Below are 56857 nucleotides of genomic sequence, written 5' to 3'. Positions count from 1 at the left end.
CGCTCAGATCGGTGTACGCCGTCGAGAAGTTGCCCAGGGCCGGCCGGTCCGGCCAGAGGGCCAGGGGCTGGGTGGTGAGCTCGGTGGGCGGTGAGACCGCGCCCTTGACCATCCAGTACAGCGGTCCGATGCCGATGAGCAGCAGCAGGATCAGGGTGAGCACCTGGATGGAGCGCACTGCGGCGCGCACGCCGGGGCGCTGGCGGTCGCTGGTGGAGACGAAGGTGGTGAGCGTGGTCATGACGTGCTCCAGCTGCGGGTTGCCCGCAGGTAGACCCCGGAGAGCAGGGCGAGGGCGAGCACCATCAGGAAGGAGAGCGCGGCGGCCTGGCCGTACTCGCCGTCCTGGAAGGCGTAGCGGAAGATCAGCAGCAGGACCGTGAGGGTGGAGTTGTCGGGTCCGCCGCCGGTGAAGACGTACGGCTCGGTGAAGACCTGCACCGTGTTGATCAGCTGGACGAGCAGCAACAGGCCGATGACCGACCTCAGCTGGGGCAGCATCACATGCCAGATCCGCCGCCAGATCCCGGCGCCGTCCACCTCGGCGGCCTCGTAGAGTTCGCCGGGGATGCCGACCATCGCCGCGAGGTAGATCAGGACGGCGCCGCCCATGCCGGCCCAGGTGGACTCCAGGACCAGCGAGAGCATGGCGCTGTCGGAGGACTCCAGCCATGAGTACGGGCCGAGCCCGACCTTGCCGAGGACGTTGTTGAAGAGCCCGCTCCCGGGATCGTAGAACCACTTCCAGAGCAGGATCGCCACCACGGGCGGGATGACCACCGGCAGATACACCAGGAAGCGGTAGACGCCGGCGCCGCGCCGCACCGTCGACATGATCGCGGCCAGGACCAGCGGCGCCGGGAAGCCGATCAGCAGGCCGAGGCCCACGAAGAACAGGGTGTTCCCGACAGCGGTGGCGAGCAGCGGATCGTCGAACAGGGCACGGAAATTGTCCAGACCGACCCAGACCGCGGGATCGACCAGGTTGGTCTTCTGGAAGCTGATCAGCAGGCTGCGCACGATCGGCCACCAGGCGAAGAGCCCGAAGACCAGCAGTGCGGGAACGAGGAACAGCCAGGCCGTGAGCTGCTTGCGGGCGCCGGTGCCGCGCCGCCGCTGCGGCAGGGTCCGCGGTGCGGGTTCCTTGGACGCGGCGGCCGGGCGCCGGGACGGAGTGAGCAGGGCCATGGGCCGGCTACTTCTGGTCCGCGGCGAGCTTGGCATTGACGTCCTTCTCGGCCGAGGCGAGCAGGGCGTCGATGTCGGCATCGCGCTTGGTGAGTACTGCCTGGACCACCGGGTCGAGCGCGGTGTACAGCGTCTGCGCCTGGAACGGCGGCTCCGGCTTCAGCTTCAGCGTGGAGAGACCGTCGGTGTACGGCTTGAAGTTCTGGAGCTTCACATTGACGTACGGCTTGATCGCGGCATCGATCTCGGCCTGCCGCGCCTTGTCGAAGACCGGCAGCGTCGGCACGCCCACGGCGGACTTCGGGTCGGCGGAGAGCGCCTTGGCCTGCTCGGCGGCCATGTCGGTGCTGTACTGCGGCTTGGCGTAGGCGAAGGTCAGCCAGTCCACCGCGGCTGCCGCGTGCTTCTTGTCGGCGGACTTGGGGACCATGTAGATGTCGCCGCCGGTGAGTGTCGAGTCGCCGCCGGACTGCGGCATCGGGGCCACTCCGAAGGCGTCGGTGTTCTCCATGCCGAACTGCATCTTCGCCAGTCGGTACGTCCCCGGGCTGCCCATGAACATGCCGACCTGCCCGGCCGCGAACTGCTTGATCACGTCGTTCTGGTTGTTGAGGAGGGTCTTGCCGAGCGAATCGTCCTTCCAGCGCATGTCCTTGAGCAGTCCCAGCGCCTTCTTCGTCGGCTCCCCGGTGAGCGTGGCGGTGTACTTGCCACCCTCCTCCTTCTGCAGCTCGCCGCCGAAGGCGTACGACAGCATCGTCAGCTGCCAGCCGCCCTGGTTGTCCTTCGACTCGTGGACGAAGCCCGCCCTGCCGGTACTGTCGCTGATCTTCTTGGCGGCGGTACGGACCTCCGCCCAGGTGGCCGGCGGCCGGTCGGGGTCGAGGCCGGCCTTCTCGAAGAGCTCGCGGTTGTAGACCAGGCCCTGGGCGTAAGGATTCTGCGGGACGCCGTACACATCGCCGGCACTGTCGGTGAGCGGCTGGAGGACCTGGGGGTTGAACTCCTTGAAGTGCTCCCACTCCTTGAGCTGCCCGGTGATCGGCTGTACCTGCTTCTGCTGGATGAGCCGCTGCGGCTCGGTCAGCGGCACCCTGATGACGTCCTCGACATTGCCGCCGGACAGCTTGGCGGAGAACGTCAGCGGGTCGAAGACCGTGGTCGAACCCTTGACCTTGATGCCCGGGTTGGCCTTCTCGAAGTCGGCCACCTGCTTCTTGAACAGGGCGACCCCCGGCTTGTCGGTGGCCGGCGGCATGCCCTGCACCCGCAGCACGAGATCGCCGTCCCCTCCGGCGCTGCTCGGGGTGAGGGAGGAACAGCCCGCGAGGGTCGCGGTCAGCGCCATGCAGCCAAGGATGGCTGCAGAGCGGGAGTTTCTGGGCATAACGGCTCCAAGAAGGGCAGGAGTGGGCTCGGTGCGGTGTAGGGGGTGCTCGGCGCGCCGCGGTGGCGCGCGTCGTGGATCAGTGGGCGGGTGCGGGGCCCGTCGAGGCGCGGGGGATCAGGCGGGAGCCGATCTCGACGACGGGGGACGTGATGTCAGGACCTGTGCCGGTACGGCCCGTCGCGCTCGCGATCGTCTCGATCAGGAGGTCCCCGGCACGCGTGGCGATCTCCTCGGGGTCGATCCTGATCGTGGTCAGGCTCGGGGTGGAGACGGAGGCGAGCAGCGTGTCGTCGATGCCGATGACGCTGACGTCGCGCGGCACGTTCATGCCCAGATTGGCCATCTGGTGCAGCACGCCGAGGGCGACCAGGTCGTTGTGGGCGATCACGGCCGTCGCCTCATGGGCGGCGACGAGGGTGGCGGCGTGCACGCCCGTCTCGAACCGCGGCTCGTACGGTCCCAGCTCGGACAGGGAGAGGTCGAGGGCTTCGAAGGACTCCTGGATGGACTTGCCGCGGCTCAGCTCGGCGCGGGACGCGTTGATGAATACGCAGCGCCGATGGCCGTACGCCTTCAGCAGCTCGGCGGCCTGCGCGATGCCGGCGGACAGTGAGATCCGGACCTCGGGGATGCCCGGCACATGCCGGTTCACCACCACCAGCGGCATCCGGCCCGCGAGTTCGTGGAGCCGGTCCTCGGTGAGGGTGGAGGCCCACAGGATCAGGCCGTCGACCCGCTTCGACACGGCCGCGATGGCGGCCAGCTCGTCCGCCTCGCGCTCGTCGCTGTCGGCCACCAGAACCGTATAGCCCAGATGCCGGGCGCGGGCCTGCATCGCCTTGATGATCGGCGGGAAGAACGGGTTGGCGATGTCCGGGACGATCAGGCCGAGCGTTCCGGTGCCGCCGCCGCGCAGTGAACGGGCCGCCGGGTTGGGGGAGTAGCCGAGCTTGGCCGCGGCGTCGAGGATGCGCTGCCGTGTCGTCGGCTGCACCTGGTCGGGTGCGGTGAACGCACGGGACACCGTCGACACCGAGACACCCGCGGCGCTCGCCACCTCCCGGATCGTTACTGCCACGGACGGCCTCCTCGTCGTCTTGAGCCGGTGACCCGGCCGCCTCACATCTGGATCCTGCGATTGCGGTTGATGTTTGCGAACGTTCCCACAGCATGTCAAGAGATGTGTCAGGACTATTTCATCCAGGAAAACCTTCTGTATGCATGGGTCTTGCGCTCCGGTTCGACTGCCGTCGATGATGTGCTCTCAAGAACGGCACTGAAATCGCGGGAACGTTTTCATAGAGGAGTGGAATGAAGATCACCGGCCTGGAAGTGCTGACTCTTCCCGACCACGGCGACAGCATGATGCTGGTCGTGGTCGACACCGACGAGGGCATCCACGGCCTGGGCGAGGTCGGCATCAGGTCGCGCCAACGGGCGGTCGCGGGCGGTCTGGAGCACCTCGCGGAGCTGATCGTCGGCGAGGACCCGAGGCGTATCGAGCACCTCTGGCAGGTGATGTTCCGGCGCGGGTTCTTCCCCGCCGACCGCATACTCGGCGCCGCCATCGCCGCGGTGGACGTGGCCCTCTGGGACATCCGCGGCAAGGCGCTCGGCGTACCCGTGCACGAACTGCTCGGCGGCCGGGTACGTGATCACGTACCCGCCTATGTGCATGTCGGCGACGGCTACGACGACCGCGAGTGGTTCCTGGACCGCTGCCGCGACCTGGTCGCGCAGGGCTGGCGTCATCTGCGGTTCGCCTCGCCGCACGACGCCGACGGCACGCTCGACGCCCGCCGCTGCCTGCGCGACTCGGTCGGCCTCTTCCACCAGGTGCGCGACGCGGTCGGCGACGAGGTGGAGCTGATCCTCGACGTCCATACGCGCCTGGATCCGCCGGAGGCGCTGACCCTGTGCAGGGAGATCGAGGCGGCCCGTCCGTTCTTCGTCGAGGACCCGCTGCGCTGTGAGAACCCGGACAGCTACCGCATGCTGCGGGCACGCACCGGGGTGCCGCTGGCCGCGGGCGAACAGTACGGCTCCAAATGGGAGTTCAGGACGCTCATCGAGGACGACCTCATCGACTACGCGCGCGTGGACGTGGGGGTGGCCGCCGGCCTGACCGAGGCGAAGAAGATCGCGGCGATGGCGGAGACCCACCACATCAAGCTCGCCACCCACAACCCGCTCGGCCCGGTCACCGCGGCCTCCTCGCTCCAGCTCAACCTGGCCTGCCCCAACGCGGCGATCCAGGAGCACCAGACCGACCCCGAGCCCGCCATCGCCGCCCTCTTCACCGCGCGGCCGACGATCCTGCCGGGGCGGGTGGAGCTGAGCGAACTGCCCGGCATCGGCGTCGACATCGACCGGGAGGCGGCGCGCCGGTACCAGGCACACGCGGCCGAGCGCCCGCACCTGCGTACGTCGGACGGGGCGTTCACCAACTGGTAGCCCCGGGCCGGGCCGGGCAGGGCCGGCCGCAGCCCGCGTATGCACAGCACACACGATTTCCCACCCCAGGAAGTGAGGCGAGTTCCGTCATGTCGTTCACAGGAGCCGCGAGACCGGTCCGGATGGGCCTGGCCGGCGTGGCGTTCATGGGCGTGCTGGTCGGCGCGTCCGCGACGCCGGCCGGCAGCCAGGAACGCGAGAGCGAGAAGCTACAGGTGACGGCCGTGTCGTCGCGGCCCGGAGTGGTGTCGGGGGACGACGCCCTGATACGTGTCGTGGCGCCCGCGTCCATAGCGGCCGACAGCATCCGGATCGCGGTGGACGGCCGGGACGTGACATCGAGCTTCCGGCCGTCCGGCGAGAACGCGCTGATGGGCGTGGTGAAGGAGCTGTCCAAGGGCGAGAACAGGCTCACGGCCACGGCTCAGGGCGCGGACAGCGGAGAGGTGACCCTGAAGAACCACCCCATCACGGGGCCGGTGTTCTCCGGGCCGCACGAGAAGCCGTTCATCTGTGACACGGCCGAGTTCAAGACGGTCACCGGCGGCACCCTCGGGCAGCCCACCGACGAGAACTGCTCGGCCGAGACCCGCGTCGACTACATGTACCGCACCACGGCCGGCACGTTCGTCGCCCTGCCCGACGTGAACGACCGTCCCGCCGACCTGGCGACCGCCACGACGAGCGCGGGCAAGAAGGTGCCGTACATCGTCCGCGTCGAGACCGGCACCATCAACCGCGGCATCTACGAGACGGCCGTACTGCACGACCCGCTGTCCCCCGCCCCCGACCCGCTGGAGCGCGGGCCGGGCTGGAACGGGCGCCTCGTGTACGGATTCGGCGGGGGCTGCAACGGCGGCTGGTACGTCCAGGGCCGCAAGACCGTCGGCATCATGAACGACACGTATCTGAGCAAGGGCTACGGCGTCGCCTCGTCCTCGCTGAACGTCTTCGGCAACAACTGCAACGACCTGCTGGCCGCCGAGACCATGAGCATGGTCAAGGAACGCTTCGTGGAGACGTACGGCGAACCGGCCTTCACCATGGGGAACGGCTGCTCCGGCGGCTCGTACCAGACCCACCAGATCGCCGACAACTACCCGGGCCTGCTGGACGGCATCCTCTCCGGCTGCAGCTTCCCCGACGTCGGCTTCGGGACGATCCAGACGCTCAGCGACGCCCAGCTCCTGAACCACTACTTCACCAATGTCGCGCCCGACGCGTTCACCAAGGAGCAGCAGAAGGCGGTCTCCGGGTTCGGCACGTGGGAGAGCATCGGCAGCCTGGCACGGGCCGCCGGCCGTATCGACCCCACGGTGTACTGCCCTGCCCAGCTGCCCAAGGAGCAGCGCTACAACCCCGCCACCAACCCGGACGGTGCCCGCTGCGACGTGTACAGCCACGCCGTGAACGTCTACGGCGAGGTACCGGAGACCGGGAAGGCGCGCAGGCCGCTCGACAACACCGGTATCCAGTACGGACTTCAGGCCCTGAACAACGGGACCATCGACATGGACCGGTTCATCGACCTGAACCGGCGCATCGGCGGCCTCGACGACGACGCCAAGCCCGCCGCGGAGCGCACCGTCGCCGATCTCAAGGCGGTTCGGCTCGCCTACCGCACCGGTCGCATGCTGAACGGCGGTGCCGGTCTCGCCGACATCCCGATCATCGACTACCGCGACTACACGGACGACGCCGCGACCGGCGACATGCACATGCGCTTCCATTCCTTCTCCACCCGGGCGCGCCTGGACAAGGCCAACGGCACCCACGCCAACCAGGTCATGCTCACCCGCTCCAGCGGGCACGGGTTCACCCTCGCCGGGATGGTGGCCGACATGGACCAGTGGCTCACCGCCATCAAGGGGGACCCCGGCAACGACGCCCCCATCGAGAAGATCGTCCGCAATCGGCCGCAGGGACTCACCGACGCCTGCTGGACCCGTGGCATCGGGGCGAAGAAGATCTCGGAACCCCAGGTGGAGGGCATCGGCAACACCGAGTGCAACACCCTCTACCCGGTGTGGACCTCGCCGCGGATGGTCGCCGGAGCCGATGTGGCCAATGACATCGTCAAGTGCCGCAAGCGTCCCGTGGTCAGCACCGACTACCAGGTGCCGGTGACCGAAGCCCAGCTCAAGGAGCTGACGGGGATCTTCCCGTACGGTGTCTGCGACTGGTCCGTTCCCGGGGCGGGTCAGCAGGCCCCCATGGGTACCTGGCTCTCCTTCGACGCGGTGACCGGATAGCGACAGGCGAGCCCCGAAGGCTGTTCCGACAGGCCCCGGTGTCCGTTCGCTCCACCGCGCCCGTCATTTCGCCCGCACACCCCCGCCCGTGACGCGTCCCGGTATCCGGGCGGGGGTGTGCGGGCGCCGCCCGTCGCTTAGGGTGGCGGACGCAGCTGGTTCGCCCCCGTCCGCCAGGCGGGACGCGTCGTAAGAGGGAACCCGGTGGGAATCCGGGACTGCCCCGCAGCGGTGAGTGGGAACGAACGCCGTCATACGCACTGGATCCGGCCGGATCCGGGAAGCGACGGCCAGTAGGAATCTGCCCCGGCGGATGTGCCCGCGAGTCCGAAGACCTGCCCGTTGCCCGTACGCGACCGATCGCGTGCGGAGATCCCGGTGACCTCGTGGGCGGGTCGGCGTACATATCGGGCGGCACGTGCGGGAGAACTCCGCGACGTGGTCCGCCCGGTCGGTCGTCCCTTCGCGTCCGCGTCCCGTCCCCGGGATCCAGGACACATCTCGCGAAGGAGAGTTCTGTGACAGCGAAGCCCGCAGCCGCGGCAGCACGGGCCACCGTGTACGGCTACCCCCGCCAGGGACAGAACCGTGAACTGAAGAAGGCCGTCGAGGGCTACTGGAAGGGCCGCGTGAGCGCGGACGCCCTCCGGGAGACCGCGGTGGATCTCCGCCGGTCGAACTGGCAGCAGCTGGCCGACGCAGGCATCCATGAAGTGCCGTCCGGCGATTTCTCGTACTACGACCATGTGCTGGACACCAGCGTCATGGTCGGAGCGGTCCCCGAACGGCACCGCGCGGTCGCCGAGGAAGACGCGCTGGACGGCTATTTCGCGATGGCCCGCGGCACCCAGGACATCGCACCGCTGGAAATGACCAAGTGGTTCGACACCAACTACCACTACCTGGTCCCCGAGCTGGGCCCGGACACGGTGTTCACGGCGCACTCCGCCAAGCAGGTCGCCGAGCTGAAGGAAGCCCTCGCGCTCGGCCACACCGCCCGCCCGGTCCTTGTCGGCCCCGTCACCTACCTGCTGCTCGCCAAACCCGCGCCGGGCGTGTCCGGGGACTTCGAGCCCCTGACCCTGCTGGACCGGCTGCTGCCGGTGTACGCCGAGGTGCTCGCGGATCTGCGGGCGGCCGGCGCCGAGTGGGTCCAGGTCGACGAACCCGCTCTCGTCCAGGACCGCACCCCTGCCGAACTGAACGCCGCCACCCGCGCCTACCGCGAACTCGGTGCCGCCACCGACCGGCCGAAGCTGCTGGTCGCCTCGTACTTCGGGCGGCTCGGTGAGGCCCTGGGCGTGCTGGCCAAGGCGCCGGTGGAAGGGCTGGCCCTCGACTTCACCGAATCGGGCGGCGCCAACCTCGAAGACCTCGCGGCGGCCGGCGGACTGCCCGGCAAGCGCCTGGTCGCGGGCGTCGTCGACGGACGCAACATCTGGATCAACGACTACGAGAAGTCCCTCGCGACCCTCGGCACCCTCCTCGGCCTCGCCGGCCGGGTGGACGTCTCCGCCTCCTGCTCACTCCTGCACGTACCGCTGGACGCCACCGCCGAGCGCGACATCGACCCGCAGATCGCCCGCTGGCTCGCCTTCGCCCGGCAGAAGACGCGGGAGGTCGCCGTCCTGACGCGTGGGCTCGCCCAGGGCACCGACACCATCGCCACCGCACTCGCGGCGAACCGCGCCGACCTCGCCTCCCGCGCCGGATCGGCACTGACCAGCGACCCCGCGGTGCGGGCCCGCACCGCCGCCGTCACCGCCGCGGACGGACGGCGCTCGCAGCCCTACGCGGAACGGACAGCCGCCCAGCGCGCGCACCTCGGGCTCCCGCCGCTGCCGACGACGACCATCGGTTCGTTCCCCCAGACCGATGAGCTGCGCACCGCTCGCGCCGACCTGCGGGCCGGACGGATCGACACCGCCGGGTACGAGGAACGGATCAGGGACGAGATCCGGGAAGTCCTCTCCTTCCAGGAGAAGGCGGGGCTCGACGTCCTGGTGCACGGCGAGCCCGAACGCAACGACATGGTGCAGTACTTCGCCGAGCGGCTCACCGGCTACCTCGCCACCCAGCACGGCTGGGTCCAGTCGTACGGCACCCGCTACGTCCGGCCGCCGGTGCTCGCGGGCGACATCTCCAGGCCGGAGCCGATGACGGTCCGCTGGACGGCGTACGCCCAGTCGCTGACCGCCCGTCCCGTCAAGGGCATGCTCACCGGCCCGGTCACCATGCTCGCCTGGTCCTTCGTCCGCGACGACCAGCCGCTCGGCGAGACCGCCCGGCAGGTCGCCCTCGCCCTGCGCGACGAGGTCGGCGACCTGGAAGCCGCGGGCACCTCGGTGATCCAGGTCGACGAGCCCGCCCTGCGCGAGACACTGCCGCTGCGCGCCGCCGACCGCGGCGCCTATCTGGCCTGGGCCACCGAGGCGTTCCGCCTCACCACGAGCGGCGTACGTCCGGACACCCAGATCCACACCCACATGTGCTACGCCGAGTTCGGAGACATCGTCGAGGCCATCGACGACCTCGACGCCGATGTCATCAGCCTGGAAGCGGCCCGCTCCCACATGCAGGTCGCCCGCGAACTGGCCGCGCACGGCTACCCCCGTGAAGCCGGACCAGGCGTCTACGACATCCACTCCCCGCGCGTCCCGAGCAGGGAGGAGGCCGCGGCCCTCCTCCGTACAGGACTTGAGGCCATCCCGGCCGGCCGGCTGTGGGTCAACCCCGACTGCGGCCTGAAGACCCGCGGCTGGCCCGAGACCCGCGCCTCCCTGGAGAACCTCGTCGCCGCCGCCCGCGTGGTCCGCGCGGAGCTGGCCACCGGGAACGGCTGATCCCGCGGGGCCGGGGCGGACACCCCTCGTGTCCGCCCCGGCCCTGCCGCGCTCGCGCTCATCAACTCCCACCCGTGCGGCGCCCGAACGGCGGTACGCTGCCGGGGTGCGGCGGCGTGTCCGGACAACTCCCCGCCTCCGCATGATCACTGAACCGATGGATATGGCCGCGGTCGGCATCAGCACACCTTCACCTCACGATGGAGCGACCATGCTGCGGGTGTACTTCACGTCCGAGGATCTGGCGCGGGTCCGCGTGGCCCCGGGCCCGGACTTCCTCTGGGAGATCAGCAACAGCGTGCAGACCCTGCAACGACGCGACGGGGAAAGGGTGTTCGGCGCCTGGCGCCGCTGGGCCCGGCCGCGCCTCTCGGGCAGTCGCCGGCTGCTGTCCAGTCTGCTGCCGCCGCGCGGCTACTCACCGGACTTCCTCACCCCCACCTCCGGCGACCGCACCACCATGCAGGCAGCGGTCGACACCCTGATGAGCACGCCGCGCACGCGCCTGCGCACCGAGCTGACACAGCTGTCCTCGCCCACCCGGTTCCCGGGCTGGACGAGCTCCTTGGCCAGGGGGGACCGGGAAGCCCTCCGCCGGCTCGGTGACGCTCTGCACGCCTACCGGCTGGAGGCACTCGAACCGCACTGGCAACGCGTGCGCGCCCATGTCGACGCCGACCGTGCCCTCCGCCTGCACAGCCTGCTGGACGGCGGCACCGAGGGGCTGCTCACCGGCCTCGGCCCGCACTTCCGCTGGCGCCCGCCCGTACTGGAGGTCACCTACCCCGTCGACCAGCAACTGCGCCTGGAAGGCAGGGGACTTGTACTCCAGCCGTCGTTCTTCTGCTGGCCCACACCGATCACGCTCGCGGACGGAGACCTGCCGCCCGTGCTCGTCCATCCCATCCACCACACCGCCGACTGGGCCGGGAGCGCCTTCGACGGCCGCACCACGACGGGCGCCGGTCCGCTGGGGCCGCTGCTCGGCCACACCCGGGCGGGGGTTCTGCGCGCGGCCCGCACCGGCTGCTCCACGGTCGAGGCCGCCCGGCTGCTCGATGTGACCCACCCGGCCGTCAGCCAGCACCTCAATGTGCTGCGCGCGGCGGGTCTGATCACCACCGTCCGCAGAGGCGGACGGGCCTTCCACGTCGCGACGGCGGAGGGGCGGGCCCTGCTGGCCACGGAGGAGCGTGCGGTCCGTCCGTAACCCGCCGGGCCCGGCCGTGCCGGGGCGGGCCGTAAGCCTGGGCTTACGGCGCTTGTGCCCGTGGAGGGTGAGGAACCACGCTGGTTCCGCAGCCGCACACGGCCGGGTGATCCCCGAAGCCGTTTCCCGCAAGGGCCTGTCCCCCTCCAGGAGCCTTCATGCGTAAGAGACTTGTGTCCCTCACGGCCGCCGCGGCCGTCGTCGGAGCCCTCCTTCTTCCCGGTACGGCGGCCCACGCCTCGTCCGCGCCGGGCATCCCGGCCGTGTCCGTGCTCGCCCATGGCACGAAGGCCGGCACGGCCGTCGTCAGCGGGTACGACCGGCCGGGCAGCCGGCTGAGCGTCGACTCCGGACGCACCCGGAGCGCGCACTGGCTGCAGATCGACTACCAGGTCCAGGAGACCGGTTACTGGTGCGGTCCGGCAGCCACCCGCATCGCCCTCTCCGCCCGCACCGCCCCGCCGGCCCAGGGCGAGCTCGCCCGGCAGCTCGGCACCACCGAGGCGGGCACCGACCATATCGGCCAGGTGACCGGCGTACTCAACGCGAACCTCGGCGGCGGCTGGTACGAGACCAAGGAAATGCCGAACGACCCGCCCACCCAGGCGCAGCGGGACCTGCTCTGGTCCGACATCGTGTTCGACATCGACCGCAACTACCCGTTGGTGGCCAACATCGTCGCGCCGCCGGGCAATCAGCCGCCCGGGTACCCCTCGGACCAGACGATCTACCACTACTTCACCGTCTTCGGCTACGACGAGGTGGACCGCACCGTCCTCATAGCCGACCCCGCTTCCTTCGGCGGCAACCAGATCTACTGGATCTCCTTCGACCAGCTCGCCACGCTGATCCCTCCGAAGGGGTACTCCGCCTGACTCCCGGCCGAGGACTCTCCCGCCCCGGTGCCCCGGCGTCCGGTGCCCCGGCGTCCGTTGAACGTGATTCCCCCCATAACCTCCAGACCAGGAGATCAAGTTGAGTCATCACAGTTCCCACAGTCCCAGCCGTCGAAGTGTCATCAGGGCCATCGGCGGAATCACCGCGGCGACGGCTCTGGGCGCAGGCGGGGTCCTGGCCTCGGCCTCCGCGGCCAGTGCGGCGGGCGACGGCTTCGGGCTGCGGATCGTGGACCACAACGAGAGCGATCCCCGCATGTGGTACTACCGCTTCGCTACCGACGCGATCGGCTGGGATCCTGGAGTCAACGTCCTGCTCCCCGACGGATACCACACCGGCGGGCGCCGCTACCCGGTCCTGTACCTCTTCCACGGCGGCGGTACGGACCAGGACTTCATCACCTTCGACCGTATGGGCATCCGTGCCTGGACAGCCGGAAAGCCGGTCATCGTCGTGATGCCCGACGGCGGCCACGCGGGCTGGTACTCCAACCCGGTGAGCTCCAACGTCGGCCCCCGGAACTGGGAGACGTTCCATATCGCGCAGTTGCTCCCGTGGATCGACGCCAACTTCCGCACGTATGCCGAGTACGACGGCCGCGCGGTCTCCGGATTCTCGATGGGCGGCTTCGGCGCGCTGAAGTACGCGGCCAAGTACTACGGTCACTTCGCCTCGGTGAGCGCCCACTCCGGGCCTGCCAGCCTGCGCCGCGACGCGGGTCTCGTCACGCACTGGGCCAATGTCTCCTCCGCGGCCGTGGAACTGGGCGGCGGCACGGTCTACGGAGCGCCGCTGTGGGACGAGGCCAGGGTCAGCGCCGACAACCCCGTGCAGCGCATCGAGAGCTACCGGAACAAGCGGGTCTTCCTGGTCGCGGGCACCAGCCCCGATCCGGTCAACTGGTTCGACCGGGTCAACGAGACACAGGTGCTCGCCGGGCAGCGGGAGTTCCGGGGCGGACTCGGCGCCGCCGGTATCCCGCACGAGTGGCACGAGGTCCCCGGTGGGCACTTCGTCCGCCCCGATCTGTTCCAGCGGGACCTGGACGGCATCGTCGCCCGGCTCCGCAAGGCGTAGGGAAGCCGCTCGCGCTCGTCGGTGGCGAGCGCGAGCGGCCTGGCCTCAGCCCGCGTCCGGCAGGTTGAAGAGACGCTGCGCCCGGCGCACGTTCTCCTGCCGCAGCGCGGTCGCCCATGGCCAGAGATCATCGGCTTCGAGCCACGGACAGACCATGTGGTGGGCGATCCGGCACCGCGCGCCCGGGACCGGCTCCGCGTCCCAGGTGTTCCAGGCGACGCCGTCCGTGGTGATGAGCCACCGCCGCCGGGGCGGCACGGTGTGGGAGGGGACGGTGATGCCGGGTTCCAGCAGCACCCATGCCTGCGGATGGAGGGTGGGGTAGCGGTCCTGCGGGAGTTCGCACAGCGGGCAGTCGGGCGGTGCCGGCGGAGGGGGAGCGGTGGCTCCCTCGCGTACGGACTGCGGAGCGTCGTCGGGGTGGTACGGGGCGGGCGCGGCGTTCTCGGTGTACCCCATGGTTTTCAGGGTCCGGACCGCGTGGGGGTTTTGGTAGGACGCGATCCGGCCGTGACGCAGGGGGCAGGTGTTGACCAGAGTGATGTCACACGCCACATGAGGCGTGTTCCGGCGCGGCGGTAGCCAACTCCTTGGCCGGTCCCGTACTGGTACTCGCCGGACCGGCCGGTGAAGAGACGGAATTCCGTCCGCCGGACAGCCGGACAGCCGGACAGCCGGACAGCCGGACAGCCGGACAGCCGGACACCACCGGGCCGGATGTGGCCGGTGCTTGCCCTTGACGTACGGGTGAGGGGTTACCGTCCAGGTGCCTCCGGGCCGGACGGCCGGAGGAAAGACGGCAGACGAGGAGACCGCCATGCCCGCCGACCAGCCGATCCTGCCCGGACCGCCCTCCGCCACCGACACCCCTCACGACTCCGGCTCCCCGCAGGACCGCCGCACGCCCCACGCCTCCGCCGCCTCACCGGTCGCCCGGACGTCGAGGGAAGTGCGGCTCGTCTCCGTTCCCGAGGGGCTGCCTCGCCCCGAGCACTTCCGGGTCGCGGAGACGGTGATCCCGCGGCTGGGCGCGGGTGAAGTGCTGGTGCGGAACCGGTACTTCCAGGTCTTCCCGGCACTTCGCACGGTCATCGCCGGCGGTGTGGAGGGCGCCCCCTTCCCCGGTATCCGGCCCGGTGAACCGCTGTTCGGGGCGGCGGTCGGCGAGGTGGTGGCCAGGGGCGGGGAAGAGGGGAACGGGCCGGAGGAACCCGACGGCGACGGTGCGCGGACGGGGTCCCCTCGGATCGGCGCATGAGTGTCGCACTGGCTGGGCTGGCGGGAGTACGCCGTGGTTCCGGCCGGCGGATACACCCTGCTCGGTGACGAACTGCCCGACCCGGCGGCTCATCTCTCCGAAGGACCCCTCGCGTACGCGGCACTCACGCGGGGCGCCGGACTCCGCTCCGGCGAAACGGTGTTCGTGTCCGGTGGGGCCGGTGCGGTCGGCTCGATGGCGGGACAGCTCGCGGGGCTCCTGGGCGCGGGCCGGGTCATCGGAAGCACCGGTTCGGCGGAGAAGGCGCACCGGATGACGGAGAGTCTCGGCTACGATGCGGCCGTCCTGCGGGAACCCGGCGCCCCGTTCGCCGCCCGGCTGGCCGAGGCGGCGCCCGACGGCATCGACGTGTTCATCGACATGGTCGGAGGCGAACAGCTCCGGGCCGCCGTCGCGGTGGCCCGCCCGGGTGCGCGGTTCGTGCTGGTCGGCGCGCTGTCCGGGCAGTTGGCCGAAGGGAGCAGGGGTGACTCGGCCCCGGTCGAGATCGACTTGTTCGAGGTCATCGTCAAGCGGATCACGATGCGGGGCTTCGGCGGCCTCGACCTCCAGGGAGTCCGCTCGGAGTGGGACCGCGAATTCGGCCGGTGGCTGCGCTCGGGGAAGATCACCTTTCCCCATGTACGGATTCAGGGCATGGACAACGCCGCACGGGCGTTGCACGAGGTGATCGGTGGCCGCCACTTCGGAATGGTGGTCGTCGAGGTGTAGGTGTGTGTCTTCACGTACACGTACACGTACGCCGGGCGCGCGTGGACGGCCGGTGCCGGTGAGCCAGTCGGGGGTGGCGGATGCGGATCGGTGACGCGGCGGCAGCGGCGGGGACCACGCCGAGGGCCCTCCGGTTCTACGAGGAACGGGGTCTGCTCCCTCCTCCTCCGCGCACCGCCACGGGCCAGCGCGAGTACGGTGCGCGCGACATCGCCAGGATCGGAGTCGTCCGGGAACTGCTGGCCCTCGGGCTGACGGTCGAGGACGTACGCGGCTGTGCCGGCCATCTCGAAACGCTGCTGGACGCCCCCTTGCCACAGCGGTGCGGCGTTCCCGCGGACGTGGGGGAAGGCGGCGGAAGCGCGGGAGTCGCGGCGCGACGGCTCGCCGCCATCGACGCGGAGATCGCCCGGCTGACGCTGCTGCGTGAGCGGCTGGCGGCCCGGGTCGCCGTACCTTCCGCGGACGCCCCGGACCGGGAGAATCCCGTTGGTGGAGCCGTGACCGCCCCGCCTAGTATCCGGTCGTGACGACACCTCCGGACGAACAGATCCTGGACGCCCTGCGCCGGGCCGACGCCGCCCGGCTGGCCCGTCTCCTCGAAGCGGGAGGCCGCGGGCCCGACGTCCTCGGACGCCTCGTCCGGCACGACAACGCCCGGGTGCGGTATCTGGGGCTCACGCTGCTCGCGGAGCGGGTGGCGGCATCCCCGCCCGGTGCGGGGGATCCCGGAGCGGTCGAACGGGACGGCCTGGTGGCGCTGTTGCCCCGGGTCCTGTCCGGTTCCCCGGAGGAGGCGCTCGTCCTGGCCGGACTGTGCGCGCACCTCGGGCCGCGGTTGCCCCGGGATCGCCGGCCGGACTGGCGGAGCGCGGGTCTGCCGGTGCGGGCGCGGGTCGCCTGGCTCCGGGCCGAGCTTCTCACCGACCCCGCCGTCATCCGCGACGGCACTCCCGGAGAGCTGCTGTACCAGGCCGTGCGCGCCGGCGACCTCATGGCCGCCCACAGGCCCGCGCACCTCGTGGCCGAGCTGGTCAGCAGCCGGAACCCGGTGCTCCAGGCGGAGGCCCTGCGGCTGGCCCGGCAGGGGCTGCACACCGGGCTGCTCGCTCCCGCGACCGTACGCGCCCGGCTGGTCCCGCTGCTCGACGCGGCCGACGCCGGGGTAGCGGTGGGCGCACTGAACGAACTCGCCGAGCCCTGGGCGGCGATGCTGCCGCTGGAGCGCTCGCTCCTGGCTCCGTTCCTCACCGCGGATGCCGCCACCGGAAGGCCCGAGGCCGCGGCGGCCGCGCTCACCACCGCGGCCCGGCACGGACACGGCGGCCTCCTGCGACAGGTGACCGAGGACCCGGATCTGCCGCCCGTCCTGCGCGGACGTGCCCTGGAACTCCTGGGCGCGTCCGCGGAACGCGAGGACATCAGCGGGCTCCTGGAGGTGGCCGCGCAGGATCCCCTGCTGCTCGCCGGGCCGGTGCTCACCTGTCTGCGCGGGCTGCACCGGCGCGGGCACTTCCCGGCGGAACGGGATGTCCGGCCCCTCGTCGGGCTGGCCCTGACCGACCATTCGATACCGGCGCGTGCTGTCGCCACGGTGCTCTACACCTGCCGCCGGGCGATGTACGAGGCCCTGGCCGACGCGCCGGACGGAGACCCGGACTGGCCCCGCCGGCTCGACCTCCTCGTCGCCCTGGCCGGTCAGGGGGCACCGGAACTGCCGATCGGGGAGACCATCACCGGACGGCTCCAGGCGGCTCCCGCGCCCGGACCCTTTCTCGACGCGATTCGTACGCTGCGCCACGCGGGAGCCGAGGAGGCGGTGATCGCTCTCCTGCCCACCGCGCCCCTGGCGGCTCTCGGCGTACTGGAGGCCATCGGCGGCAGCCGTACCGTCCGGGTGCTCGCCGAAGGCCTGGGCCTGCCCCCCGCCGGGGGAGGCGACGGCGACGAGGTCACCGTCACGAGTGGGGAGGCGGGCACCATCGTGCCGTCGCTGCGGGGCGTCCGGAACCGGGCCCTGGAGATCCTGTGGCATCTGAGCCGCGAACCGGAGGAACGCGAGCGCATCCTCGTACGGCTCGACCCCACCGACCTGCCCGGCCGCATCGCGGCCGACCTGGGAGGGCCCGACGAGGCGGAACTGGCCCTCCTGCGCTCCCGTCCGGCCCCGGACGATCCCGTGGCGGCGCTGTGCCGGCTGGCGGACCACGGCGGCGCGGGAACCGGAACCCTGCCCGTCATCGCCGATCTGCTCCTGCGCATCGTGCGCGACCTCGCGTCACCCCCGGCCGAGGGCTCCGGCCCGTCCGGCCGGGACGCGGCCCGTCCGCCCGGCGAACCCGAGGTGCCGCAGGAGGTCCTGGACGCGGTGCACGCCCTGGGGTGCCGCCTCCACCGGCGGCAGCGCATCCGGCCCGTCTGTCTGCTCGACGCGGTGGACGAGCGGGCGGCGGGCCACTGCCTCGTCGCCACGATGGCACTGGAGCTGCTGGACCGCCCCGCGCTCTCCGGCGCCGAGCAGGCGGTTCTGCTGAGATCGCTGCTCCGGGTGCCGGACGTGGTGAATGTCCGGCCACGTGTGCACCCCTTGCTGCGCAGCCGGGACCCGGACGTACGCAAGCACGTGATCGCGCTGCTGGCACGCGATGCCCACGGGGACGACGCACAGGCTCTGTCGGCGACGCTGACCGTGCTGACCAGGTCCGGGGACATCCGGACCGTCCGCCAGGCGCTGCTGGCCCTCGGGCACGCACGGGCGCGCTGGGCGGTCGTTCCGGTCGCCGCCTGTCTCGACCACCCGAACATGAACATCAAGAAGACCGCCGCCTCCGTCCTGGTCCGCGCGGGCGGACCGGCGGCCGTGCCCCGGCTGCTCCACTGGCTGGGCAGGCACGACAACCCGGGCCTGCGTACCGCACTCGTCGAGGCGCTGCGCACGATCCTGGGGGACGCCTACGCGGCCACCCTGCTCGCCGCCGCCGAACAGTGCGAGGACCGGCGCGCCCGCGGACTCCTGCTGGCGGGCCTCGACGGCGTACTCACCGGGCGAGCGGTCCTGGCCCTGGACGCCCAGGTGTCGGCGGTCGTTCCGGCGTTGCTCGGCCTGGTGTCCTCGGGCGGCGTCCGTCTCGCATCGGGCTCCGCCGGGGAACTGGCGGAGCCCATGTCGAGGCACGGCGTCACGCCGCCCGCCGCGCGCACCCCCGGGGCCCCCGCCGCGCGCGCTTCCGGGCCGGGCGACGGGGCCGACTCCGAGGTCGCCGTCCTGCTGACCGGGGGATGGAACGCCTCGGCCGCCCTCCGTATCGCAGCGCGGCCCGAACCACCGGACGCGCACCGCCTGGCGGAGCTGCGGAAGCTGCGGCCCCTGCTGGAGGACTGGCTCGGGCTGACCGCCCGCGCGCGTTCCGCCGACGCCCGGCTGCGGCTGCTGCGCTGTGTGCTCCGGCTCTGCCCCGGCCCGTGGACGTCCGGCGAAGTGGCCGCGTTCGCCCGGTTCGGCGGGGTGCTGATCACCGTGCTCGACGAGGTCGCGGGCGGGAGGCCGGGGACGGGGACGGCGGCGGAGGAGTTCGCCGGGGAACTCATGGCCCCTCTGGCCGCCGTGGCGCCGCGGTTGTCGGATGTCGAGCGGTTCGCCGTCGTGGAGTCGGTACGCGCGCTGCCCGTCGGAGCGGGTGGCGGCACGGCGGTTCTGGGCCTGCTCCGGCAGTGCGGTGCCGTGCTGGTCCGGGCCGATCTGGACCGGGCGCTCGCCGCCGCCCACCTCGGAGCCGACCCCTGGAGGGCCGGGCCCGCGGTGCTGCGTGAGGCATTCGGTGTGCCGGAGCGTGCCGCTGCCCCCGCCGGTCGGGCGGCCTCCGACGATCGGGCCGAGTCCGGTGAACTGTCCGCGTGGCAGGCCGCGTTGAGCGCCGCCGTACGCACGCCCCGGGCCTTTGAGGAGTTCCGCCGCACCGCCCTCCCCGCCCCGGACTCCAGGGATCGCCTCGACGCGCTGATCGTCGCCCACCCGGACGCCGACCCCACGGTGCGCGACCGCCTCGTCGACTGGATGCAGCTGCTTCAGCCCCTCGACGCACCGGCCTGGACGATCGCCGAGACGTCCGAGACGTCCGGGAGCGCCGGGACGGTGGGGGCAGCGGCGGGCCCGGCGGCGGCCACGCCTCCGGCCGCCGCCAGGACCGTACATTCCGACGATCTCGACCAGCCGCGCTCGGCCGCCCTGCGCGACCGGTTGCTGACCATGCTGGACGCCCCCGATCCGGACCGGCGCAACGCCGCGGCGAAGGCCCTGCGGGCATGGCCCGAGCCCGGGACCGCCCGCGCCGTGCTCCGCGCGTTCCTGCGCGGCCGGGTGGACGAAGAGACCGGCGGAGCCCGGCTCGCCCGCACATTCGCCACGGTCGGCGAGGCGGAGCTGCGCGGCGACGGGGTCCGCCCGGACCGGGTGCTCCGCATGGCCGGGTGGCTGGACCCCTGGGACCTGCCACCGCTCGTCCCGCTGGTGGTGGAGTGGTGGGAGAGCGGGCCGCCCGGCCTCCGCGCGGAGGCCGGGAACGTACTGAGCAGAGTGCCCGGCGACGTACTGGCGCAGCTCCTCGGCGCGCGCGTCGACGCGGGATCCCCGGGCATCCTGGAACTGCTGTCCGGACAGCCGTTGCTGCGTACCCCCGCCCTGGTCCGGGCCCGGCGACATCTGCGTACGGAAGGCCGCGACGCCCTGGCCGACCGGCTCCTCCTCGTCGAAGGACCCCTGCGCGGGCCCGAAGCCGCGGGGCAGGACGCCGCCGCGCTCGAAGCCCTGCGCTCCGCGGCCCCCGTGGCGACGGAGGGAGCCGGGGCCGCTCCCGCGCTGCGGGACCTGCTCGACCGGGCCCGCGGCGGTACCCCCGAGGAGATACGCCGGGCCCTCACACTGCTCGCCGAGCGGTACGGCCGACGGCCGGTGGGCCAGGGGCGGCCTGTGCCGTACGACGACCGGGAGCAGGAGCTCAGCGGTCTGATCGACGACTTGCTGCGCCACCCGAAGGCCGGTGTACGTCTGCACGCCCACCGGACCTCGCGCGCTCTGCTGGACCGTTCCACCCATGCGCGGCAGACGATGTTCCTGCTCGACGACCCCCAGCCCGATGTGGTGCGCATGGCCATCCGGACACTCGCCCACGCGGGCTGGGAACCGGCGATCCCCGCGCTGACCGGACTGCTCGGCCACGCGCAGCCCACCGTCCGGGGCGCGGCAGTCGAGGCCATCGGCCGCTTCGGAGCCGCAGCCGTCCCCGCGCTCCGGCGGGCCGCCGCCCACGCACGCCCCGACCGGCGGTCCCGCTACACGGACGTCCTGGCACAGCTCATGAGCGCCGACGACGCGTAGACGCTCCGTGCGATCCACCGCACCGCGCACCGGGCCCCGCGCACCGGGCCCCGCGCACCGGGCCCCGCGCACCGGGCCCCGCGCACCGGGCCCCGCGCACCGGGCCCCGCGCACCGGGCCCCGCGCACCGGGCCCCGCGCACCGGGCCCCGCGCACCGCGCACCGGGCCCCGCGCACCGCGCCTCTCCTCGGCCGTGCCCTTCCGCGTCCGGGTGAACGCTTCAGCTGTCATGCCCCCGCGCGGCGGCGGCGACCTGGTGCAGCGTCCGCCCGGTGCGCGCCGACCGGGCATGGTACGGGTCGGGCGAGCCGGGTCTGTCGCGCACGGCCAGCCGGTCGTTGGCCTTGATCAGGAGCCATGCCTCCTGGCCCGCCGCGTCCGGCTCGTCGCCCACCCGGAACCGGGTGAGGGCGAACTCGCCGTGCAGTTTGGCGCCGTACAGCCAGAACGTGGCGTGACCGAGGGCCAGCGACTCCTCGAACGGTACGGAGGCGCCCTGCCGGTCGTGGCTGAGCGGGCGGTACGTGCCCTGGTCCCACACGATCACGGTGCCGCTGCCGGACTCGCCCCGCGGGATGACCCCTTCGAACTCGCGGTACTCCAGCGGGTGATCCTCCGTCGGAACGGCCAGCCGCCGGTCGCTCGGGTTCTCGGAAGGGCCCCGGGGAACCGCCCACGACTTCAGCACGCCGCCGACCTCCAGCCGGAAGTCGAAGTGCATGCGCCGTGCGTCGTGGATCTGCACCACGAAGTGGGGCCGAAGTGTGCCGTCGCCGTCCACGCCGTGCTCCCTCCGCCCGTGCTGCCTTCTTCCACTGTGCCGCCGCGGGCCGTGGACCGCACGACGGACGGTAGCCGGAAAGGCCGACGAGGCACCGGGTTCAGGCGCACATGCCAGGGGCGTATTCCGTTCCCGTTCCGGTCTGGACCAGGCCATTGACGCTCCTTCGAGGGCTCCTTTAAAACAAGTAGTGAAAAGTGCGCCCGAGGTGATCCCTCAGATCGTTCACCTCTCGGCGTGTGTCTGTCATGCGCATACCCCCACACAAAAGTGATGTGATGACTGTGCACCTCTCGCGCCACGCCGTGCGGTCCGCCTCCGGGCGCCGCCGCACCACGCTGTACGCGCTCTCCCTGCTCTGTGCTTCCGCGCTGGTGACGGCCCTGCCCGCCGGAGCCGCCCCCGCCCCCGGACCCGCAGGTCACCCAGCCGTCCCCCACGCGGCTGCGGCGCCTTCGGCGGTCACCTTCTCCGACGACTTCGACGGCCCGGCCGGGTCCGCCGTGGACGGCGGCAGGTGGCAGATCGAGACCGGGGACAACGTCAACAACCACGAGCGGCAGTTCTACACCGCGGGCAACGACAACGCCGCCCTCGACGGTCAGGGCAATCTCGTCATCACGGCCCGCAAGGAGAATCCCGCCAACTACCAGTGCTGGTACGGCACCTGTCAGTACACCTCGGCCCGGCTCAACACCTCCGGCAGGTTCACCACGGCGTACGGCCATGTCGAGGCCAGGATGAAGGTGCCGCGCGGTCAGGGCATGTGGCCCGCGTTCTGGATGCTCGGCGACGACATCGGCAGTGTCGGCTGGCCCAACAGCGGTGAGATCGACGTCATGGAGAACGTCGGCTTCGAACCGGGCACGGTCCACGGCACCCTGCACGGCCCCGGCTACTCCGGCTCGGGCGGCATCGGCGCCGGCTACACGCTCCCGGGCGGGGCCGCCTTCGCCGACGACTTCCACACCTTCGCCGTCGACTGGGCCCCGGACTCCGTGACCTGGTCCGTCGACGGCACGGTGTACCAGCGGCGCACTCCGGCCGACCTCGGCGGAAAGCAGTGGGTGTTCAACAAGCCGTTCTTCCTGATCCTCAATCTCGCGGTCGGCGGCTACTGGCCCGGCGACCCCGACGGGAGCACCGCGTTCCCGCAGCGACTCGTCATCGACTACGTCCGCGTCACCACCGGCTGAGGCGCGTTCGGGCGGCCGGCCGGCCGGTCCCTGCCGCCGCCCGAACGGCGTCCCCGGCGTCCACAGTGTTCCCGGCGTCTCCGGTGCTCCCGGCGCGTGCGCTGCCAGCGGGCCGGTGCGGGGTGCGGTGTCTCCCGACTTGATAGGCAAGTGAACGTTTGCCTATTCTGGGGTCGTGGCCGACGACATATTCAAAGCCCTGGCCGACCCCACCCGCCGCACCATCCTGGACGAGCTCGCGGAGAAGTCGGGACAGACGCTGTTCGAGATCTGCGCGCGCCTGAGCATGAAGCATCGGCTCGGGATCTCGCGCCAGGGCGTCTCCCAGCACCTCGCCGTACTGGAGGCCGCCGGTCTCGTCGGGACCAGGCGGGAGGGCCGCTGCAAATTCCATGACCTGAACACTGCCCCGCTGCGGCAGATCGCCGAGCGCTGGCCCGTGCCCGACACATCCGGACCGGAGAAGAGCACCCCATGAAGATCCACCTGACCAGCGTCTTCGTCGACGACCAGGCCGAGGCCCTGCGCTTCTACACCGAGATCCTCGGCTTCGTGAAGAAGCACGACGTCCCGCTGGGGGAGAAGGACCGGTGGCTGACCGTCGTCTCGCCCGAGGAGCCCGGCGGTACCGAACTTCTGCTGGAGCCCGCGGGCCACCCGGCGGCCAGGACCTACCGCGACGCACTCGTCGAGGACGGCATCCCGCTCGCCCAGTTCGCCGTCGACGACGTACGGGCGGAGTACGAGCGGCTGAGCGGCCTCGGCGTCCGCTTCACTCAGGAGCCCCTGGAGATGGGCCCCGTCACCACCGCCGTCCTGGACGACACCTGCGGCAACCTGATCCAGATCGCGACACAGCCGCGGTAGGCGGCCGGCCGTACGCCGTGCGGCGCGCGCCGAGCTTCAGTCCTCCTGGTCCTCCTCGTCCCCGTCGTGCCCGTTGTCCCGGTCGCCCTGCCGCTTCCCGTGGCCCTGGCCCTGCTGCCCGCCGTCCTGCTGCTGCCCGCCGTCCTGCGGCTGTTCGCCGCCCCCGGCCGACGCGTCCTGCGGGGCCTGGTTCTGCGGAGGCTGGTTCTGCTGGCTCTGCTGGTTCTGCGCCGGACCGCTCCCGGTGGAGCGGTCGCCGTCCGCGTCGCCCCGTGCCGGTGCGTCGGTGCCCGCCGTCGGGGCCGGGCCGGAAGCGGGCCCGGAGTCAGGTGTGCCGGCCGAGCTGGAGTCCGGTGAGAACAGGATCATCCCCAGATACACCGCGGCCAGGAACGTCGCCGTTCCCGCGATGGCGCTCGCCACCCGGGGACGCCGCTTGATCGCCTCACGCGCGCTGCGCCGACGGGCGGGAGCGGCTCTGTTCGAGGTGCTGCGTCTTCTGCCCGTGGGCTGCGGGAGCCGGTACGTCCCGGGGCCCGCAGGGGCGGCCGGGGTGACCGGAGCCGCCCGCGGCGGCGCGGCCGGGGCGGGCCGGGACGCCCGCGGGGCGAGCGGTGTCTGCATCGGCAGGGGCTCCGGGCGGCCGCGCCAGGCGTCGGTGCGGAACCAGTCGGAGACCTGCTGGGCGCTAGGCCGGTCCTCGGGCTGCTTCGCGAGCAGCCCCAGCAGGAACGAGTCGAACGCGGCGGAGATGTCCACGCCCCGCTGTCTGAGCGGCACCGGCGCCGTGTCGACGTGCTGGTAGAGCGTCGCGGTCGCGGTGTCGGAGCGGAACGGCGGCTGCCCCAGCAGGAGTTGGTAGATGACGCAGCCGAGGGAGTACATGTCGGAGGCGGAGTCGGCCGTGCGGCCCAGCGCGCGTTCCGGCGCCAAGTAGAGGCTGGTGCCCACGATGTGACCGGCCGTCGTCAACGCGGTGGAGGGGTCGTCGACGAACTGGGCTATCCCGAAGTCGCCGATCTTCACCGACCCCTCCGCGTCCAGCATCAGGTTGCCGGGCTTGATGTCCCGGTGGACGATGCCCTGACGGTGTGCGGCGGCCAGCCCCGCGGCTGCCTGACCCGCGATCAGGGCCACCTGCTCTGGATGGACGGTCTCCTGTGTGGCGAGTACGTCGCTCAGGCTCCGGCCCTCGACCAGCTCCATCACCAGATAGAAGCGGTCCTCCCACGCGCCGAAGTCGAACACGGCGACCAGGTGAGGGTGGCTCAGCCGGGCGGCGGTCTGCGCCTCCATGCGGAAGCGGGCCGTCGACGAGGCGTCCGCGTGGTCTCCCAGCAGCAGCTTCACGGCCACGGCCCGGCCCAGCACCTCGTCCGTGGCACGCCATACCTCGCCCATGCCGCCACGACCGATGGGGGATACCAACCGGTACCGACCAGCTACCAGCACCTGTACACCAATCTCGAATTGTGGCCCGCTCCGACTGTCGTGGGACCCGCCCCTCTTCGCACTCTTCGGGAGCGGGACAGGGGTGGGACGCGCGACCCGGTCAGGATATCGGTCCGTAGGACCGCGAATGCCCCGTCGGCCGCTCCGGCCGTCCTCAGGCGTGGCCGGGAGATGACGGATCGGCAGATCGTGGACGGTGCGGCCCCGGACCGGGCGGTGCCGGCGGTCCGCGACCTCCGGTCAGCCGGCGGTCGCGGCCGCCCGCCCCACCGCTTCCACCAGCGGCAGCACCCGGTGCGCCACCCGCTCGCGCAGCGCCACATCGGTCCGTGTCCGGACCACCCCGGGCAGCTGGATCAGCTGCTGGATCACATCCTCCAGGTGCCCGTTGTCCCGGGCCACGACCCGGGTCAGCAGATCCCCGCCCCCGGTGGTGGAGAACGCTTCGATGATCTCGGGGACGGCGGCGAGCGCGTCCCCCACATCGTCCAGATGCCCCTGGGTGACCTCCAGATGGACGAAGGCCAGGACCGGGTGGCCGAGCGCCGCCGGGGAGAGGGCCGGGCCGGTGCCCGTGATCACTCCGTCCCGTTCCAGCCGGTCGAGCCGGGCCTGCAGAGTGCCGCGGGCCACCCCGAGGACGCGCGCGTACTCACGCACGCTGGTACGTGGCTGCTCGATGAGCAGCCGCAGGATGCGGGTGTCGAGGGCGTCCACTGCCATGGTCCGTTGGCTTCTTCCTGGTTGATCGATACCAGTCCTGACTGTACCAATGGCACAGTGCTAACCGGTCGATTTGGGCCACTGTCCCGACAAGTGCTTTCCTTTGCCGATAGATGGCGCCGCGCAGCGCCGGACGGCGACGAAGCCGCTTCCGGTTCCGCGGCGCCTTTGCCATGCACAAGAGGGTGTTCACCAGGCGAAGGGGGCGGTCCGACCGTCGTGAAGAGGATGTTCGTGGCCCCGGATCCGGGGCTTGTGCGACTGCGGGTCTCCCTGCGCGCCGTGCTCGGCATCGGCCTGGCCGTGGCCGCGGCCGAACTGGCCGGCCTGTCCCTCACCGCCTCCATCACCGGAGGTCTCGCCGCACTCCTGGCGCTGTTCACGGTCGGTGACCCCACCGTCCGCGGGCAGGCGGTCACCACCCTGCTGCTGCCCGTGGCCGGCTTCCCGGTCCTCGCCCTGGCGAGCACCCTGCACGGGCAGCCCCTGCTGCGGGCCGGCTGCTGGCTGGCCGTCGTCTTCGCCGGGGTGTACGCGCGCCGCTGGGGCCCACGCGGCCACGCCCTGGGCATCTTCGGCTTCATGATGTTCTTCAGCACCCAGTTCCTGCACGCCGTCCCGGGCCAGCTGCCCGAGCTGTACGGAGCGGTGGCGCTGGCCGTCGCGGCTTCCTGCGCGGTCCGGTTCGGCCTCTGGTGCGTCGAGCGCCGCACCCCGCCGCCCGCCCAGCCCGCGCCTCTCACCGGGCGCGGCCTCGCCAGGCCCACCACCCGGCAGGCCCTCCAGGCCACCGCGGCCTGCGGGATCGCGCTCGTGGTGGGGCTGCTGCTCTCCCCGGACCGCTGGTACTGGGCGGTCGGCACCGCCTGGTGGATCTTCGTCAACACCGCCTCGCGCGGCGAGACGCTGGTCCGGGGCTTCCGCCGGGTCATCGGGACCGTCGCGGGCATCGGCGTCGGGCTGCTCGTCGCCGTACCGCTGCACGGGGCACCCGCGCCCACCACCGCCCTCGTCGCCGTCTGCGTCTTCGGGATCTTCTACACGGCGGCCCCCTCGTACAGCTGGATGACCTTCTTCGTCACCGTCATGGCCGGACTGCTCTACGGACTCCTCGGTGTCCTGAACCCCGGGCTGCTGTGGCTCCGCTTCGAGGAGACCGCCGCCGGGGCACTCGGTGCGGCCCTCGGGGTCGCGCTGATCCTGCCCGTCACCACGCATGCCACCACCGAGGCCTGGATACAGCGGGCCCTGAACTGCGTGCACCGCTGCACCGGTGCGGCGGCGATGCGGCTGGCCGGTGACCAGCACGCCGACCCGGCACCGCTCGCCGCCGAACTGGAGCTGCTGCTGGGCCGGGCCAGGCTCTCCCTCGCCCCGCTCGTCCACCCCCTCAGCCCCCTGCGCGCCCGCAAGGTCCGCGCCCGCCAGGTCCTGGACCTGCTCGACGCGTGCGCCCGCGAGGTGCGCGGCCTCGCTTCCGTGGCCGCCGACCCGGACGCCTCCCACGACGCGCGCCTCACCGCCGCCTGCCACCGGGTGGAGGCCGCCGTGCTGGCCCTGGCGCCGTCCGGACAGCCCCGCACGGACCGGTCGGCCGTACCCCTCCAGGCGCCGCACCACCACCCGGGGGCCGAGGCCGCGCTCGTACATCTGCACGCGCTGGAGAGTGCGCTGGCGGATCTCGCCGCACCGCTGCGCAGCTCACCCCGGGCGCCGCTCGTCCCCGCCTGACCCTGCTCCCACTCCCACTGCCACTGCCACTGCTCCTGTCCGCTGCCTCTTGCCCCTGACCAACCTCTGACCGCGAGCGCGAACGGGGTACGGGAGCGGTGGCGTGGGCCGGAGAGCCGGCGTCCCTCGGTTCGGCACCGGATTGGTCCGGACCGGGGCCGGGCGCTGCCTGCTACCGTCGGCCGTGAAGATCGCGACGAACGGTGAAAAGGGGTAGCGCGATGGGCGGCGACAGCGCCGGGCGGGCATTCATAGGGTCGTTCACCTCGAACGGCGGGCCGGGCATCACCGCCGTCGCCGTGGACCGCGACACCGGCGCACTCAGCGTTCTCGGGTCCACGGACGTCGTGCCGGACCCGTCGTTCCTCGCCGTCGGGCTGGGCCCGGGGCCGGGCGGTACCGCCCTGTACGCGGTCGGTGAGACGACCCGGGGCACGGCTGCCGCCCTGGACATCAGCGGCGGCGTACCGCGGCTTCTCGGCGGGATCCGGGCGGTGAACGGTGAGGCTCCCACCCACCTCGCGCTCGCCGGCGGTCACCTGGTCACCGCCAACTACGGCTCGGGCAGTGTCACCGCGCTGCCGGTGCGGGCCGACGGGTCGCTCGGGGAGGCGGCCTTTGTGCTCCAGCACGAGGGCAGCGGTCCGGACGCCCGCCGTCAGACGGCCCCGCACGCCCACCAGGTGCTCGCCGACCCCTCGGGCGCGTGGGTGCTCAGTGTGGACCTCGGCACCGACTCCGTACGCGTCTGCGCCCTGGATCCCGGGACCGGGGCCCTGAGCCTGCACGGTGAGACGGCGCTGCGGCCGGGCACCGGGCCGCGTCATATGGCCTTCCACCCCGGGGGCGCCCACGCCTATGTGCTCAACGAGCTGGAGCCGACCGTCACGGTGTGCCGCTGGGACGCGGCCGCCGGGGTCCTCGAACCGGCCGGTGAGATCGCGGTCCTGCCCGAGCGTCCGTCCTCGGACGACACGGTGCGTACCTACCCGTCCGAAGTGGTGGTCTCGCACGACGGACGGTTCCTGTGGACCGCCAACCGCGGGCACGACAGCATCTCGGTCGTGACCCTCGACGAGACGGGCGGGAGCGCGGCCCTGGCCGCGACCGTGAGCTGCGGTGGCCGCTGGCCGCGCGATCTCACCCTCGACCCCACGGGCCAGTGGCTGTACGCGGCCAACGAGCACTCCGGGGACGTGAGCTGGTTCGGCGTGGACGCGGAGACCGGAGTCCCGCGGTTCGCGGGCTCCATCGAGGCCCCTGCGGCCTCCTGCGTCGTCTTCGCCTGATCCGGCACCCGTACCCCTCGCACCCCGGGCCGGGGCCGGGGCGCGGTACGAGCGGCGGGGCGCGGACCGGTCATCCGGTCCGCGCCCCACCGCTTTCCTCGCCCGGAGAAGCCCCGGAGAAGCCCGGAGATGGCCGGATCAGTGCGCCGGCGCGCCCTGCGGCGTGGCAGGAGTGATCCCCAGCGTCGTGGCGTACAGCGACAGCACGAGCTTGCCGATCGCCGGGTACGCGCCCAGCGGCGCGGCGACCGCGCAGCCGGCCTCCTTCGCCGCCGCGTCCAGCAGGCCCGGGTCGACCTCGGGGCCCACCAGGTACGGCGCCAGCGCGAGCTGCGCCGAACCGGAACTCTGCAGCTGCTCCGCGACCGACGCCACCGAACCCTCCACGTCGAGGGCGGCGGCCATCACCGGCACCGCGAGGCGGGCGGCGAGGAGCATTCCGGTGATTCCGGCCGCCCGCACGGCCTCGTCGCCGCCCACCGTGGCCAGCACGATGCCGTCGGCGGCGGTCGCCACGGTGAACAGCCTCGCGCGGTCGGCGCGCGCCAGCCCGGCCTCCGAAAGCCGTACGTGCAGCGCCTCGGCGAGCAGCGGGTGCGGGCCCAGCACATCGGTCAGCTCGACCGGGGTACCGCTGTCCATGACCGCCTGCCGTATGCGCCGGATCAGGGCGCTGTCCGGCCCCGCGAGCAGCGGCACCACGACGGCGGGCGGGCCCGAGGGCTCGGCGACCTCGCGGCCCACGGCCCTGGCCTGCTCGTAGCGCGCGACGCGCTCGGCGGCGGCGTGGGTGAGAACGGTGGTCAAGGTGGGGTACTCGGCGTCGTCGCCGTCGAGGTAGCCGATCTGCGCGTTGAGACCGGGAAGCTCGGAACGGGCGATGCTGATCACCTCTTCGGCCAGACTGCGCGTGGCCGAGGAGGGGGTACCGGGAACGGCGAGAACGAGCGCGGCAGCGCCCTCGGGCGCGACCACGGGCTCCGGGCGGCGGTGCCGTCCGGACTGGCGAGGTCGCGGCATTCGTACAGGCAGGCCGGAAGCGGGCCCAGTGGGGGTGCTCATGGCGCCGCATGCTACTGGTTTTGGATGCTCCTCTGTTCGGGGAGGGTCCAGTCAGGCGTTATCTGTCCGCTTATGTCTGATGAGTGATGTACCGGGCAACTGCCCTGCTCTGTCGGTCCGGTTTCGGACAGCGGCGCGCCGCCGGGCGCCGGTGTGCGCGGGGGCGTCAGGGGCGCTCCGCCACGGGCGGGGAATCCCGTACGAGCGGGGGCGCGGACCCCGGTACGCACAGCAGCGTCGGATGGAGCGGCAGTCGCAGACCGCCTTCCGCCAGCGCCCGCGCGATCCCCAGCGCACCGTCCAGCGGATCACCCGACGCGGGGACCACGAGAGCCTGTGGCACCTGCCGGGCCAGCTCCTCGCGCAGTGGTACGAGAAGGGCGTCGCCCATCCGGAACAGGCCCCCGGTCAGGGCCACTTCGCAGCCGGGCCCGTCGTCGGGGCCTCCGCCGGAAGCCGCCCCGGGGCACACCGCGGCCGCCGCCTCGGCGATATGGCCGGCGGCCCGGCGCAGGATGTCCGCGGCGACCGGGTCATCACCGGCGCACGCCGCCACCTCGGGGGCGAACGACGCGAGCAGCGCGGGGCGGTCGGTCCGCGGGTAGAGCAGACCCGGCAGTCCCGTCGCAGGGCCGAACACGGCGGTGAGCCGGGCGAGCAGCGCGGCGGACCCCCCGCGTCGTCCGTCATGGGCGCGCATCGCCGCGTCGAGACCGGCACGGCCGATCCACGCGCCGCCGCCGGTGTCACCCAGAAGATGTCCCCAGCCATCGGCCCTGCGCCAGGTCGTCAGGTCCGTGCCGAGCGCGATCAGGCCCGTTCCGCCGGCGACGACCGCTCCCGGCCGCTGGCCCACAGCGCCCGCGTACGCGGTCACCGCGTCGGCCGCCAGGGCCAGCCGGCGCACGCCCAGCGCCTCCGCGAGCGCCGCGGGCAGCTCCGCGCGCAGCTGATCGCCGAGCGTCGCCATCCCGGCAGCCCCGACGGCCACGGCGGCGATCCGCTCCCGGGCTCCCCCGGGGGCCGGGCCGGCGCTCCGCCCGGCGCCCTGTCCGGCCTCCGGCCGCTCCAGCAGCGTCCGTACGGCGGGCAGCAGTTGTTCCAGCAGATGGGCGGCGTCGATGCCCGCCGGCCCCGTCCGCACCGGCTCGGCGCAGACGAGGGTTGCGAGCGGGCCCGGTGAGCCGGGCGTCCCGAGCGCCACGCGCAGCCCGGATCCACCCGAGTCCACACCGAGGACGTACGGGCCGACGGCCGGCGCTCCCGAAGTCCCGGACGCCGTTGCCGTATCCGTGCCGGCTGCCGTGCCGCGCGACGGCGCGTCCGTCACGGCAGCCGCCAGTCGACCGGCTGCGCGCCCTGGCGCTCCAGCAGTTCGTTGACCCGGCTGAAGGGGCGTGAGCCGAAGAACCCGCGGTCCGCCGACATGGGGGAGGGGTGCGAGGACTCGATGGCCGGGAAATTGCCCAACTGGGGCCGCAGATTGCGGGCGTCACGCCCCCACAGGACCGACACCAGCGGCGTGCCACGTGCCACCAGCGCCCGGATGGCCTGCTCGGTGACCTCTTCCCAGCCCTTGCCGCGATGCGCGGCCGGCCGTCGTGGCGCCGTCGTCAACGCCCTGTTGAGCAACAGCACCCCCTGTTCGGTCCAGGGTGTGAGATCGCCGTTGGACGGCCGCGGAAGGCCCAGGTCCGCGTGCAGCTCCCGGAAGATGTTCTCCAGGCTGCCGGGCAACGGACGGACCTCGGGTGCCACGGCGAAACTCAGCCCGATCGCATGACCCGGGGTCGGATACGGGTCCTGACCGACGACGAGGACCCGCACCTCGTCGAACGGCTGCTGGAACGCCCGCAGTACATGTGCCCCGGCGGGCAGGTAGGTGCGCCCCGCGGCGATCTCGGTGCGGAGGAAGTCGCCCATCGCGGCGATGCGGTCGGCCACGGGTTCGAGGGCCTGCGCCCACCCCGGCTCTACGATTTCTTTCAACGGTCGTGCTGCCACGAGCCGCACTCTACTGGTGATACGACCACTCCGATCAACTGCCGGTCAGGCGAGCACCACCGCCCGTACGCACAGCACATCGGGCAGATGGGACGCGAGCTGCCGCCAGCTGTCCCCGTCGTCCGCGCTCGCGTACAACTCGCCGTTGCGATTGCCGAAGTAGACGCCGGCGGGCTCCGCGTCGTCCGTGCAGAGCGCGTCGCGCAGCACCGTGCCGTAGTGCGCCCCCTCGGGCAGGCCCGTCGACAGCGGTTCCCAGGTCCGTCCCGCGTCGCTCGTGCGGAAGACCCGGCAGCGGTGCTCGGCGGGGACACGGTCGGCATCGGCGTTGATCGGGAAGATGTACGCCGTCTCGCCGCGGTGCGGGTGCGCGGCGGCGGCGAAACCGAAGTCGGACGGCAGTCCCCCGCCGATGTCGGTCCAGTGGTCCCCGGAGTCGTCGCTGCGGAACACGCCCCAGTGGTTCTGGAGGTAGAGCCGGTCGGGATCGGCGGCGTCCCGGGTGACCTTGTGGACGCACTGGCCGAATTCCGGGTCCGGGTCGGGCAGGAAGACCGCCGAGACGCCCTTGTTGGACGGGGCCCAGCTCTCCCCGCCGTCCTTGGTCCGGAACACCCCGGCGGTGGAGACCGCGACGGTCACCGCCCGCGGGTCCCGCGGGTCGGTCAGGATGGTGTGCAGCCCTTCGCCGCCACCGCCGGGCACCCACTTCGAGCGGGTCGGGTGCTCCCACAGCGGACGGACGAGCGCGAAGCTCTCGCCGCGGTCCTCGGACCGGAACAACGCCGCCGGCTCGGTCCCCGCGTAGACCACGCCGGGAGCCTCGGGGCCGGCCGGCTGCAACTGCCACACCCGCTCCAGGGACGCCCCGGTGAACGTGGGGAACTTGACCGCGGGCCGCCGGGGCTCGACCCAGGTGGCGCCGAGGTCGTCGGAGTGGAACACGGACGGGCCCCAGTGCGAACTGTCGCCGCCGACCAGGATCCGGGGAGACGGCCCGCGGGTGTCGACGCCGACCGAGTAGATCGCCTGGGCGTGGAAGTGCGGATCGCCGAACTCCCAGGTCCCGCCGCGCCTGCGGCCGATGAAGAGTCCCTTGCGGGTGCCTACCGTGAGCAGTACCTCGGTCATGACCACGACCTCCCGAAACGCCGTTGTGCCGGATACCGGCCAGTTTGCACCCGACCGCCGGCAGTGGCTCGCGCGAAGCGGGTCCGTGCGGCCCGGCGTGGCGACGGCGGTGACACCCGGAGAGGGGTGACGGGCCGGGGCGGCGACGGTCCGGGCGGGACCGGGGACGGCCGGCCCTTGACCCGTGTCCGGCGGTCGACCTAGCGTGCAGCTGCCGATAGAAAGCGCTTGCGCACGCGGTCGTGGTGGGCCGGGCGCCCGAACCCAGGAGTACCCGTGGTGACCTTCGAAGGACTGCCCGGCGCCGTCGCCGTCTCGCATCTGAGCGTCTACGACTGGCCCACCGAGGACGGCTTGCGCGGTGGCACCCCGCACATCCACCTCACCTGTTCGGAGGGCTACGTCGTGGTCGGGGGCAGCGGCTCCGTGCAGACGCTCACCGCCTCCGGGTTCCGGCGGACGCCGCTGGAACCCGGAGCCCTCGTCTGGTTCACCCCCGGCACCGTCCACCGGCTCGTCAACGAGGACGGTCTGCGCATCGTCGTCCTGATGCAGAACAGCGGGCTTCCCGAAGCCGGTGACGCCGTTCTCACCCTGCCGCCGCGCTTCCTCGCCGACCCGGACCTCTATCGTGCGGCCGTCACGCTCCCCGCGGACGGCACCGAGGCGGAGCAGGAGCGCGCCGCCCGCACGCGCCGTGACCTCGCCATCGAGGGCTTCCTCGCGCTGCGCCGCGCGGCCGGGGCGGGCGACCCCGAGCCGCTGGCCGCGTTCCACCGTGCCGCCGCCGCGCTCGTACGTCCCCGGGCCGACGACTGGCGCGAGCGCTGGCAGCGGGGGGCCGCCGCCGCGTCCGAGGCGACCGGTGAGCAGCTCGACGCGCTGGCCCGGGGTGACGGCGGCCATCTCGCGGATGCCTGCCTGCACGCCGAACAGCCTTCCGCGCGCGGCAGGTTCGGTATGTGCGGCCGACTGGACGTCTACCCGGGCTGACCGCCGGGACGGTGGCCCGTGTCGGACGTGTGCTCCAATTCCGGATATGAGGCTGGTCCCGGACGGGCCGGTCCGCGGCGAGGAGATGAGGGGCGGCGGCGATGGGTGTCGAGATCATGGACGCGGACGGACGGGAGGTACCGGTGGAGGTGATCGCCGGTGCGGCCGGCGGCCCGTCGCTGGTCGCCGTCCGGATCGGGTTCCCGGCGGGCCGGTCCGACTGGACCTGCGCCCCGGAGGCGGCCCGAGCGCTGGCGGCGGCACTCGTCCGGGCGGCCGGGGAGGCGGAGGACGCGCGGTCGGCGCGGCCCGTCACGGTCAAGGCGCGTGAACTGCTCCGCGGCGATGTGCGGGACGGTGACCGGGCGATGACGGTGGTGAGCGTCAAGGCCGACGGGAGCACCGTCCAGGTCACCTGGACATCGGGCGCCGGGCGCAGCTGGACCCAGGGCTACGACGCCGACGCCGATATCGCCCTGAGGCGTCGGCGGACCGAGGGCCGGTGAAGTACGAGAGTCTTCGTAATTCGATGAGTGTCGTAGTACGATCATTCTCGTACTAGTCGCGGGCTCTGTCACCCGCGCCTCCATTCGGTCCTTCCCGGTGAAACGGAGTCCGGCGTGAGCGCCCTTTTCGAGCCCTGCGTCCTGCGGTCGCTGACCATTCCCAACCGCGTCTGGATGGCTCCCATGTGCCAGTACAGCGCGGCGGCGTCCGGGCCGGCGGCGGGCGTCGCGCACGACTGGCACTTCTCCCACTACGCCGCCCGCGCGGCGGGCGGCACCGGCCTGATCCTGGTGGAGGCCACCGCGGTCAGTCCGGAGGGCCGGATCAGTCCGGCGGACCTCGGCATCTGGAACGACCGGCAGGTGACGGCGCTGCGCCGCATCACCGACTTCCTGGCCGGGCAGGGCACGGTGGCCGGTATTCAGCTCGCCCACGCCGGCCGCAAGGGCTCGACCGACCGCCCGTGGCGCGGCGGCGGCCCGATCGGGGCCGACGCGCCGAGTGGCGAGGGGTGGCGGCCGCTGGGGCCCAGCCCGCTGCCGTTCGACGAGGGCCACCCGGTCCCGGAGGAGCTGACCACCGGCCGGATCCAGGCCGTGGTCTCCGAGTTCGCCGACGCCGCGCGGCGGGCGCTGGCCGCGGGCTTCCAGGTCGCGGAGATCCACGGTGCGCACGGCTATCTGATCGGCGAGTTCCTCTCCCCGCACAGCAACCGCCGCACCGATGCCTACGGCGGTTCCTTCGAGAACCGCACCCGCTTCGCCCTGGAGGTCGTGGACGCGGTGCGTGAGGTGTGGCCCGAGGAACTCCCGCTGTTCTTCCGGATCTCCGCCACCGACTGGCTGACCGAGAACGAGGACGACGAACGGGACGGCTGGACCGCCGACGACACCGTCCGCTTCGCCCGCGAGCTGCGGGCGCACGGCGTCGACCTGCTGGACGTCTCGACCGGCGGGCTCGCCCCGGGGGCGCACATCCCGGCGGCCCCCGGTTTCCAGGTGCCGTTCGCCGAGCGGGTACGCACCGAGGCGGGACTGCCCGTCGCCGCGGTCGGCCTGATCACCGAACCGCTCCAGGCCGAGAAGATCCTCGCCGAGGGCCGGGCGGACGCCGTGCTGCTCGGCCGGGAACTGCTCCGCAACCCCTACTTCGCCCGCAGCGCCGCACGCGAACTGGGCGGTGAGGTGTCCGTGCCCCCGCAGTACGGCCGCGCGGCCTGAGGGCGATGTGGGTATCCAGCCGGACATATGGGCATCGCCCCACCTTGGTGCATGGTTCACCCGCGGTTTCCGGTGTCACGCCACTCTGTGACGAGGGGCCGGCGGCAGCCCCGGGGGCTGCCCGTCATGGATGCGTACGCACATCGATGCGACGATCCCGCCGTGCCGGCCCTTTCCGTACAGAGGAGAGCACGTCGTCATGCGCCAGCCCCTGCCCGAATGGGCCGACCCGAACGTCCCCGCCGAATCGCTCGACGCCCAAGGGCTCAGCCGCCGGGGGATACTGCGCCGCGCGGGCCTGTTCAGCGCCGCTTTCGCCGCCGCGTCGCTGGCGTCACCGGCCCAGGCATCGGGCCGGGGCGGCGGTCACGGCGGCGGCCACGGCGGGGGGCATGACGGGGGGCACGGGAACGGCCACGGCCATGGCCACGGTGGCAGTGATCCGGAACTGGCCTACCTGGTCGGTGACCATCACAACCACTCCGTCTACAGCCACGACGCCAAGTACACCTTCTCCCAGCTGGCCACCGCCGGGCGGAGGTTCGGGCTCGACTGGATGGTCTTCACCGAGCACAGCAACATCGGGCACGCCGAGTTCGGCGCACAGCAGGAACACCGCGAGATCCTGAAGGCCCGGGCGCGGAACAAGCGCATGCTGATCTTCCAGGGTCTGGAGTGGTACATCCCCGGTGCCGAACACTGCACCGTCTTCTCCCCGCCCGGACGGCACGAGGTCGACCTGCTCACCCGCTTCGAGGCGGCGTACGACGGAAAGCTGCTCGGCTACACGGCCGGCGGGCCGACGCACCCCGACACGCCCCGCAACGAGGCACACGCGGTCAAGGCCCTCCAGTGGCTCGCCGAACAGCGCCGTACCGGCTACGTCGACGACGTACTCGTCCTGGCCAACCACCCGATGCGGCTCGGCATCGACTCCCCGCACGAACTGCGCGGCTGGCGCGACGCGGCGCCCGGAATCATGATCGGGATGGAAGGCGCACCCGGTGCGCAGGCCGGAGCGATCCCCGGCTGGCACCCGCCGGCCAACGTCCGCGGCGAGTACACCAACCAGCCGTCCGCCGACTCCTGGCCGGGCTACCCGCGCGAGGCCTACGTCACCCACGGCGGCTTCGACTGGGCGACGGCGACGGTCGGCGGACTCTGGGACGCGATGCTGGCCGAGGGCAAGCTCTTCACCATCACCTCCAACTCCGATGTCCACCGCGTCGCCCAGGACACCTGGGTCAACGGCGCCTGGCCGCCCGGCGCGACGTTCGACAGCACCGGCCGCCTCCCGGACCCGTACAACACCACCGAGCCGCAGCCCGGGGGCGACTTCTGGCCCGGCCAGTTCAGCCGTACGCATGTGGGCGTCACCCGGTACGGCTACCGCGACGTGATGGCGGGGCTCCGGGCCGGCCGGGTCTGGGTCGACCACGGTCATCTCCTGGACGCCGTCGATGTCCGGCTGCGCGGCGAACACGGCCGTGGCGTCACCCTCGGCGGCCGGCTGCGCGCCCGGCGCGGCGAGAAGCTCACGCTGGACGTCACGGTGACCACGGCATCCCGCCGCAACCCGCACGGCCTGCTCCCGAAGCTCACCCATGTCGATGTCATCCGCGGCGCCGTCACCGGTCCGGCCGCCGACCGCGACGCGTGGCGGGCCCCCGACACCCGGGTCGCCCATACGACGGACGTCTCCGGGCGCCGTGGAACGTACACACTGCGCATCCCCGTCGGACGCGCCGACGAGCCGTTCTACCTGCGGCTGCGCGGCAGCGACGGCAAGCGCCACGGGACGGGACCGCTCGGCAGGTCCGTCGACCCGCACGGCCCGCTCCCGCACGAGCCCGGACAGGGCAACCCGTGGCTGGACACCTGGTTCTACACCAACCCGGTCTTCGTGGACGTGTCCGGGCGATGACCCCGGTCAGGGCCCGCCGGTCGGTACGCTGACCGGCAATGTTCACACAAGAGGGCCCCACGTTCCGCGAGCTGGCCGCCCAGGCGCTCTCCTCCACCGAGCGTGGATACGACCTGCTCGCCCCTAAGTTCGACCACACGCCCTACCGGACACCCGGCCGGGTTCTCGACGCCGTCACCCGCGCCGTGCGTCCGCTGGGACCGTTCGACGCCGGGCTCGACGTCTGCTGCGGCACCGGGGCAGGTGTGGGCGTGCTGAGGCAGCTGTGCCGGGAGCGGGTCACCGGGGTCGACTTCAGCGCGGGCATGCTCGCCGAGGCCCGGTCGGCGCTGCCGGACGCTGCCGGGGGACCGGTGGTGGACTGGGTACGGGCCGACGCGCGGGCACTGCCCTTCACCGCGTCCTTCGATCTGGCGCTGAGCTTCGGCGCGTTCGGGCACTTCCTGCCGAAGGAGCGCCCCGGGCTGTTCGCCCAGGTGTACGGGGCGCTGCGGCCGGGCGGACGGTTCGTCTTCCCGCTGGGCGCGCCGCCCGTGGTGGGATCCCGGGACTACTGGGCGCTGTTCGGATTCGACGTGGCGATGCGGGTGCGCAATGCGCTCTGGCACCCGCAGTTCATCATGTACTACCGCACGTTCAGGCTCCCCGACGTCCTGGGCGACCTGACCCGGACGGGCTTCTCCGTGCGGCTCCTGCCGCTGACGGAGCTGGGGCCGCGGGCCGACGGCAGCCCGCGCGCCCGGCTGGTGGTGGCGACCCGGGAATGACGCCGGGACGCCTCCCGGGGACCACCCCGGGCCCGGCCCCGGCGGCGGCCGAGGGCGGCCTCCGGGCCCTGCCCCGGGGTGGTAATTCCGATGACTCTCGTACCATGGAGTCCCCTGGACGAAGTGGAGCCACCGTGACCCCCGCAAGCGCCACCACCGCGGTCCCCGACGCCTCTGCCGCCGGTACCGGTGTCCAGTCGGCACCCGCGGACCCGGCCGCTGCGACGGGGCCCCGTGCACTGGCCCATCCCGCGCGCGAGGAGATCCGGATCGAGAACGTGCTGCACGCGCTGGCCGACCCGATACGCCTGCGCATCGTCCGCCGACTGTCGGGCGCGGGCGAGGAACTGGCCTGTTCGCGGTTCGACCTTCCGGTGTCCAAGTCCACCTCCACCCACCACTTCCGGGTGCTGCGCGAGAGCGGCGTCATCCACCAGATCTACCGGGGCACCGCGAAGGTCAGCGGCCTGCGGCAGGAAGACCTGGACGCGCTCTTCCCCGGACTGCTCGACAGCGTTCTCCGGGCCGCGGACCACCAGGCCCGACGTCTCGGCGAGGAAGGGCACGTACGACGGATCGCGGGCTGACCGAGACGGGCGGGCACTGTGCCCGCCCGTCAGCTCATCAGTCCGCGCATCCGGTCGATCTCCACCGTCTGCTGGGCGACGACATCACCCGCCATCTCCTCGACCAGCACGTTGTTCCCCTCCGAGAGCGCCTCGGTGGCCATCGTGATCGCCCCTTGATGATGGGTGATCATCAGCTTGAGGAACAGTTCGTCGAACGTCTTGCCCCGCGCCCCGCGCAACTCCTTCAGCTGCGCGCCGCTCGCCATGCCGGGCATCGCCGAGTGGTCGTGCGTCTCCTTGCGGCTGTCTCCGCCATTGCTTTTCAGCCACCCTTCCATCGCACCGATCTCCGGCTTCTGGCCTGCGGATATGCGCTCCGCCAGCCGCTTGACGGATGTGGAGGAGGCGCGGTCCGGGACGAGTTCCGTCATGACGAGGGCCTGGCCGTGGTGCTGGATCATCATCCGCGCATAGCGGAAGTCGGCGGAGTTCGCGGTGTCCTGGCCGGCGGCCTTCACGGCCTCCTCGGCGGAGAGCGTCCGGGCCGGCTCTCCCGGCTTGCCGGGTGCCACGACCGACGCACCCGGGTTCGACCCGGCCTTCGGGCTTCCGCCGCCCTCTGCCGCATCACAGGCGGTCAGGGCCAGGGCCGCGGCAACGGCCGCTGCGGTGAGGGCGGTTGCGCGCACACGCGTGGACTGACGGCGGATCAACACGGCGACCTCCTGTGCCACAAGGGTTTGTTGCAGACCGTCCTAGCACGCTTCCGCGCGGTGATGATCAAAAGTTTTCATTACGTCTGTGTTGCCATCTGTTGGTGTGTACATGAGAAGGACGATACTGCCGGGGTCCGTAAGCCGTTCAACTTCGAACGGATACAAGGGAGGACGCAGTGACCTCGTTGCCCACCACCCGTGTGCGGCGCAGACGTCTGGGCGTGGCGGCAGCCGCGGCCGGGCTCTTCGCCACTCTGCTGACGGCCACCACCGCAGCCGCGACGCCCGACCCCGGCGACGCCCCGGTACAGCGCGGCGGCATCTCCGCGAGCCAGGAGGCGGAAGCCGCGGCCGCCATCAAGAGCGGCGAGATCCCCGGCGTGGACGAGATCGTCCACAGCGACAACATCAAGCACCTCGCCAACATCCCGAAGGACGCCCTCAAGGGCACCAACACGGATCTGGCGTTCCAGGGCAAGTACGCCTTCTCCGGCAACTACGACGGCTTCCGCATCTTCGACATCAGCAACCCGAAGAAGCCGAAGACGGTCTCCCAGGTCCTCTGCCCCGGCTCGCAGAACGACATCTCCGTCTCCGGGGACCTGCTGTTCCTGTCCACCGACTCCTCGCGCAACGACAACTCCTGTGCCAGCACCACCCAGCCCGCCACGGAGAAGTCCTCCTGGGAGGGCATGAAGGTCTTCGACATCAGCGACAAGCGCAACCCGAAGTACGTCGCCGCCGTCGAGACCGCATGCGGTTCGCACACCCACACGCTGGTGCCCGAGCGCAGGAACGTCTACGTGTACGTCTCCTCGTACTCGCCCAGCGAGGCGTTCCCGGACTGCCGGCCGCCGCACGACGGCATCTCCGTCATCAAGGTGCCGCGCAGCGCGCCCGAGAAGGCCGCGATCGTGAACTTCCCCGTGCTCTTCCCGGACGGCGGGAACCCGGGTGCGCCCGAGAACCCGGGTGTCTCCAGGACGACCGGCTGCCACGACATCACCGTTCTGCCGTCGAAGGACCTGGCCGCCGGCGCCTGCATGGGTGACGGCCTGCTGTTCTCCATCAAGGACCCGGAGAACCCGAAGATCATCGACCGGGTCCAGGACAACGTGAACTTCGCGTTCTGGCACTCGGCGACGTTCAACCAGGACGCCGACAAGGTCGTCTTCACCGACGAGCTCGGCGGCGGCGGCGCGGCCACCTGCAACGAGGAGATCGGCCCGGACCGCGGCGCCGACGGCATCTACGACATCGTGGGCCGCGGTGACCACCGCAAGCTCGTCTTCCGCAGCTACTTCAAGATCGACCGCCACCAGGCCGACGTCGAGGTCTGCGTCGCCCACAACGGTTCGATCATCCCGGTCAAGGGCCGTGACCTGATGGTCCAGGCCTGGTACCAGGGCGGTATATCCGTCTGGGACTTCACCAACTCCTCGAAGCCCGAGGAGATCGCCTACTTCGAGCGCGGTCCCGTCACGCTCGACGGGGTCACCACGGCCGGTTCGTGGTCGGCGTACTACTACAACGGCTACATCTACTCCAACGACATCGCCAAGGGCTTCGACGTCCTGAAGCTCGACGACCGGCGCACCGACCCGGCGAAGAGGGTCCGGCTGAAGGAGCTCAACGTGCAGACGCAGCCGGACTACTTCGACCGCTGAGCCGTCCCTTCGTCACGCATCCGGACATCCCGGGGCGAGACCGGGGTACGCCGGGCGGTTCCCCGCCGGGCGTACCCCGCCCGGCGGGGCTTCACCGTGATAATTCATTGACCGATGAGTCGCACGGGGACATGCTGTATCCCTGCGCCGACACCCTCCAGCTCCTCGGTCGTCGGCGTGGCCCGTGGCCGTACCCCTCAGGGACCGGGCCACGGGTGCGCGCCTGGATCCGGCGACGCGGGGGATCGCCGGAATCAGGCGTGCTCCATGCGCACGAGCCCGTCCCGGGCGTCCCAGGAACCGACCGCGGTGAATCCGGCCCGCTCGTACAGCGCGACGGCGCCGGTGAGCCGGCTCCACACCGAGAGCCGCAGCCGATGGCCCCCACCGGACTTCGCCGCATGGGTCAGCGCCCCCTCGACGAGGGCGGGGGCGACGCCACGCCCCCGTGCAGGGGGATCCACCCTGAGCCTTTTGATCTCCGCCCTGGCTTTCGCCGGGCTCCGCGTCAGGCCGCGTCCCGGGCACTTCCGCCGGTGGCCGCCGCCCACTCCACCAGCAACCGCTGATACTCCGCCTCGCCGTCCGGGGACAGCAGCCCACCGGAGCGCTGCCACAGGTCGCGGATCTCTTCATTCACCACTGCTGCGGAACGCGTGGGGCGCATCGGACGCACGGAACGGGACGAGGACGGAATGGGGGACATGCGTACAAGGCTACGACCCCTGTCCGACAATCCGACCCATTGTGCGGCAGGGATATCCCTCACATGCCCGCCTGCCGGGTGCCACCACGGGATGTGAGGTGTGTCGCCCGGCGTGTCCGCACGGCCGCTCCCGGCCTTTCGCCGGCCCGCTCCAGGGGGCTCTGTCCCGGGCCTCCTGCGGCCCTTGCCCACAGGGCTCAGCCGTCGTGGCGAGGGGCGGCAGCCCCTGTTGTCGTACGGGCCGTCCAAGCGTGGTGTCCGGCGATCGAGAACGCCACGACGGCCACGCCCAGCAGTACGCCCTCCAGCACATCGGTCATCCAGTGCACGCCCAGATAGATCCGGGTGAACCCCACGCCGGCCACGGAGATTCCCGCCACGACGAGTGCGCCCCGCCACACGCGCGGCCCCGCTCCGAACACGCGCAGCAGCCACAGGAACAGCCCACAGGTCACGACCGCCGTCATGACGTGACCGGACGGGAACGCCGCGTAATGGGCCGAGTCCACCGGATCGGGCCACTCGGGACGCTCCCGGCCGACTGCGGCCTTCAGGCCCTGCTGTACGAGGGTGGAGACCAGACTCGTCGCCGCCACCCATCCGGCGAGCAGCCGTGCGCCGTGCCACCACAGGCCGATCACGACGACGGCGACGAGCGCGCGCATCGTCCAGGGATCCCACACCCAGTCCGTCAGCACCCGGTTGAGGTGGACCAGACCCGGTTCGCTCACGGCATGCCGGTGCAGTTCCCCGGCGACCGTGCGGTCCAGCGACATCAGTGGGGACCAGCGCGTGACCACGAGAACCATCAGCAGCGCGGCGAGGCAGGCGCTGACGCCGGCCGCCCGAAGGGCACGCGGGGCGGTACGGGGTCGGCCGGGCCGGTACGAGGGTGGGGTGTGCATGGGGTGATCCTCGCGGACGCCCCCGCTCACCGGCTATCCCAGGGCACTGAGCCCGGGAATGAACGCCACCAGCAGCGGAACGACCGGCACCAGCGCGGCCGCGGCGGTCAGCCGCAGCCGACGGCCGGCCGTGAGCCGCTCGACCGGGGCCAGCAACCGGTTCACCCGCAGCGGCACTTCCGCCTGCGGCGTCGGGCAGGGGCCGAACACCCCGCGGTCCTCGTTGAGTTCGACCAGCGCGAGCGCGATCGTGAGCCGGCCGAAACGACGCGATGCCACATCGTCGGCGGCCAGCTCGACCAGCCGGTGCATCTCGTCGCGGAACGCGGCGAACACGGGGATCTGCGGGAAGCCGGTCGCCAGCGCCGAGGAGCAGTTGAGCAGCCAGTCGTGCCGAGCCTGGGCGTGCCCCTGCTCATGGGCGAGCACCGCATCCAGCTGACGGCCCTTCAGGCGGCCCAGCGCGGCGGTGGTGATGACCAGTTGGGGAGCTGCGCCGGGAAGCCACCAGGCGTCGGGACGCTCGCCCTCCAGCACCACGAGCCGCCCGCTGCCGGGCTCCTCGCCGGGCAACAGCGGGGAGCGGACCAGCAGTTCGGCGCGACGCTGCCCTCGGCGGCGCCGCGCGCGGCGGATCTCCCGGAACAGCATGGTGGCGCTCCAGACGCCCCCGAGGGCCAGCAGTACCGCGATGACGGCCGACCACGGTCCGTACGCCGCCAGTGCGTAGGCCTCCACGACGGCGCGCGGCGCGGGGGCGAAGACTTGGCCGCGGACCGCCTGCCACGCGGCGGCCGCGCTGAACGTCATCGACAGGCCGAACGACAGCAGCACCGCCGCCACCACGCACTGCCACACCCACAGCGCCACCACGGGCTCGCGCTCCGGCCAACGGGCCCGCGCCATCAGTCGCGGGGTCACCAGGGCGGCCAGCGCACCGAGCAACAGCAGCACGAGGGAGACCAACATGGGCGTCAGCCTATGAGGGCGGGGTTCCCCCGGGTATGGATGCGACCGCCAAGTGACGTACGACACTGTTTGAAGGGTGTGCTGTCTCACAGGGTGAGCAGCATCGCGAACATCGCCATCCCCATCGTGAGCCGGCAGGCCAGCGTGAGCTCGGGCCGGTCGCCCCAGCCACCGCCCGTACCGCCCGCGCCGCGCGCAGGCCCCGCACCTCCGACGCCTCCCGCACCTCCGAAGCCGCCCGTACCGCCCGCGGGGACGGCCACGGGTATCAGGCGCCCGGCGGACCGCAGCACATAGAACGCGTAGTACACCAGCAGGGCGCCGGTCAGCAGGGGTATCCCTCCGGCCTCCGGCGCGGCGGGGCCCGGGGCGCCATGCCCGGCGTGCCCACCGCTCCACGTGATGCCCGGGGCCATCATCAGGGCCATGTAGACCATGGCCAGCGAACCGACCAGATGATGCAGATGGTGCCCCCCGCGCCGGACGGACCACATGGCCCGCAGCGCGGCGCCGCCGAACAGCGCCGCGTACACCGCCCAGGCCCACGCCGGGGGCGTGAGCACGGCGGCCGGCACGGCCATCGCCGCCATACCGAATCCCATCAACGCCTCCGCGCGCGCGGTGCTGCGTTCCTGCGGGCCACCACTGCGCGTACGCAGCAGGCAGTACGCGCCCGTCACCCCGCACAGCACCATCAGCAGCCAGCCGGTCAGGGCCGGTCCGTGCACGGCGCACCTCCCCCTGGGCCAGTCGCTCAGGACATCGACACCGGTGTCGGGTCGACTGATCGATGCCCACGCCACACCGGTCGTACCCGGCGCATTGGAGTGTTGGGGGAGTGCGCCGGGGCCTGCGAGGAGCGGTTCCGGCCGGGTTAGTGTCGTGAGGAGCGCTCGGCGGCATGAAGAGCGATCGGCGCAGAGAAACGCATCGGCAGCAGAGACAGACACAGGAGAGCTCCGCCATGGACACCGCCCTGCCCCTCGAACCGGACCGGCTCACCTTCCGCGACGCGACCGAGGACGACATCCCGGCGCTCGTGGTGCTGGTCGAGTCGGCCTACCGCGGCGACTCCAGCCGGGCCGGCTGGACCACGGAGGCGGACATCCTCCAGGGGCAGCGCACCGATGAGGACGGGGTGCGCGCCGTGGTCACCGCGCCCTCCGGCCGGCTGCTCGTGGTCGAGCGGGACGGCGCACTGGTCGCCTGCTGCCAGCTCGAACACCGGGGCGAGGCCGCGTACTTCGGCATGTTCGCGGTGCGGCCCGGTCTCCAGGGCGCCGGTCTCGGCAAGAAGATCATCGCCGAGGCGGAACGCACGGTCCGGGAGGACTGGGGCGTGAGCGAGATGCATATGACGGTGATATCCGTGCGCGACGAGCTGATCGCCTGGTACGAGCGCCGCGGCTACCGCCGTACGGGAGAGCTCACCCCGTTCCCGTACGGCGAGGAGCGCTTCGGTATCCCGCAGCGCCCGGACCTGGCCTTCGAGCTGCTGGTGAAGACCCTGTAACCCCCGCTCCCCGGGCCGACGGCTCCCGCTCCGGAGCCGGTGGCGGGAGCGGGCGTGGAGAGCGGCCGGGCGCGGGGCGCGGCCGGGAACGCTCAGGCGGTGAACCGTCCGGCGCGGCGGATCTCCGGAAAGTCGGTCGTCGCGCCGTCCAGGCCCAGCGCGCGCACCAGCCGCAGGTGGTCCTGGGTGTTCACCACCCATCCGATCACCTTCAGGCCCTCGCGGTGCGCCTCCTCGACGACCTCCAGGGTGAGGCGCCGGATGTTCAGCGCGAGCGTCGCCGCGCCCACGGCCTTGGCCCGTTCCACCACATCGCCGCCCCAACGGCTGGCGATGAGCACCGTCCGTACTCCGGGTACGAGGCGGGCGATCTCGGCCACCGCCTCGTCGTGGAACGAGGACACCTCCACCCGGCCGGCGAGTCCACGCCGCACCATCACCCCCGCCAGCGCACGCGCGGCCGCGGCGTCCTTGATCTCCGCCTGGAGCGGTGAGGCGACGGTGTCGAGGACCTCCTCGAAGACGGGCACCCGCTCTCCCTGTCCGGCGTCCAGCTCGCGCAGTTCGGCGAGGGTCTTCCCGGCGATCGGCCCGGTGCCGTCCGTCGTGCGGCCCACGTCGGCGTCATGCATCACGGCGAGCGCGCCGTCCCTGCTCAGATGGAGATCCAGCTCGATGGCGTCCATCCCGGCCTGTTCGGCGCGGACGAAGGACCGCAGGGTGTTCTCCGGTTCGACGCCCATGACCCCGCGGTGGCCGATGGTGAGAAAAGTCAAGGCGATCTCGCTTCCGTCGTCGGCTGCCCCGCGAGCTGCTTCTGCCCAGGGGGCTGTAGGGCATTCCGGCACTGCGGAGGGTAATGGCCCGGGGGACGGCTGTCTTCCGCCGCGAGGGGGCGGCCCTCCCTGTCCCGCCCAGGCGAAGCGAACTGACCGTCATGACGGTGCACGGCAGGAAAAACAGCGGTGACCATGGGGGGTCCGCAGGATATTTTTCGGCTCCACACTTGTCCGATGGAACCGCGCGCGGTTACGGTGGCTTTACGCGAGGTTCTCCCGTGGAGGAAGTGTGATGACGGAAATTCTTGTGCACGAAGCCACCGAAGGTGCGATAGCTGCTGCCCAGCGGGTGATCGAGCACCCGGCCTGGCCCGCGCTCAAGGACGCCGTGGAGGAGATCCGGCCCTGGCAGTCCAAGGACGGTTCCATCGACTTCGAGGCCGAGGGCGCCCCGGCACCCGACGCCGCCGCGGCCGCCGTCGACCGGGTGATCACCGCGGTCGAGGAGCTCTCCCCGCTGCTTCCGCACGACGCCGAGTACCACCGTGCTCTCGCCGCGGACCTGCGCCGCTGGGCGGCGGACGGTTTCCGGGTGCCGGACTTCCTCGACTCGCTGCTCGCCTTCCAGCCCGCCAAGGACCGTGTGGACGGCCTCCAGCACCTGGTCGTCTTCGCGATGTACACGCAGAACGGCAACCCCGACCGCAACCTCGAAGCGGTCGTGCTGAGGATGGTCTGGCCCGAGTGGCTCGCCGACCTCGAAGCCACCCGCTACGACAACCCCCTCTTCTGCGGCATCACCTTCGAGGACTTCACCGCCGGCTACGACACCAACTCCGCGGTGCTCTTCCCGGAGACCATCGCCGTGCGCGAGGCCCCCGAGCGCTTCAGCTGGGGCGGCATCTTCTGCGACCGCGAAGCCGCCCGCTTCCGCCGGGTGACCGAGGCGTCCGTCGATCTCCTCGGCCTGGAGCTGCCCGAGGACATCCGCGAGATGGTCGGCGACCAGGACCGCTGCGAGCAGGCCTTCGTGCTCTGGGACATGGTCCACGACCGCACCCACAGCCATGGCGACCTGCCGTTCGACCCCTTCATGATCAAGCAGCGCCAGCCGTTCTGGATGTACGGCCTGGAGGAGCTGCGCTGTGACCTCACCGCCTTCAAGGAGGCCGTGAAGCTGGAGGCCGACGGCTTCGGCCAGGGCCGGGACGTGCAGTACGCCGTACTGTTCGACCGGATGTTCCGCTTCCCCGTCACCGGCGAGCGCGTCCGCAACTACGACGGCCTCGGCGGTCAGCTCCTCTTCGCGTACCTCCACAAGCACGATGTCGTCCGCTGGACCGACAACACGCTGAAGATCGACTGGGAGCGCGCCCCGCAGGTCACCAACCAGCTCTGCGCCGAGATCGAGAAGCTCTACCGCGACGGCATCGACCGTCCCAAGCTGGTCCACTGGTTCGCCGCGTACGACCTGGTCGCGACCTATCTCTCTCCGCACCCCGGCTCGCGCTGGGCCAAGGGTCCGGACGCCCTGGACCTCAGTCTGCCCCCGCGTAAGCTCGTTGACGACGTGCTTCCGGACGAGTTTCCCCTGAGCATGTTCTATGAGGCGCTTTCCAAGAAGCTGAAGAACGTGATCGCCTCCACCAAGGGGATCACCGCGACGAATGCAGAGCGGGCAGCCGCGTGAGCGCTGGTGCCAAGGAGACGGTGGCCATGAACGGAATCGGTAAGGGCAACGGAACCGGGACGCTCGAAGGCGCGGTGATCGCGGTGGCCGGAGCGGCGGGCCCGGCCGGCCGGGCGACACTGCTCCGGCTCGCCGAGGCCGGCGCGACCGTCGTCGCGTCCGACGCCAACCCCGAGCGGCTGGCCGAAGCGGTCGACGCGGCGCGGTACGCCCACGGCGGTGCGACCGTCACCGGCGACACCGTCGATCTGCTCGATCTTTCGGCGGCCCGGGACTGGGCGGCCAAGACGGAGAAGGAATTCGGCCGGATCGACGGCCTGGTCCACCTCGTCGGCGGCTGGCGCGGCAGCGCCACCTTCGAGGAGACCGACCTGGCCGACTGGGACGTGCTGGAGAAACTGCTGATCCGCACAGTGCAGTCCACCTCGCTCGCCTTCCAGGGCGGTCTGCAGCGCAGCGACCGGGGCCGCTATGTGCTGATCAGCGCCGCCGGGGCGAGCAGGCCCACGGCGGGCAACGCCGCCTACGCGTCCGCCAAGGCCGCGGCAGAGGCCTGGACGCTCGCGCTCGGCGACGCCTTCCGCAGAGCGGGGGGCGACGAGGGGCCGAGGACGGCGGCTGCGATCCTGGTCATCAAGGCACTGGTGCACGACGCGATGCGCGCCGAGCGCCCGAATGCGAAGTTCGCGGGCTTCACCGACGTCAAGGAGCTGGCCGAGGCCATCGCCGGCGTCTGGGACAAGCCCGCCGCAGAAGTGAACGGAAAGCGCCTGTGGCTGACTCCGCAACCGTAAGGACCGACGCCCGACGTCACCATGACCCGCAGGCACGTGGCTTCGCCAGTGACAACTACGCGGGCGCGCACCCGGAGGTCCTGGCCGCCCTCGCCCTCGCCAACGGCGGCCATCAGGTCGCCTACGGGGAGGACGATTACACCGGCCACCTCCAGCGGGTCATGCACAGTCACTTCGGATCCACCGCCGAGGCCTTCCCGGTCTTCAACGGCACCGGGGCCAACGTCGTCGCCCTCCAGGCGCTGACCGACCGCTGGGGCGCCGTGATCTGCGCCGAGTCCGCCCACATCAATGTGGACGAGGGCGGCGCCCCGGAGCGGATGGGCGGACTGAAGCTGCTCACCGTGCCGACCCCGGACGGCAAGCTGACACCCGAGCTCATCGACCGGCAGGCGTTCGGCTGGGACGACGAGCACCGGGCGATGCCGCAGGTCGTCTCGATCGCCCAGAACACCGAGCTGGGCACGGTCTACACACCGGACGAGATCCGCGCGATCTGCGACCACGCCCACGAGCGGGGCATGAAGGTCCACCTCGACGGTGCCCGGATAGCCAACGCCGCCGCGTCGCTGGACGTACCGATGCGTACGTTCACCAACACGGTCGGTGTCGATGTGCTGTCCTTCGGCGGCACGAAGAACGGTGCCCTCTTCGGCGAGGCCGTCGTCGTGCTCAACCCCGACGCGGTCCGGGCGATGAAGCACCTGCGCAAGCTGTCGATGCAGCTCGCCTCCAAGATGCGCTTCGTCTCCGTCCAGCTGGAGGCCCTGCTCTCGCGTGACCTGTGGCTGCGCAACGCCCGCCAGGCCAACGCCATGGCGCAGCGGCTCGCCGAGGGGGTGCGGGCGATCGACGGGGCGGAGATCCTGTACCCCGTGCAGGCCAACGCCGTCTTCGCGCGACTGCCGCACGATGTCGGTGAACGTCTGCGGAAGCGCTTCCGGTTCTACTACTGGGACGAGACGGCCGGGGACGTCCGCTGGATGTGCGCCTTCGACACGACCGAGGACGACGTCGACGCGTTCATCCAGGCGCTCAAGGAAGAAATGGCGAACAGCTCGGCGGCGAAGTAGCGCCCCTCGCCCGGGACCCATGTGAACAGGCGGCCGACGGGAGATCAACTGATTCCCGTCGGCCGCCTGTTCGTGCCGGCGCGCCGTCCGTTCGTACCGGACCGCCGGCTGGCCGGAATCAGGGCTCCACGACGGCTTCCCTGCCGCTCGGTGATCTCTTCGAGGCGCCGACAGCGAGTGCCAGCAGCGCCAGTGCGCCCAGCCCGAGGGCGGCCGCGATGGCCGGCAGAAGCCCGGCCCCCAGGGTGCTCAGGGTCAGGCCCCCGACGACTCCGCCCAGCGAGACTCCGAGATAGGTGCCCGAGGTGTTGAGCGCCATGGCCTGCGGGGCGGCAGGCCCGGCGAGCAGATAGAGGCGTGCCTGGATCGCCGGGGAGTTCCAGAAGGCGATGCCGCCCCAGACCGTCCCCACCACGAGGAGCACGGAGAACGGCACCGGACGGACGGACCACAGCACCCCGAGTGCCGCCATGACGCAGGTGAACGCGCTGATTCCGGCGATCAGCGTGCGGTCCGGCCCCCACCGGTCGGTGGCCTTCCCACCCGCCCAGATACAGAGGATGCCGGCGACCCCGGACAGGCTGAAGGACAGCGCGCGCTGATCCACGTCGGCCCGGCTCACGGAGGTGAGGAAGGGAGCCATGTACGTCAGCATCATCATCGAACCGGTCATGAGCACGCAGTTCGCCAGCAGTCCCAGCGCTACCGGCGCGTTGGCGAGGGCGCGCAGCTGTTCGGGGACGCTGAGCGCCTCACCGGCCGCCTCCCGCTCGCGGGGCAGGGTCAGGAGCAGGAGGAGCAGCGCCGCGGCCCCCGCCACCGCCATCGAGAGGAACGTCGCTCGCCAGCCGTAGTGGCCGCCGATCCAGGTGCCGATCGGAACCCCGGCGGCGATCGACCCCGTGACGCCGAGTGACACCACCGCCACGTACCCGCCGATCCGGCCTGCCGGAGCCCGCCCGGCGGCGTACGCGAACACCGCCGGTGTGGAGGCCGCCGCCGCGAGCGCGGCCACGATCCGCAGGGCCACCAGAAGGCCGAAGCCGGTTGCCGAGGCAGCTGCCAGGTTCGCCACGATGAAGATCGCGAACGAGGCGGTGAACAGGCGACGGCGTGACACCCGGGCCAAGGCGAACGCGGCGACCGGTGCGGCCAGCGCGACAGTGAGAGAGAAAACGGTGACCAGCTGACCGGCGTGCGCCTCGCTGACCTCCATATCTTTCGCGAGTTCCGGCAGAACCCCCGCGATCACATAGTCATCCGTATAGAACACAAAAGCCGCAGCGAGCAGAGCGAAAAGCCATGCGGGCACAACCGATCTCCTTTTGCGCTTCGAAGAAGCCTGAAAGTGAGCGGATCAGGTCAATGGGCGGGGTCGGATCAATGGGCGGGGTCGGATCAATGGGTGGTCGGTGCGGCGCCGGGCGAATTCACCAGGATCGAGCGCAGGTGCGCCCGCAGTGTTCTGCGCAGCCGCTCGACGCCGATCGACCCGTGCGGCGTCACCGAATCGAGAATCAGGCCGCCCAGGACCGCGATGAGCCGCTCGGCCTCCTCGGCCGGCTCGTCCACATCGAGAACGCCCAGGGCGTCCGTGATGACCTGACGCATGTCGGCGGCCATCTGTTCGGTCACCGGGCGGAAGATCGGGTTCACCCGGGCGGCAACGATGAATTCCGTCAGGACGATCGACTCGACGCGGCGTTCCTCGTCGATCGGCAGGAGTTCCTCGACCAGTTCCTGCAGGGCGTTGACGGCGGATTCGCCCGTGAGTCCGGACAGGGCGTCGGCCGGATACCGGGTGAGTCTTCTTCCCATGCGGGCGCCGACCTCGCTCGCGGCCGCCATGAGAAGACTGCGGTGGTCGTCGAAGTAATGGCGTACCGATCCGATGTTCCACCCCGATTCGGCGGCGACCTTCCGCAGTGACAAACCGCTGAAGCCCTCGTCGACCAGGAGGCGGAAAGCAGCCTCGATGACATCCGCGCGGCGCTGTTCGAGATCAATTCGAGCTGGCATCGCCAAACATTATCACAGGTGTGACAAATAAAGGGGACGGGTCTGCGGGGGCGTTGTCGTCCATGCGGCGACGGGGGCGTCACCGCGGGTCCACGAAGGCGGTCCTCCCGCCGGTGAGCTTCGCCGACGGTCCTCCCGTCGTGAGCCTCGCGCCCATGACGGATCGGCGAGCCCGGAGCCACAGGCACCGAACTCGCCGATCAGTGGAAGAGGCCGGTCCCCGGTGCGCGGATCACCCTCCGCGTCCCGGAGTGACGTTTCCGCCCGAGCGCCCGGCCGGGCGGCAGGGGTCAGCCGAGCTCGCGCACCTCGGCGGGTGTCGGGGCCGTGCCTCCGAGGTGGGCGGGCACCCACCAGGTGTCGCTCGCGTCCCGGGGGCGCACCGGATAGGCGCGCTGCGCGGCTTCGAGGAGCTCCTGCACCCGCTCCCGCAGTCGCCGGGTGATGGCACCGGCGTACTGGTCTGCGGGCGCCTCCACGGGCTCGCCGACCCGGATGGTGATCGGGATGTGGCTGCGCTTGAAATTGCGCGGCCGTCCCTTGGTCCAGATCCGCTGCGTGCCCCACAGGGCCATCGGGATCAGCGGTACGCCGGCCTCCTGGGCCAGCCGGGCGGCGCCCGACTTGAAGCTCTTGAGCGTGAACGACTGCGAGATGGTCGCTTCCGGGAACACCCCGACGATCTCACCGGAGCGCAGCGATTCGAGCGCGTGCGCGTACGCGTCCTCGCCCTGGTTGCGGTCGACCGGGATGTGCTTCATCCCGCGCATCAGGGGGCCGGAGATCCGGTGCCGGAAGACCGATTCCTTCGCCATGAACCGGACGAGCCGCTTCTGCGGCAGGGCGCCGAGGCCGGTGAAGATGAAGTCCAGATAGCTGATGTGGTTGCTGACCAGTACCGCACCGCCGGTCTTCGGGATGTGCTCCGAACCCTGAGTGTCGATCTTCAGGTCGAGCGCCTTGAACAGAGTGCGAGCGGCGCCGATGACCGGCCGATAGACGAGTTCTGCCATCTGGGGAAGACCCTTCTTCAGCGCCTGAGGAGGGTTCTCCCGGCGGAAGTTACGCAGCCGTAGGTTTTCGGCATTGTGGCGATGGTGCCCCATGCGCGACGCGCTGGCCAGTCCCGGTGGGTGCGGGGCGCGAGATTCTCGTCACGTGGGAACTGCGGGAATGTCCCGCCGCCGGCCGGTGCTGACTCTTTGCGTAGAGCTCTGACAGGAGGCCGGAAGTGGACGGGCGGACACGCAACGACAGGCTCGACGCGTCCCAACTCGGCGCGGAACTGGGGGATCGGGCCACCCTCGTCCAGTTCTCCAGCGCCTTCTGCCAGCCCTGCCGGGCCACCCGGCGCACGCTCGTGGAGGTGGCCGGGATGGTCGAAGGGGTCGCCCACATCGAGATCGACGCGGAGGCGCATCTCACTCTCGTGAGGCAGTTGGACATCACCAGTACGCCGACCGTACTGGTGCTCGATGCCCGGGGGGACGTCGTCCGCCGGGCATCGGGGCAGCCGCGCACCATGGACGTCGTCGCGGCACTGGGGCGGGCCATATGACGGACCGTGACACATCTCCCACATTGCGGAACGCCCTTGACCGCACCCGCTGCGCATCGTCAGTCTGACGCTATGCCGCCAGTACTCCTTCTCTACGGCCGGGTCCACGTGGACCTCGCACGCAACGCGAGTGCGCGCTGTCCGGGTGCCTGAGCACCTACGGCCACGTACGCCACTCACGCAGAAGGACACTTCCATGACGGCTTCGCCCGATCTCGCCACCACCCGCACCGCCTCGCCCGACCTTCTCCGCTCCGTCTTCAGGCAGCACGCCGCGGGCGTCGCTGTGATCACCGCGGCCGGCGACTCCCCGGTCGGCTTCACCGCCACGTCGCTCAACTCCGTCGCCGCCGAACCGCCGCTCGTCTCCTTCGGCGTGGGCGTCTCCTCCTCCAGCTGGCCGGTGATCGCCGAGGCCGAATTCGTCGGCGTCCACATACTCGGTGAGCACCAGGAGGAGCTGGCCGCCAGGTTCGCGCGGAGCGGGTCCGACCGGTTCGGCCCGGCCACCGACTGGCGCAGCGGCCCCGAAGGCGTACCGGTGCTGGGCGGGGTGTCGGCCTGGCTGGTGTGCCGTGTGGTCGCCCGTGTCCCCGCCGGGGACCACCGCATCGTGATCGCTCGGGCGGAGGCCGGTGACCCGGCCGGAGGCGGCCGTCCGCTGGTCTACCACCAGGGGCGTTTCACGGCTCTGCGAGACTGAGAACGCGCAGGCGGCGCAGGGGGCGCACCGCGTTGGCAACGTCACAGTGCGGAGCGCTTGCCCGCGCGTGGAACACTGGGTGTACTGGCGAGTAATATTTCGTTCGGAGCGTCGGTCGCCCCGACCGGAAACCGCCCCAAAAGGCGCCTATGCTGCGTGCAACAAGGCAGCCCGGAAAAGACGATGCAGTAGGAGAGCCGGCGTGAGCTTGAGGATCGTTGTCTGTGTGAAGTATGTGCCCGACGCGACCGGTGACCGGCGTTTCGCCGATGACCTGACGGTGGACCGTGAGGATGTCGATGGTCTGTTGTCGGAGCTGGACGAGTACGCGGTCGAGCAGGCGTTGCGGATCGCGGACGGGGTGGACGGGGCTGAGGTGACCGTGCTGACGGTGGGTCCCGAGGACGCGAAGGACGCGTTGCGCAAGGCGTTGTCGATGGGTGCGGACCGGGCTGTTCATGTGGAGGACGACGCTCTGCACGGTACGGACGCGATGGGGACGTCGCTGGTGCTGGCGAAGGCGGTCGGGCGGGCGGGGTTCGATCTGGTGATCTGTGGGATGGCGTCGACGGACGGCACGATGGGTGTGCTGCCGGCGTTGCTCGCGGAGCGGCTGGGGGTGGCTCAGGTGACGTTGTTGTCGGAGGTGTCGGTCGGGGACGGTGCGGTGCGGGGGCGTCGGGACGGTGACACGGCCAGTGAGGTGCTGGAGGCGTCGTTGCCGGCGGTGGTGTCGGTGACCGACCAGTCGGGCGAGGCGCGGTATCCGTCGTTCAAGGGGATCATGGCGGCGAAGAAGAAGCCGGTGGAGTCGCTGGATCTGGATGATCTGGGGATCGGCGCGGACGAGGTCGGTCTGGGGGGTGCGTGGACGGTCGTGGACGCGGCGGTGGAGCGTCCGGCGCGGACGGCGGGCACGGTCGTGAAGGACGAGGGTGAGGGCGGCAGGCGGCTGGCCGAGTTCCTCGCGGGCCGGAAGTTCATCTGACGCGCTCCTCGCCCGCCGTGTCCGGCCGGTTGTGCCGGTTGTGCCGGTCCGGTTGATCTGGTTGATCCGGTTGGTCTGGTTGGTCTGGTTGGTCCGGCCGGGTCGTGCGGTGGGTGGTGTGTGTGTTCCTCTACCTGTTTCTTCGTATGTGCGGGAGATCTTGTCATGGCTGAAGTTCTGGTTTTTGTCGATCATGTGGACGGTGCGGTCCGTAAGCCCACGCTGGAGCTGCTGACGCTGGCGCGGCGGCTGGGTGATCCGGTGGCGGTGGCGGTGGGTGCCGGTGCGGCCGGGACGGCGGGGGTGCTCGCGGAGCACGGTGCGGTGCGGGTGCTGACCGCGCAGGGTCCGGAGTTCGCGGATTATCTGGTGGTGCCGCGGGTCGACGCGCTGGTGGCGGCGTTCGGGGCGGTGTCGCCGGTGGCGGTGCTGCTGCCGTCGTCGGCGGAGGCGAAGGAGATCGCGGCGCGGGTCGCGGTGCGTACGGGTTCGGGGATCATCACGGACGCGGTGGACGTGGAGGCGGGCGAGGCGGGTCCGGTCGCGGTGCAGTCCGCGTTCGCGGCGTCGTTCACGACGCGGTCGCGGGTCGTGAAGGGGGTTCCGGTGATCACGGTGAAGCCGAACTCGGCGCCGGTCGAGGCGGCTCCGGCCGCGGGTGCGGTCCAGGAGCTGGCGGTGGAGTTCTCGGACCTGTCGACGGCGGCGCGGGTGCTGTCGCGGACGCCGCGGGAGTCGACGGGGCGTCCCGAGCTGACCGAGGCCGCGATCGTGGTGTCCGGCGGCCGGGGGGTGAACGGGGCGGAGAACTTCCCGCTGATCGAGGCGCTCGCGGACTCCCTCGGCGCGGCGGTCGGTGCCTCGCGTGCCGCGGTCGACGCCGGGTGGTACCCGCACTCCAGCCAGGTCGGGCAGACCGGCAAGTCGGTCTCCCCGCAGCTGTACATCGCTTCCGGGATCTCCGGCGCGATCCAGCACCGGGCCGGGATGCAGACCTCGAAGACGATCGTCGCGATCAACAAGGACGCCGAGGCCCCGATCTTCGACCTCGTCGACTACGGGATCGTCGGAGACCTCTTCGACGTCGTGCCCCAGCTCACCGAGGAGATCAACACCCGCAAGGGCTGACCCCCACCACACACGCAACACACACGTACCACCACAACAGCACCACCCACAGCACCACCCCGGCCGGGGCCGCACGGTGACACCCACCGCGCGGCCCCGGCCCCGTTCCGGACACCATTGACGCAGGTTCGACGGCCTTATAGCTTCACTATGCGGATTCTTGATTCCGTGAAGCGGAATATGTGAGCGTGGAGGGTACGGGAATGGGTCAGCAGGAGCAGGTGGCAACGAGCCTCGCCGGTACGGTCAGCGAGGCCATCAGCGCCTCCCTCACGGCGGTGGACGCGGAACTCGCCCGCCGCTACCCGGGTGACCCCGGCACCCGCCAGCCCGTGCACACCGTCTACGTCCCCGGTGACGTGTTCACCGCCGGCACCATTCGTTCCTGGGGAGACAGGGCGCTGGAGGCCCTCGACACCCACGCTCCCGACGCCGCCTCCTTCGCCGCCGTCCTCGGCATTCCGGAGGACCTGGCCGGGCCCGTCCACGACCGCGTACGCGCCAAGCTGGAGCGCGAGCCCGTCGAGGACCTGCGCATCGACTTCGAGGACGGCTACGGCCCGCGCTCCGACGCCGAGGAGGACGAGGCCGCGGCCCGCGCCGCACAGCTCGTCTCGCAGGCGTACGCGGACGGCACCGCGGCCCCGTACATGGGGATCCGGATGAAGTGCATGGAGGCCGCCGTACGGGACCGCGGAATCCGTACCACGGATGTGTTCCTCACCGGACTGATGCGGGCCGGCGGGCTGCCCGACGG

General features: G+C 71.6%; 53 protein-coding genes and 1 riboswitch (2 of these 54 running past the window's edge). Of the genes, 31 read left to right on the top strand and 22 right to left on the bottom strand.

What is annotated here, in order from left to right; genetic code table 11:
• The 4 genes from OHA98_RS24580 to OHA98_RS24565 form a co-directional block, all read right to left on the bottom strand.
• Positions 1 to 241 carry the start of a carbohydrate ABC transporter permease gene (locus OHA98_RS24580; RefSeq protein WP_266928912.1) on the bottom strand. It extends 638 nt beyond the left edge of the window, so only the first 241 of its 879 coding nucleotides appear in the window; the start codon lies at positions 239 to 241; the stop codon falls past the left edge of the window.
• Positions 238 to 1188: a carbohydrate ABC transporter permease gene (locus tag OHA98_RS24575; RefSeq protein ID WP_266928911.1), complete on the bottom strand. Its 951-nt coding sequence runs from the start codon at positions 1186 to 1188 to the stop codon at positions 238 to 240. Before OHA98_RS24575 ends, OHA98_RS24580 begins: the two co-directional genes overlap by 4 nt.
• A 7-nt stretch (positions 1189 to 1195) precedes the next feature.
• Complete coding sequence (locus tag OHA98_RS24570; RefSeq protein ID WP_266928910.1) at positions 1196 to 2536, bottom strand: ABC transporter substrate-binding protein; 1341 nt, start codon at positions 2534 to 2536, stop codon at positions 1196 to 1198.
• Positions 2537 to 2654: 118 nt separating this feature from the next.
• Positions 2655 to 3656 (bottom strand): LacI family DNA-binding transcriptional regulator, encoded by a 1002-nt coding sequence (locus OHA98_RS24565; protein WP_266928909.1) that lies wholly within the window; start codon positions 3654 to 3656, stop codon positions 2655 to 2657.
• Positions 3657 to 3889: 233 nt separating this feature from the next.
• Between OHA98_RS24565 and OHA98_RS24560 the strand changes: the two genes are divergently transcribed.
• The 6 genes from OHA98_RS24560 to OHA98_RS24535 all read left to right on the top strand — a co-directional run bounded on the left by OHA98_RS24560 (position 3890) and on the right by OHA98_RS24535 (position 13311).
• Positions 3890 to 5032 carry a mandelate racemase/muconate lactonizing enzyme family protein gene (locus OHA98_RS24560; RefSeq protein ID WP_266928908.1) on the top strand — a complete coding sequence of 381 codons (1143 nt, stop codon included), beginning with the start codon at positions 3890 to 3892 and terminating at the stop codon, positions 5030 to 5032.
• 89 nt (positions 5033 to 5121) lie between these two features.
• Positions 5122 to 7284, top strand: a complete 2163-nt coding sequence (locus tag OHA98_RS24555) for a DUF6351 family protein (RefSeq protein WP_266928907.1) — start codon at positions 5122 to 5124, stop codon at positions 7282 to 7284.
• A gap of 190 nt (positions 7285 to 7474) precedes the next feature.
• A riboswitch (cobalamin riboswitch) is annotated at positions 7475 to 7621 on the top strand.
• A gap of 181 nt (positions 7622 to 7802) precedes the next feature.
• Positions 7803 to 10127: a 5-methyltetrahydropteroyltriglutamate--homocysteine S-methyltransferase gene (metE, locus tag OHA98_RS24550; RefSeq protein ID WP_266928906.1), complete on the top strand. Its 2325-nt coding sequence runs from the start codon at positions 7803 to 7805 to the stop codon at positions 10125 to 10127.
• Between the two features lie 211 nt (positions 10128 to 10338).
• Positions 10339 to 11337 carry a helix-turn-helix transcriptional regulator gene (locus OHA98_RS24545; RefSeq protein ID WP_266928905.1) on the top strand — a complete coding sequence of 333 codons (999 nt, stop codon included), beginning with the start codon at positions 10339 to 10341 and terminating at the stop codon, positions 11335 to 11337.
• Positions 11338 to 11495: 158 nt separating this feature from the next.
• A complete protein-coding gene (locus tag OHA98_RS24540) occupies positions 11496 to 12212 on the top strand; it encodes a C39 family peptidase (protein WP_266928904.1) in 717 nt (238 codons plus the stop codon).
• A gap of 100 nt (positions 12213 to 12312) precedes the next feature.
• The gene (locus tag OHA98_RS24535) at positions 12313 to 13311 is read left to right on the top strand and encodes an alpha/beta hydrolase family protein (RefSeq protein ID WP_266928903.1); all 999 of its coding nucleotides are present in this window, start codon (positions 12313 to 12315) and stop codon (positions 13309 to 13311) included.
• Positions 13312 to 13356: 45 nt separating this feature from the next.
• On the opposite strand, the gene OHA98_RS24530 is transcribed toward OHA98_RS24535, so the two are convergent.
• Positions 13357 to 13770 (bottom strand): DUF6083 domain-containing protein, encoded by a 414-nt coding sequence (locus OHA98_RS24530; protein ID WP_266928902.1) that lies wholly within the window; start codon positions 13768 to 13770, stop codon positions 13357 to 13359.
• A 358-nt stretch (positions 13771 to 14128) separates the two neighbouring features.
• Here OHA98_RS24530 and OHA98_RS42760 point away from each other — a divergent pair, with 358 nt between their 5' ends.
• From OHA98_RS42760 to OHA98_RS24515, 4 genes are all read left to right on the top strand, one after another.
• Complete coding sequence (locus tag OHA98_RS42760; RefSeq protein ID WP_323179634.1) at positions 14129 to 14569, top strand: hypothetical protein; 441 nt, start codon at positions 14129 to 14131, stop codon at positions 14567 to 14569.
• Entirely contained in the window at positions 14570 to 15301 is a 732-nt protein-coding gene (locus OHA98_RS24525) for an NADP-dependent oxidoreductase (protein ID WP_323179633.1), read from the top strand.
• An 80-nt stretch (positions 15302 to 15381) separates the two neighbouring features.
• Positions 15382 to 15831, top strand: a complete 450-nt coding sequence (locus tag OHA98_RS24520; protein ID WP_266928901.1) for a MerR family transcriptional regulator — start codon at positions 15382 to 15384, stop codon at positions 15829 to 15831.
• A complete protein-coding gene (locus OHA98_RS24515; protein WP_266928900.1) occupies positions 15828 to 20675 on the top strand; it encodes a HEAT repeat domain-containing protein in 4848 nt (1615 codons plus the stop codon). Before OHA98_RS24520 ends, OHA98_RS24515 begins: the two co-directional genes overlap by 4 nt.
• Before the next feature lie 221 nt (positions 20676 to 20896).
• Here OHA98_RS24515 and OHA98_RS24510 read toward each other — a convergent pair whose 3' ends face one another.
• Entirely contained in the window at positions 20897 to 21457 is a 561-nt protein-coding gene (locus OHA98_RS24510; protein ID WP_266928899.1) for a DNA polymerase ligase N-terminal domain-containing protein, read from the bottom strand.
• Between the two features lie 278 nt (positions 21458 to 21735).
• Here OHA98_RS24510 and OHA98_RS24505 point away from each other — a divergent pair, with 278 nt between their 5' ends.
• The 3 genes from OHA98_RS24505 (at position 21736) to OHA98_RS24495 (ending at position 23520) form a co-directional block, all read left to right on the top strand.
• On the top strand, positions 21736 to 22653 hold the full coding sequence (locus OHA98_RS24505) for a glycoside hydrolase family 16 protein (protein ID WP_266928898.1): 918 nt from the start codon (positions 21736 to 21738) through the stop codon (positions 22651 to 22653).
• A gap of 175 nt (positions 22654 to 22828) precedes the next feature.
• Positions 22829 to 23131, top strand: coding sequence for a helix-turn-helix transcriptional regulator (locus OHA98_RS24500; protein ID WP_266928897.1), 303 nt, complete (start codon positions 22829 to 22831; stop codon positions 23129 to 23131).
• Complete coding sequence (locus OHA98_RS24495; RefSeq protein WP_266928896.1) at positions 23128 to 23520, top strand: VOC family protein; 393 nt, start codon at positions 23128 to 23130, stop codon at positions 23518 to 23520. The genes OHA98_RS24500 and OHA98_RS24495 overlap by 4 nt, the downstream gene beginning before the upstream one ends.
• A gap of 36 nt (positions 23521 to 23556) precedes the next feature.
• Here the strand turns inward: OHA98_RS24495 and OHA98_RS24490 are convergent, their stop codons facing one another.
• On the bottom strand, positions 23557 to 24921 hold the full coding sequence (locus OHA98_RS24490; RefSeq protein WP_266928895.1) for a serine/threonine-protein kinase: 1365 nt from the start codon (positions 24919 to 24921) through the stop codon (positions 23557 to 23559).
• 291 nt (positions 24922 to 25212) lie between these two features.
• Positions 25213 to 25695, bottom strand: a complete 483-nt coding sequence (locus tag OHA98_RS24485) for an Lrp/AsnC family transcriptional regulator (RefSeq protein WP_266928894.1) — start codon at positions 25693 to 25695, stop codon at positions 25213 to 25215.
• 228 nt (positions 25696 to 25923) lie between these two features.
• On the opposite strand from OHA98_RS24485, the gene OHA98_RS24480 reads away from it, so the two are divergent.
• A complete protein-coding gene (locus OHA98_RS24480) occupies positions 25924 to 27426 on the top strand; it encodes an FUSC family protein (RefSeq protein ID WP_266930890.1) in 1503 nt (500 codons plus the stop codon).
• Between the two features lie 221 nt (positions 27427 to 27647).
• Positions 27648 to 28715, top strand: a complete 1068-nt coding sequence (locus tag OHA98_RS24475) for a lactonase family protein (RefSeq protein WP_266928893.1) — start codon at positions 27648 to 27650, stop codon at positions 28713 to 28715.
• Positions 28716 to 28853: 138 nt separating this feature from the next.
• Here OHA98_RS24475 and OHA98_RS24470 read toward each other — a convergent pair whose 3' ends face one another.
• The 4 genes from OHA98_RS24470 to OHA98_RS24455 form a co-directional block, all read right to left on the bottom strand.
• Positions 28854 to 29777, bottom strand: coding sequence for a sirohydrochlorin chelatase (locus tag OHA98_RS24470; protein ID WP_266928892.1), 924 nt, complete (start codon positions 29775 to 29777; stop codon positions 28854 to 28856).
• 166 nt (positions 29778 to 29943) lie between these two features.
• On the bottom strand, positions 29944 to 31008 hold the full coding sequence (locus OHA98_RS24465; RefSeq protein WP_266928891.1) for a BadF/BadG/BcrA/BcrD ATPase family protein: 1065 nt from the start codon (positions 31006 to 31008) through the stop codon (positions 29944 to 29946).
• A gap of 95 nt (positions 31009 to 31103) precedes the next feature.
• Positions 31104 to 31781, bottom strand: coding sequence for a uracil-DNA glycosylase (locus tag OHA98_RS24460; RefSeq protein ID WP_266928890.1), 678 nt, complete (start codon positions 31779 to 31781; stop codon positions 31104 to 31106).
• A 45-nt stretch (positions 31782 to 31826) separates the two neighbouring features.
• The gene (locus tag OHA98_RS24455; RefSeq protein WP_266928889.1) at positions 31827 to 32912 is read right to left on the bottom strand and encodes an exo-alpha-sialidase; all 1086 of its coding nucleotides are present in this window, start codon (positions 32910 to 32912) and stop codon (positions 31827 to 31829) included.
• A gap of 276 nt (positions 32913 to 33188) precedes the next feature.
• Between OHA98_RS24455 and OHA98_RS24450 the strand changes: the two genes are divergently transcribed.
• The 6 genes from OHA98_RS24450 (at position 33189) to OHA98_RS24425 (ending at position 38910) form a co-directional block, all read left to right on the top strand.
• Positions 33189 to 33905 carry a cupin domain-containing protein gene (locus tag OHA98_RS24450; RefSeq protein WP_266928888.1) on the top strand — a complete coding sequence of 239 codons (717 nt, stop codon included), beginning with the start codon at positions 33189 to 33191 and terminating at the stop codon, positions 33903 to 33905.
• 101 nt (positions 33906 to 34006) lie between these two features.
• Positions 34007 to 34411 (top strand): hypothetical protein, encoded by a 405-nt coding sequence (locus OHA98_RS24445; protein ID WP_266928887.1) that lies wholly within the window; start codon positions 34007 to 34009, stop codon positions 34409 to 34411.
• 114 nt (positions 34412 to 34525) lie between these two features.
• The gene (locus OHA98_RS24440) at positions 34526 to 35632 is read left to right on the top strand and encodes an NADH:flavin oxidoreductase/NADH oxidase (RefSeq protein WP_266928886.1); all 1107 of its coding nucleotides are present in this window, start codon (positions 34526 to 34528) and stop codon (positions 35630 to 35632) included.
• 199 nt (positions 35633 to 35831) lie between these two features.
• Positions 35832 to 37556, top strand: coding sequence for a PHP domain-containing protein (locus OHA98_RS24435; RefSeq protein ID WP_266928885.1), 1725 nt, complete (start codon positions 35832 to 35834; stop codon positions 37554 to 37556).
• A 38-nt stretch (positions 37557 to 37594) separates the two neighbouring features.
• Entirely contained in the window at positions 37595 to 38323 is a 729-nt protein-coding gene (locus OHA98_RS24430; RefSeq protein WP_266928884.1) for a class I SAM-dependent methyltransferase, read from the top strand.
• A gap of 239 nt (positions 38324 to 38562) precedes the next feature.
• Positions 38563 to 38910: a helix-turn-helix transcriptional regulator gene (locus tag OHA98_RS24425; protein ID WP_266930889.1), complete on the top strand. Its 348-nt coding sequence runs from the start codon at positions 38563 to 38565 to the stop codon at positions 38908 to 38910.
• 29 nt (positions 38911 to 38939) lie between these two features.
• Here OHA98_RS24425 and OHA98_RS24420 read toward each other — a convergent pair whose 3' ends face one another.
• On the bottom strand, positions 38940 to 39626 hold the full coding sequence (locus OHA98_RS24420; protein WP_266928883.1) for a DUF305 domain-containing protein: 687 nt from the start codon (positions 39624 to 39626) through the stop codon (positions 38940 to 38942).
• Positions 39627 to 39784: 158 nt separating this feature from the next.
• Here OHA98_RS24420 and OHA98_RS24415 point away from each other — a divergent pair, with 158 nt between their 5' ends.
• Positions 39785 to 41275 (top strand): LVIVD repeat-containing protein, encoded by a 1491-nt coding sequence (locus tag OHA98_RS24415; protein WP_266928882.1) that lies wholly within the window; start codon positions 39785 to 39787, stop codon positions 41273 to 41275.
• A 254-nt stretch (positions 41276 to 41529) separates the two neighbouring features.
• Here the strand turns inward: OHA98_RS24415 and OHA98_RS24410 are convergent, their stop codons facing one another.
• From OHA98_RS24410 to OHA98_RS24390, 5 genes are all read right to left on the bottom strand, one after another.
• Complete coding sequence (locus OHA98_RS24410; protein WP_266928881.1) at positions 41530 to 41826, bottom strand: N-acetyltransferase; 297 nt, start codon at positions 41824 to 41826, stop codon at positions 41530 to 41532.
• A complete protein-coding gene (locus OHA98_RS24405; protein ID WP_266928880.1) occupies positions 41784 to 41981 on the bottom strand; it encodes a hypothetical protein in 198 nt (65 codons plus the stop codon). Before OHA98_RS24405 ends, OHA98_RS24410 begins: the two co-directional genes overlap by 43 nt.
• Positions 41982 to 42178: 197 nt before the next feature.
• Positions 42179 to 42886, bottom strand: coding sequence for a phosphatase PAP2 family protein (locus OHA98_RS24400; RefSeq protein WP_266928879.1), 708 nt, complete (start codon positions 42884 to 42886; stop codon positions 42179 to 42181).
• 33 nt (positions 42887 to 42919) lie between these two features.
• Positions 42920 to 43855, bottom strand: a complete 936-nt coding sequence (locus tag OHA98_RS24395) for a M56 family metallopeptidase (RefSeq protein ID WP_266928878.1) — start codon at positions 43853 to 43855, stop codon at positions 42920 to 42922.
• Between the two features lie 86 nt (positions 43856 to 43941).
• The gene (locus OHA98_RS24390; protein WP_266928877.1) at positions 43942 to 44583 is read right to left on the bottom strand and encodes a DUF5134 domain-containing protein; all 642 of its coding nucleotides are present in this window, start codon (positions 44581 to 44583) and stop codon (positions 43942 to 43944) included.
• A 236-nt stretch (positions 44584 to 44819) separates the two neighbouring features.
• On the opposite strand from OHA98_RS24390, the gene OHA98_RS24385 reads away from it, so the two are divergent.
• A complete protein-coding gene (locus tag OHA98_RS24385) occupies positions 44820 to 45368 on the top strand; it encodes a GNAT family N-acetyltransferase (protein WP_266928876.1) in 549 nt (182 codons plus the stop codon).
• A 92-nt stretch (positions 45369 to 45460) separates the two neighbouring features.
• Here the strand turns inward: OHA98_RS24385 and OHA98_RS24380 are convergent, their stop codons facing one another.
• A complete protein-coding gene (locus tag OHA98_RS24380) occupies positions 45461 to 46111 on the bottom strand; it encodes a glycerophosphodiester phosphodiesterase family protein (RefSeq protein ID WP_266930888.1) in 651 nt (216 codons plus the stop codon).
• A 328-nt stretch (positions 46112 to 46439) separates the two neighbouring features.
• On the opposite strand from OHA98_RS24380, the gene OHA98_RS24375 reads away from it, so the two are divergent.
• Genes OHA98_RS24375 through OHA98_RS24365 form a run of 3 tightly spaced genes read left to right on the top strand, consistent with a single transcriptional unit; the run spans position 46440 to position 49704 of the window.
• Positions 46440 to 47837: a DUF6421 family protein gene (locus tag OHA98_RS24375; RefSeq protein WP_266928875.1), complete on the top strand. Its 1398-nt coding sequence runs from the start codon at positions 46440 to 46442 to the stop codon at positions 47835 to 47837.
• Between the two features lie 26 nt (positions 47838 to 47863).
• Positions 47864 to 48631 carry an SDR family oxidoreductase gene (locus OHA98_RS24370; protein WP_266928874.1) on the top strand — a complete coding sequence of 256 codons (768 nt, stop codon included), beginning with the start codon at positions 47864 to 47866 and terminating at the stop codon, positions 48629 to 48631.
• Positions 48610 to 49704, top strand: a complete 1095-nt coding sequence (locus OHA98_RS24365; protein ID WP_266928873.1) for a low specificity L-threonine aldolase — start codon at positions 48610 to 48612, stop codon at positions 49702 to 49704. The genes OHA98_RS24370 and OHA98_RS24365 overlap by 22 nt, the downstream gene beginning before the upstream one ends.
• Before the next feature lie 118 nt (positions 49705 to 49822).
• Here OHA98_RS24365 and OHA98_RS24360 read toward each other — a convergent pair whose 3' ends face one another.
• From OHA98_RS24360 to OHA98_RS24350, 3 genes are all read right to left on the bottom strand, one after another.
• Positions 49823 to 51016 carry an MFS transporter gene (locus OHA98_RS24360; protein ID WP_266928872.1) on the bottom strand — a complete coding sequence of 398 codons (1194 nt, stop codon included), beginning with the start codon at positions 51014 to 51016 and terminating at the stop codon, positions 49823 to 49825.
• Between the two features lie 86 nt (positions 51017 to 51102).
• The gene (locus OHA98_RS24355; RefSeq protein WP_266928871.1) at positions 51103 to 51723 is read right to left on the bottom strand and encodes a TetR/AcrR family transcriptional regulator; all 621 of its coding nucleotides are present in this window, start codon (positions 51721 to 51723) and stop codon (positions 51103 to 51105) included.
• 290 nt (positions 51724 to 52013) lie between these two features.
• Positions 52014 to 52736 carry a 1-acyl-sn-glycerol-3-phosphate acyltransferase gene (locus OHA98_RS24350; RefSeq protein ID WP_266928870.1) on the bottom strand — a complete coding sequence of 241 codons (723 nt, stop codon included), beginning with the start codon at positions 52734 to 52736 and terminating at the stop codon, positions 52014 to 52016.
• A gap of 218 nt (positions 52737 to 52954) precedes the next feature.
• Here OHA98_RS24350 and OHA98_RS24345 point away from each other — a divergent pair, with 218 nt between their 5' ends.
• The 5 genes from OHA98_RS24345 to OHA98_RS24325 all read left to right on the top strand — a co-directional run.
• On the top strand, positions 52955 to 53281 hold the full coding sequence (locus OHA98_RS24345) for a thioredoxin family protein (protein WP_266928869.1): 327 nt from the start codon (positions 52955 to 52957) through the stop codon (positions 53279 to 53281).
• Positions 53282 to 53477: 196 nt separating this feature from the next.
• On the top strand, positions 53478 to 53984 hold the full coding sequence (locus OHA98_RS24340; RefSeq protein ID WP_266928868.1) for a flavin reductase family protein: 507 nt from the start codon (positions 53478 to 53480) through the stop codon (positions 53982 to 53984).
• A 202-nt stretch (positions 53985 to 54186) separates the two neighbouring features.
• Entirely contained in the window at positions 54187 to 54972 is a 786-nt protein-coding gene (locus OHA98_RS24335) for an electron transfer flavoprotein subunit beta/FixA family protein (protein ID WP_266925412.1), read from the top strand.
• Between the two features lie 165 nt (positions 54973 to 55137).
• A complete protein-coding gene (locus OHA98_RS24330; RefSeq protein ID WP_266925410.1) occupies positions 55138 to 56100 on the top strand; it encodes an electron transfer flavoprotein subunit alpha/FixB family protein in 963 nt (320 codons plus the stop codon).
• Positions 56101 to 56303: 203 nt separating this feature from the next.
• A protein-coding gene (locus OHA98_RS24325; RefSeq protein ID WP_266928867.1) for an aldolase/citrate lyase family protein crosses the window boundary here: on the top strand, positions 56304 to 56857 show its 5' end (the start). 745 nt of this gene lie beyond the right edge of the window; the window shows 554 of its 1299 coding nt (coding positions 1-554); the start codon lies at positions 56304 to 56306; the stop codon falls past the right edge of the window.

Origin of the sequence: Streptomyces sp. NBC_00654 (genome assembly GCF_026341775.1) — a bacterium.
In the GTDB taxonomy this organism is placed as follows: Bacteria; Actinomycetota; Actinomycetes; order Streptomycetales; family Streptomycetaceae; genus Streptomyces.
This window is presented reverse-complemented; position numbering and strand designations above follow the sequence as displayed.

Bases quoted from the DNA above. Each gene is read 5' to 3' on its own strand.
- OHA98_RS24575 (WP_266928911.1), bottom strand. From the start codon at position 1,188: ATGGCCCTGCTCACTCCGTCCCGGCGCCCGGCCGCCGCGTCCAAGGAA.
- OHA98_RS24570 (WP_266928910.1), bottom strand. From the start codon at position 2,536: ATGGCGCTGACCGCGACCCTCGCGGGCTGTTCCTCCCTCACCCCGAGC.
- OHA98_RS24560 (WP_266928908.1), top strand. From the start codon at position 3,890: ATGAAGATCACCGGCCTGGAAGTGCTGACTCTTCCCGACCACGGCGAC.
- OHA98_RS24555 (WP_266928907.1), top strand. From the start codon at position 5,122: ATGTCGTTCACAGGAGCCGCGAGACCGGTCCGGATGGGCCTGGCCGGC.
- OHA98_RS24545 (WP_266928905.1), top strand. From the start codon at position 10,339: ATGCTGCGGGTGTACTTCACGTCCGAGGATCTGGCGCGGGTCCGCGTG.
- OHA98_RS24540 (WP_266928904.1), top strand. From the start codon at position 11,496: ATGCGTAAGAGACTTGTGTCCCTCACGGCCGCCGCGGCCGTCGTCGGA.
- OHA98_RS24530 (WP_266928902.1), bottom strand. From the start codon at position 13,770: ATGGGGTACACCGAGAACGCCGCGCCCGCCCCGTACCACCCCGACGAC.
- OHA98_RS42760 (WP_323179634.1), top strand. From the start codon at position 14,129: ATGCCCGCCGACCAGCCGATCCTGCCCGGACCGCCCTCCGCCACCGAC.
- OHA98_RS24520 (WP_266928901.1), top strand. From the start codon at position 15,382: ATGCGGATCGGTGACGCGGCGGCAGCGGCGGGGACCACGCCGAGGGCC.
- OHA98_RS24505 (WP_266928898.1), top strand. From the start codon at position 21,736: ATGACTGTGCACCTCTCGCGCCACGCCGTGCGGTCCGCCTCCGGGCGC.
- OHA98_RS24495 (WP_266928896.1), top strand. From the start codon at position 23,128: ATGAAGATCCACCTGACCAGCGTCTTCGTCGACGACCAGGCCGAGGCC.
- OHA98_RS24490 (WP_266928895.1), bottom strand. From the start codon at position 24,921: ATGGGCGAGGTATGGCGTGCCACGGACGAGGTGCTGGGCCGGGCCGTG.
- OHA98_RS24485 (WP_266928894.1), bottom strand. From the start codon at position 25,695: ATGGCAGTGGACGCCCTCGACACCCGCATCCTGCGGCTGCTCATCGAG.
- OHA98_RS24480 (WP_266930890.1), top strand. From the start codon at position 25,924: ATGTTCGTGGCCCCGGATCCGGGGCTTGTGCGACTGCGGGTCTCCCTG.
- OHA98_RS24475 (WP_266928893.1), top strand. From the start codon at position 27,648: ATGGGCGGCGACAGCGCCGGGCGGGCATTCATAGGGTCGTTCACCTCG.
- OHA98_RS24470 (WP_266928892.1), bottom strand. From the start codon at position 29,777: ATGAGCACCCCCACTGGGCCCGCTTCCGGCCTGCCTGTACGAATGCCG.
- OHA98_RS24455 (WP_266928889.1), bottom strand. From the start codon at position 32,912: ATGACCGAGGTACTGCTCACGGTAGGCACCCGCAAGGGACTCTTCATC.
- OHA98_RS24445 (WP_266928887.1), top strand. From the start codon at position 34,007: ATGGGTGTCGAGATCATGGACGCGGACGGACGGGAGGTACCGGTGGAG.
- OHA98_RS24435 (WP_266928885.1), top strand. From the start codon at position 35,832: ATGCGCCAGCCCCTGCCCGAATGGGCCGACCCGAACGTCCCCGCCGAA.
- OHA98_RS24430 (WP_266928884.1), top strand. From the start codon at position 37,595: ATGTTCACACAAGAGGGCCCCACGTTCCGCGAGCTGGCCGCCCAGGCG.
- OHA98_RS24405 (WP_266928880.1), bottom strand. From the start codon at position 41,981: ATGTCCCCCATTCCGTCCTCGTCCCGTTCCGTGCGTCCGATGCGCCCC.
- OHA98_RS24400 (WP_266928879.1), bottom strand. From the start codon at position 42,886: ATGCACACCCCACCCTCGTACCGGCCCGGCCGACCCCGTACCGCCCCG.
- OHA98_RS24395 (WP_266928878.1), bottom strand. From the start codon at position 43,855: ATGTTGGTCTCCCTCGTGCTGCTGTTGCTCGGTGCGCTGGCCGCCCTG.
- OHA98_RS24385 (WP_266928876.1), top strand. From the start codon at position 44,820: ATGGACACCGCCCTGCCCCTCGAACCGGACCGGCTCACCTTCCGCGAC.
- OHA98_RS24380 (WP_266930888.1), bottom strand. From the start codon at position 46,111: ATGGGCGTCGAACCGGAGAACACCCTGCGGTCCTTCGTCCGCGCCGAA.
- OHA98_RS24375 (WP_266928875.1), top strand. From the start codon at position 46,440: ATGACGGAAATTCTTGTGCACGAAGCCACCGAAGGTGCGATAGCTGCT.
- OHA98_RS24370 (WP_266928874.1), top strand. From the start codon at position 47,864: ATGAACGGAATCGGTAAGGGCAACGGAACCGGGACGCTCGAAGGCGCG.
- OHA98_RS24355 (WP_266928871.1), bottom strand. From the start codon at position 51,723: ATGCCAGCTCGAATTGATCTCGAACAGCGCCGCGCGGATGTCATCGAG.
- OHA98_RS24350 (WP_266928870.1), bottom strand. From the start codon at position 52,736: ATGGCAGAACTCGTCTATCGGCCGGTCATCGGCGCCGCTCGCACTCTG.
- OHA98_RS24340 (WP_266928868.1), top strand. From the start codon at position 53,478: ATGACGGCTTCGCCCGATCTCGCCACCACCCGCACCGCCTCGCCCGAC.
- OHA98_RS24330 (WP_266925410.1), top strand. From the start codon at position 55,138: ATGGCTGAAGTTCTGGTTTTTGTCGATCATGTGGACGGTGCGGTCCGT.